Raw genomic sequence first — 55,117 nt, 5'->3', positions numbered from 1 at the left:
GCCGCGGTTGAACTTGACCGCGCGCACCTTGCCCAGGGCTTCCATCTGCTTGACCTCGCTGATCACCTGGGCGAAATGGCGACGCACCACCGCCGCGTCCACGCCAGAGGGGATGTTGCCCAGGCCACCGTTGTAGATGTAGATGGAGCCGACCACCGGTCCGTCCATGCTGTAGCGCAGGTTGACGCCCAGGCCGCGCTGCGGGAATTCGTGGCGCTCGCCATAGGTGAAGTCTGCGATCTTGTCGGGGAACTGGACCTCGATGGCGTTTTCGTAGGGGCCAGCCCAGGCCAGCATGGGCACCAGGGCAATGAGGGCAAGCAGTCGGCGCATGAGGAGTGTGTGCAATGGACGCCTGGCATCCTATCCAGCCCAGCGCCTCGCCGCAAACCCATCGGGGCGCGCCACGCGCGCAAGGCCGTGTCGATTTCACGCCGGCCCGTTCGTCGTATGGTTGATGCCTCACGGCGTCGAACAGCCCGGCGACATCCGCCTTTTTTGCCCTACGGAGACCTTCCATGTCCAAACTCAGAGTCAACGCCTTCAGCCTGTCCGTCGACGGCTTCGGCGCCGGCCCGAACCAGAGCCTCGAGAACCCGCTGGGGGTGGGCGGCCCTCAATTGCATCAGTGGGCGTTCCACACCAAGACCTTCAGGGCGATGTTCGGCGAAGAAGGCGGATCGACCGATGTCGACGAAGACTTCGCCCGCCGCAGCTTCGAGAACGTGGGCGCATGGATACTCGGCCGGAACATGTTCGGCCCCGTGCGTGGGCCCTGGCCGGACGATCAATGGAAAGGCTGGTGGGGCACCAACCCGCCCTACCACGTGCCGGTGTTCGTGCTGACGCACCACCCGCGCGCTTCCATCGAGATGGAAGGCGGCACGGTCTTCCACTTCGTCACCGATGGCATCCACGCCGCGCTGGAACGCGCGAAGACCGCGGCCAAGGGGCTGGACGTGCGCGTGGGTGGCGGGCCGGACACGATCCGCCAGTACCTGCGCGCCGGGCTGGTGGATGAGATGCACCTGGCCATTGCACCTGCCCTCCTCGGCCAGGGCGAGCCGCTGCTGGCAGGCATCGACCTGCCGGCCCTGGGCTTCGAGTGCACCGAACAGGCCGCCACGGCGCATGCCATGCACGTGGTGCTCGCGAAGAAGGCCAAGGCCTGACGATCCTCACCTCACACCATCGAAAGGAACCGACATGACCCAAGCCATCGCCTACCTCGCCTTCGACGGCAACTGCGCCGATGCCATGCGCTTCTACGAGCGCGCACTGGGCGGCAAGCTCGAAGTGCTGATGAGCGGCGCCGAATCACCCATGGCCGACCAGATGCCCAAGGAGTTCGCCCACCGCATCCTTCATGCGCGACTGGTGCTCAAGGGCGGCGGCACACTGTTCGCCGGCGATGCGCCGGCACACGTGCCCTACGAGGGCATCAAGGGCGTGTCCATCGCGGTGGACTACGAGACGGTCGAGGAAGCCGAGAAGGTCTTCAACACGTTGGCCGATGGCGGCCAGGTGACCATGCCCATGCAGCCTGCGTTCTGGGCAAAGAAGTGGGGCATGCTGGTGGACAAGTTCGGCACGCCGTGGATCGTCAACGGCGCGCCGATTCCGGTGAACTGAAGGCGCTCAGTCGAAGGCCACGTCGGCCGCGGCGGACAGGTTCACCCGCTTGTCCCCGCAGCCGAAGCCGTTGAGCGTGGCGTTCTCGTGCGCGGAGATCTGCGCGGCGCTGAGCACGGCGTTGTCGAAGGTGGAGTGCGCATCGGACACCAGCGTCACGTCGTAGCCGTGCTGCACGGCACTGCGCACGGTGGAGTCCACGCAGTACTCGCTTTGCAGGCCGCAGGCCACCACGCGCTTCACGCCGCGCTCGCGCAGCAGCGCATGCAGGTTGGTGTCGTGGAAGGAGCTGCTGGTGCGTTTGCGCACGCGCAGGTCGGCCGCCTGCACGTTCAGGCCCGTCGCCAGTTGCCAGCCGGGGGAATCGAGCCGCAAGGGGCCGTCGTCCTCGTCGTGCTGGATGAACACCACCGGCACGCCGGCCGCGCGGGCCTTGGCCGACACGGTGTTGATGCGCTCGATGACGCGCTCGGCGTCGTGGGCCACGTACTCGCCCGCGCACATGCCGTGCTGGACGTCGATGATGAGCAGTGCGGAAGTCATCGGCGGATTGTGCATCCGCCGTCAGGGCAACTCCGTATATCCCCGGACAAGCCGTCCGACCGTGTGCCCCATGAAGCTCCTGCTCAAGTTCAACCTCGTGTTCCTCGCCGTGTTCCTGAGCGGGCTGACGGTGTCGGCGCTGATCGCACGCAACCTGCTGCAGCGCGACGCGCAAGATGAAGTGCTGGACCGTGCCCGGCTGCTGATGGAAAAGGCCAGCGTGGTCAGCACCTACACCGCCACGCAGATCGCACCGCTGCTGAAGGACCGCATGGAGCAGGAATTCCTGCCGCAGTCGGTGCCCTCGTACTCGTCGATGGAGATCCTGCACGCGCTGCGCGGCAAGTATCCCGATTACGGCTACAAGCCCGCGATGCTCAACCCCACCAACCCGCGCGACCGCGCGGTGGACTGGGAAGCCGACGTGATCCAGCAGTTCCGCAAGCAGGCCGAGCGCACGGAGTTCGTCGGCCAGCGTGACACGCCTGCGGGCCGCATGCTGTACATCGCACGGCCCATCGTCATCACCAACGGAGCCTGCCTGAGCTGCCACAGCACGGTGGATGCTGCACCGCATTCGCTCATCGCCAAGTACGGCCCCAACAACGGCTTCGGCTGGGTGATGAACGAACCCATCGGCGCGCAGGTGGTGTCGGTGCCGATGTCCGTGCCGCTGCAGCGCGCCGACCGCGCGCTGGCCACGGTGATCGGCCTGCTGAGCATCGTGTTCGTGCTGATCGGCGCGGCGCTGAACCTGCTCTTGTGGAAGCTGGTGATCCAGCCGGTGCGTGAGCTCTCCGCGCTGTCGGACCGCGTGAGCCTGGGCGAGCTGGACGCGCCTGCGTTCACGTTCCGCTCCAGGGATGAGATCGGCGTGCTGGCCGGCTCATTCACCCGCATGCGCAAGAGCCTGGTGCATGCGATGAAGCTGCTGGATGCCTGAGTCCGCCATGAAGCAGCATCCATCCCAGCTCGGCAAGTACCCGATCACCGGCGTGCTCGGCGAAGGTGCCATGGGCGTGGTCTACCAGGGCGTGGATCCCGTCATCGGCCGCGCGGTGGCCATCAAGACCATCCACCGGCAGCTCGTCGTCGGCGACGACGACAGTGCGTCGTCCTACGCCGGACGCTTCCGCAACGAGGCACAGGCGGTGGGACGGCTGTCGCACCCGGGCATCGTGCAGATCTACGAGTACGGCGAAGACGGTGACGTGGCCTTCATCGCAATGGAGTTCGTGCAGGGGCGCACCTTGTCGCAGCTGCTGGCGTCCACCGCCTTGCCGCAGGAAGCGACCATCGTGCGGGTGATGTCGCAGTTGCTGGACGCGCTGGACTGCGCGCACCGCGCCGGCGTATGGCACCGCGACGTGAAGCCGGCCAACATCATCATCACCGACGCGGGCCAGCTCAAGCTCACCGACTTCGGCATCGCGCGCATCGAGGCGCAGGCCCTCACGCGTCTCACCTCGGTCGTGGGCACGCCCGGCTACATCGCACCGGAGCAGTACACCGGCCACGCGCTGGACCACCGCATCGACATCTTCGCCGCGGGCGTGCTGCTGTACCGCATGCTCACTGGCAACTCGCCGTTCAGCGGCACGCCGGAAGCGTCGATGTACAAGACCGTGAACGAAGACCCGCTGGCGCCCAGCCAGGCCACGGGCGGCAAGCGCAGCGCGGCCTTCGATGCAGTCGTGGCCAGGGCCCTGGCCAAGAAGCCGCAGGACCGGTTCGCCGATGCGGCGGATTTCCGCCGTGCCTTGCTGGAGGCCGGACAGGGCACATCCACCGAGTCCGCGCCGCTGACGCAGACCCTGCCGCTGGCCGACGCCCGCACCCTGCCCACCTCGCCCAGCGGCGGCTTGCTGCGGCAAGCGGGAACGATCGGCGGTTGGGATGTGAGTGCGCTCGCGCCCATCGAACTGGCGCTGGCCAGCCTGCTGGGCCCGATGGCCAAGCTGCTGGTGCGCCAGGCCGCGCAGACCAGCAGCGACCTGCCCACGCTGACGCGGCGCGTCGCCGAACACATCGCCGACCCCGCCGAGCGCGCGGACTTCGTGCGACGCGTGTCGGCCTCGTCGCGCATGGCCGCCGGCGCAGTGACGACGCCACCGACACCCACGCCGCTCACCGACCCGGGTGGCCCCTTGCCCAGTGCGGTCATCGGCCACGCGCTGAAGGTGCTCACCAGCCACATCGGACCGATCGCGCGCATCGTGGTCAAGGGTGCGGCCGGCAAGGCGCGCAGCGTGCCGCAGTTCTACACGCTGCTGGCCGAAGAGATGGCCGACAGCGTGGACAGCTGCAAGCTGATGAAGCAGCTCATGGCGGTGATGGGCTGAGCACGACCTGACCTGGAAAGAGATCGCAAGAGACATCGCGTCACTCTGTTAAGCGACTCCACCGTCAACGACGGCCGCGTCGCCATCGTTGGCCGGACATCGCCACTCGCCTCGCTTTCCGATGAGCACCCGACGCTGGGCCCTGGGCTTTGCCGCCCTCAGCCTGCTGGCCGCTTGCCAGACCAATGCGCCCCACGTGCAGGACGCGCCGCGTGCGGCGCCCGCACAGCGGGCTTCGTCCGATGACGTCGCGCTGCTCGACCGGCTGAGCTTCGGCGCGACGCCCACCAGCGCCGCAGAGATGACGCGCATGGGCCAGCAGGCCTGGGTCGAGCGCCAGCTTCACCCCTCCCACGGTGCGGCCTTGCCGCCGGCCATCCAGGCGCAAGTCGGCGCGATGACCATCAGCCAGACGCCGCTGCCCGATCTCGTGCGCAACCTGGATGCGCAGCGCAAGAGCGCGGATGCCATTGCCGACGACGACCAGAAGAAGACGGCGCAGCAGCAGTACCAGCAGGAGCTGAACCGGCTCACGCGCGAAGCCTCGTCGCGCATGCTGCTGCGGGCGCTGTATTCGCCGAACCAGTTGCAGGAGCAGATGACCTGGTTCTGGTTCAACCACTTCAACGTGCACCAGTACAAGAGCAACATCCGCGTGCTGGTGGGCGACTATGAAGAGAAGCTGCGCACGCATTCACTGGGCCGCTTCCGCGACCTGCTGCAGGCCTCGGTGTTCCACCCGGCGATGGTCCGCTACCTCGACAACGAGCAGAACGCCGCCGCACGCATCAACGAGAACTACGCCCGCGAGCTGCTGGAGCTGCACACGCTGGGCGTGGACGGCGGCTACACGCAGCGCGACGTGCAGGAGCTGGCGCGCGTGCTCACCGGGCTGGGCATCAACTTCAACGACGACACGCCGAAGATGAAGCCCGACAAGCAGGCCTTCTACGTGCGACGCGGGCTGGTGGAGTTCAACCCGAACCGCCACGACTTCGGCGACAAGCAGGTGCTGGGCGCGACCATCCACGGCCGCGGCATCGCCGAGATCGAGCAGGTGCTGGACACGCTGGCAAGGCACCCGTCCACCGCGCGCTTCGTGAGCCGCAAGCTGGCGCAGTACTTCGTGTCCGACACGCCGCCGGCCGCCCTCGTGGACCGCATGTCGCGCCGCTTCCTGGAGACCGACGGCCGCATCGCCGAGGTGATGCGCACGATGATTGACTCGCCCGAATTCCGCCAGTCGCTCGGCGGCAAGTTCAAGGATCCGGTGCACTACGTGGTGTCGGCGGTGAGGCTCGCGTATGACGACAAGCCCATCCTCAACACCGGCCCCATGCTCAACTGGCTCAACCGCCTGGGCGAGGCGCCCTACAACCGGCAGACACCCGACGGCTACCCGCTCGATGAAATGGCCTGGGCCGGCCCCGGCCAGATGAACACCCGCTTCGAGGTTGCGCGCGCCATCGGCGGCGGCAGCGCGGGGCTCTTCAAGACCGAAGGCGCCATGCCCACCGAAAGGCCGGCCTTTCCGCAACTGGCCAACCCGCTGTACTACGACGGCATCGCGCCGCGCCTGGCTGTCACGACGCGCCAGGCGCTGGACCAGGCGAACTCGCCGCAGGAGTGGAACGCGCTCCTGCTGTCGTCGCCCGAATTCATGCACCGATGACCATGAAAGGCTGCCCCATGAACCGACGTGACCTGCTGCGCGCAGCACTCGCCGCCGCGCCCATGTCGCTCAACGCCACGCGGCTGTGGGCCGCGCCCGCGAGCGATGCCCCGCGCTTCCTGCTGGTGTTCCTGCGCGGCGGCTACGACGCGGCCAACCTGCTGGTGCCGCACGGCAGCTCGTTCTACTACGAGTCGCGTCCCAACATCGCGATCGCCAAACCCGGCACGGCGAGCAACGCCGCACTGCCCATCGACGCGCAATGGGGCCTGGCGCCTGCGCTGAACGACACGGTCTTCCCGCTCTTCCAGCGCGGCCAGGTGGCCTTCGTGCCCTTCGCCGGCACCGACGACACCTCGCGCAGCCACTTCGAGACGCAGGACCGCATCGAGCTGGGCCAGGGCGCGCAAGGCGCGCGCGACTTCGGCAGCGGCTTCATGAACCGGCTGGCAGCGGCCACGGGCGGCAACAAGCACCTGTCGTCGCTGGCGTTCACCGACCAGGTGCCGTTGGTCTTCCGCGGCAGCGAGGCGGTGGCGAACCAGTCGCTGCGCGACGTGGGCAAGGCAGGCGTGAACGACCGGCAGGCCAAGCTCATCGCCGGCATGTACGCCAACACCAAGCTGGCCGGCGCGGTGGCCGACGGCTTCGAGGTGCGCAGCGAAGTGACGCGCGAGATGAACGAGATGGTCGGCGAGATGGAAGCGGCCAACCGCAATGCCATCAACACCAAGGGTTTCGCCGCCGAGGCACGCCGCATCGCGCGGCTGATGCGCGACCGCGTGCAGCTGGGCTTCGTGGACGTGGGCGGCTGGGACACGCACGTGGGCGAAGGTGGCGCGACCGGCGCGCTGGCCAACCGGCTCACCGAGCTGAGCCAGGGCCTGGCAGCCTTCGCGGAAGAAATGGGCCCCGCCTGGGACAAGACGGTGGTGATGGTGGTCAGCGAGTTCGGCCGCACCTTCCGCGAGAACGGCAACCGCGGCACCGACCACGGGCACGGCAGCGTGTATTGGGTGCTGGGCGGCCAGGTGCGCGGCGGACGCGTGCTGGGCGAGCAGCAGGCCGTCACGGCCGGCACGCTGTTCCAGAACCGTGACTATCCGGTGCTCAATGAGTACCGGTCGGTGCTGGGCGGCCTGTTCGGCCGCATGTACGGGCTGGATGCCGCGGCGGTGGGCAAGGTCTTTCCGGGGGCTTCAGGCAGGGACATCGGCCTCGTCTGAGCCGCAAGAAAAACGCCCGGCGATGCCGGGCGTTTTTTCATTCAACAGACCTTCAGGCCTTGGGCGCCGAAGCAGCTGCGTCCTTCTTGGCCTTCTTGCTCTTCTTGCCAACGGCGGCCGAAGCGGCGGTGTCGCTGGACTCGGCCTTCTCAGCCTTGGCCTTCTTGCCCTTCTCGGCCTTGGCCGGCTTGGCATCGGCAGCAGCGGGCTTGTCTTCCTTTGCAGCCGAGGCAGCGGCTTCAGCCTTCTCGGCCTTCTTGGACTTGCTGCCCTTGGCCTTGGCATCGGGGGCCTCGGGCTTGGATTCTCCGGGCTTGACGTCCTTCGCCGGGCTGGTGCCGGCGGAGCTGCCGCCGCCCACCGTCAGGCCGTTGGCCGCCAGCTTCTTGACGCTGGTCTCGCCGATGCCGGAGACGCGCTTTTGCAGGTCGTCCATGCTCTTGAACGGGCCGTTCTTCTGGCGCTCGTCGATGATCTTCTGGGCGATGGCGGGGCCAATGCCCTTGACCTGGTCGAGGTCTTCCTTGGAGGCGGTGTTGGCGTCGGTCGCCGCCCAGGCCAGGTTCAGGCTGAGCAGGAAGCCCATCAGGGCGAAGAGGAACTTGCGGATCATGGGGGTCTCCCGTCAGGTGGGACAGCGTGTCGAGGAAAGCCTCCTCGCGGGCTGAGCCCAGAACGGGGCCTGGCGGCGCGGGGTTGACGTGGCCGTGCTACTGGATGGCCCGCACCATTGTCGTGCTGTGCAACCTCAGCCATGACAGCTTGGCCTCGTACAGGTCGTGGTCATGGCGCGTGGTGCTGTTTTCCATCGCCAGCCTGAGGTGCCGGCGCGCCTCGTCGATCTGCCCCAGCTTGTAGTTCGCCAGGCCCAGCCAGAACTGGAACTCGTGGTAGTACTCCGCACGGGACACTTCCCTGGCGAAGAAGTCGCGGGCGCTGCGGTAGTCGCCCTTCTCCATGGCCGTGAGGCCCAGGTTGAAGTAGTGGAACGGCGGGTTCGGGTCGATCGCCGCCATGCGCTGCAGCAGCGCGGCGGACTCGGCCCCCTTGCCCTGTTGCTGGAGCACGAGTGCCAGGTTGGACATCGCCCGCGTGTTCTCCGGTTCGCGCTGCAGCACGCCGTTGAAGACGGCCGCCGCCTCGGCGAGGTTGCCGTGGCGCATGTACACCACGCCCAGCGTGTTGTGTGCGCTCATGAAGTCGGATTGGTGGCGCATCGACTCCCGCGCCCAGGCGTAGGCGGTGTCCAGGTCGCCGCGCACCAGCGATTCGGCCGCGCGGTTGTTCGCGTACATCGCCACCACCGTCTCTTCGCTGATGACCCGGGTGCGCAGGCCGCGGATGTCGTCGGCGCCCAGGAAGTCCACGGTCAGCGAGGAGGCTTCACGACCCGCACCGATGTCGGCGACGCGGTGCCCCAGCGTCACGTTGACGTGCCCGCTGCGGAACAGCAGCCCGCCCTGCCGGCTCCAGGTCTCTTCCAGGAAGGCGCTCTGGAACTCGACCGGCAGGCCCAGTTCCTTGGCGAAGGCCGCCGTCATGATCACCAGCGACAGGCAGTTGCCCGCACGCGCATCGAAGGCCTGCGCGGCGTTGCGTGTGATGCCGGAGTCGTATTCCAGCTTGAGCTGGCCGCGCTTGTACAGTGCATCGAGCAGCCCGCGCTGGCGGCCTTCCGTGCGCAACTGGTGGGCGATGCCGTTGCGCAGGTAGTCGCGCATCGAATCGCTCAAGGCGAAGATCTGGCTGGCATCGACGCTTTCGGCCGGCTCGGCGAACAGCTGGTCGTGGAAGAACACTTCGGGCGCCGGAAGCGCCGCCTTCTGCTGCAGCGATCCACACGCGCACAGCAGCAAGCTCAACAGCAGGGCAGACAAGGACCGCATCGCGTACCCCTTCGACTTGGTCATGGACCCGGTTTCCAGGCTCCATCAAACCACGCCGGCCATCCCCATGGCGTCCGTGGTTTCACTCAGTGAGATTCCTTGATCATGCGCCCTGCGGCCGACTGGATGGGCCGGGCGTTCATCGGGTACATGCGGGCGAAGATGCCGATCTGCTCCGGTGCGATGTTCACCGGTTTCTTCATCACCATCCACAGCACGCCTTCGCTGCACGGCGGCGTGGTGAGCGAGCCCATGTAGGTGTAGTACTGGCGGTCGGCCGGCAGCAGGGTGTTCAGGTCCATGGGCGCGCTGGCGGCCTGTTCCTCGCCTTGCTCCAGCGGCAGGTTGTTCCACACGCTTTGCACCAGCGGATGGGCGCTGCCGCGCTCCAGCAGCACGGCCACCACGGCCAGCTTGCCGTCGGCATCCTTGTGCACGAGGTGCGCCACCATGTCGAACTGCTTGCCGTCGATGCGCTCCTCCGACGGGCGGTGGAAGTGGAACTGCAGCAGCTCGAAACGGCGGCCGTTGACCTCGATCGCATTGCCCGGCGCGAGGTTCACCTGCACCGTGTGGCCGTTGTCGATCACGCGGAAGGCGGTGGGCTTGTAATCGAAGCGGATCGGCTCGAGATTGACCTGGATGCCGTCCTTGATGTCGATCGGGCTCTGCCGCTGGCCGGTGGAACACTTGGCGAATTCCGGCTTGAGCTGGCCCCAGGACTCGGGTCCGCCCGGGCCGTCGTAGGACCAGTGCAGATGCTGCATCGCAGCGTGTTCCTGCGCCTTGCCGGCCTTGGGCGCGACGTGCGGGTCGGCAGCTTCGGCCTTGGCCAGCAAGGTTTTCCTGCCGGCGGGTGCCACCGGGTGGTCAGCCGCATCGGCATGCTCGGCCGGCCCGCCGGCCTGCCGTTCGCCATGCGCCTGGGCGCGGGCGGCCGCAACGATGTGCGGATCGACCTGCCGGGCGGTCAGGCGCATCTCGCCGGGGCCGGTGCCTTCCAGCTTGCCACCGGTGGCCAGGGTTTCGGTCAGGCGGCGGCGCAGCTTGTCCATGGCTTGTTCCGGGCCGCTGGCCACTGGGGCCTGCGCCACTGCGCTTTCGGGCGACGAGGCGGCCGCCGATGCGGGCTGGGCATGCGCCACGGCGGAGTGCCCTTCCTCGGCCGCCGAGGCGGCCATGGCACCGGACGCCGCAGACGACGCGGCGGAGGCAGCCGCAGCCGCCTTCTTCGCCTTCTTGGGTTTCTTCTGGCCGGCTGCCAGCTTCTGCTCAGGCGCCGGCGCACTGGGCCAAAAGGCCAGCGCTGCGGCGCCCGCGCCGCTGACCGTCAGCACGCTGGCGCCGATGATGATCAGCAGCTTCTTGGACACGGGAATCTTCGGCAGCTTCGCCATGAACGCAGGCAGCTTCAGGGCGAATTTCTTCTTGGGCGCAGCATCGCCCTCGGCGCCGCCTTCGACCACCTGGTCGAGCACGGGCGCATCAGCAGCGGGGGGCGGGGTCTTGGCCATGCGCGCTATATCGGCCGGCGCGGCCAAAGCTTGATGGTGGCAAGACCTTCAGGTCACGCGGGGCTTCACCCACAGCCAGGAAAACACGCCAATGCTCATCATGAGCGTGGAGGCCAGCGCCAGCCCGACCGTGGAATGCATCACGAGCGGCGAGATCACGCCGGCCACGAAGCCGTTGGCGAGGCTGCCGATGCAAGCCTGGAACGACGAGGCCATGCCGCGGCGCTCGGGCACCAGGTCCAGCACCATGAGCGTGACCACCGGCACCATCAGCGCCCAGCCGAAGGCGAAGATGGCAATGGGAAACAGCGCCCACCAGGCCTGCGCGGGGAACAGCATGTTCAGCGCGAGGTTCGCCAGCGACACCACGATCATGATCACGAAGCCGTGGCGGATCTGGTGCTTGGGCTTGATGCGCCCCGCCAGCCGGCCCGACACGTAGGCGCCGCCCATGATCCCCGAGATGGTCAGCGTGAAGAACCAGAAGAACTGGCCAGGGCTCAGGTGCAGGTGCTCGCCCAGGAACACCGGCGCCGACAGCACGTAGAGGAACATGCCGTTGAAGGGAATGCCGCTGGCCAGCGCGAGCATGAGAAAGCGTGGGCTGGAGCCCAGCTCCCAATAGCCGCGCATCAGGTTGCGCACATTGAACGGCTGCTTGTGCGTGGTGTGCAGCGTCTCGGGCAGCAGCCGGAAATTGCTGATCCACAGCACCACGCCCACGAAGGTGAGGAACCAGAAGATGGAATGCCAGCCCACGTTCACGAAGAGGAAGCCGCCCACCATCGGCGCCACTGCGGGCGCCACGCCGAAGTAGATGGTGACCTGTGACATGACGCGCTGCGCATCGGCCGGCGGGAACATGTCGCGGATGACCGCGCGCGACACCACGATGCCCGCGCCCGCCGACATGCCCTGCACCGCGCGGAAGAACACCAGCAGCCCGATGTGCTGCGACAGCGCGCAGCCGGCCGAGGCCAGCGTGAAGATCGCGATGCCCCACAGCACCACCGGCCGCCGCCCGAAGCTGTCGGACAGCGCGCCGTGGAACAGGTTCATCACCGCGAAGCCGAACAGGTAGGCCGACAGCGTCTGCTGCATCTGCACCGGCGTCGCGCCGATGGACTGCGCGATGCCCGTGAAGGCCGGCAGGTAGGTGTCGATGGAGAACGGCCCCAGCATGCCCAGGCATGCCAGCAGGAAGGCCAGCGCCCAGCGGGGCGCGCGCCAGAGGTGTTGTGCGTCGGGGTTCAAGCGGCCCAGTCTACGGGAAAGCCGGGTGGTGCCGACGCGCTGATCGCACGGCGACGCGAGGGGTGCAGCCGCCTCGCACGGCCATCACTTGAACCCGGACTGCACCTTGTTCAACCACTCGTCCGTGATGTCGCTTTCCTTGGCCGGGATGTCGGCATTGGGCACCGTCTTGCCGGCCAGCGGATGCCGCCAGCCCGCGAGCGGCTTGCTGCCGGCGGTGCTCGGGAACAGGATGCCGTACTGCTTCATCAACTTGGCGCAGCACCAGCAGGCCGGCTGCGAGGCCTGGATCTTGCGGCCTCGCAACTGGCTGATGGCTGTCGCGAGGGGCACGCCCTGGTAGTCGCCGCTTGGGTTGACCAGCAAGGCCAGCCAGGCACGGATGATGAGGACCTCGGCATGGACACCGGTGGCCTCGCTCTTCTTCCATTTGCCGTAGCCCGCGAAATCACCGAACGCGATCTCGCGGGCGTCGAAGGGCTCGGCCTTGAAGTGCGTGGCCAGCGTGAGCACCGCCATCAGGCCCTTGTCCAGCGGCGCGCCCTGGGTGGCGCCGAGGTAGGGATCGGCGCCGATGGCAGACGTCTTCTGCGTGTCGTGTTCGACGGGCAGTGAAGACATGGCGCACCTCCTTCAGCATCACGGCGATGCGGATGATTCTGGGCGGCCGGCGGCAGCAAGCGGCGTGCCTTTCGTCACTTGCGACCCCGGTGTGCGCAAGGCGCCCCTTGACCCCATTTGCGGCGCTCTCTTCGCAGGGTGCGGATTGACGCTGCCGGAGGCCGCCCGCTAGGATTCAGCCCCAGGTGCCAGGGGCGCCTCCGAGTCCGCGGGAAGGGCCAAGCCCACCAATCTCTTGCACATGGTGCACCCGACTTCCTCGCCTGATCGCAGCGGACTGCAGGCACACACGGAAGAAAGGTGTTTCCATGAACGCTTCTCTCGGGCAGTTGCCCGCCCATGCCTCTCTCGAAAACCTGCGCAAGCGCGCCAAGAGCCTGGTGAAACAGCACCGGGATGGCGATGCCGAAGCCGCCTCGCGCGTGCAGGCCTTGCTGCCCCAGGCCACCCTGCCCTTGCACTTGCACGATGCGCAGTTCGTCATCGCGCGCGAGAACGGCTTTGCCAGCTGGCCCAGGCTCGTCAACTCGATGATCGGCGAGAAGCCGGCGAACCGCGTGCACCGGCAGGGCGGCCGCGTGTGGCTCGACGGCGTGCCACGGCTGCGCTGGGGCGCGAGCCCCGAGCCCACCTACCTCGGCGCGCTGGAGGCGGCCTTCCGCGGCAGCGAGCGACCGCTGGACCTCACCACGCTGATGGGCGATTCCGCCCTGTGCTTTCGCGTGCGCTGGGCCACGCGCGACCAGGGCCAGGCCTGGTGCGGATCAGGCCCCTGCGGCGAATGGCCGGATGAAGTCGCGGCACTCAACAACGCCACGGGCTACGTGTTCGAGTGGGAATGCGCCGTGCCCGGCCAGCCGCATGCGCCGCACCGCGTGCAACGCATGAAGGACCACATCGACAACGGCTGGCCGGTGTTGGCGCTGGGCAGCCGCATGGACCTCTCGGTCATCCATGGCTATGAAGATGATGGCCAGCGCGTGCTGCTGTCGGACTACTGGGCGGATGCCGATCCGTACATCATTCCCACGTCGGATGTGAAGGAGATCAGCGCGTTCATGCTGCGCATCGACCCGCCATTGCCGCGGGCCGATGCAGTGCGGGCAGGTGTGGCTTTGGCCGTGAAGCGCTGGCGGCAAGGCGTGGTCGAAGCGGACCCCATCACTGGCGCGACCTACCACTACGGATCGGAAGGCTACCGACGCTGGATCGCCGACTTGGCGCGCTTCGACACGCTCAGCGATGCACAGCGCGGCAACCTGTTCTTCCTCAACGGCTGGACTTACAGCTCGCTGGCGATGAACCATGGTGGGCACGCGGCGAAGTACCTGCGTGAAGGTGCGCATGCGCTGGGTGAAGGCACGCCGGCATCGCAGGCGCTGCTGGAGGCGGCTGCGGTCTACGACCAGGTGGCGGCGCGCATTGGCAGATGGGATCCGGCCGATCCTGCGTTCGGCTTCGTGAAGCAGAAGGGCATCGAGACCTGGACGCCCGAGGTGCGTGCCAAGGAGACGGCGTTGCTGCGTGATCTTCTGGAGATGGAAGAGGCGGCGATGCGGCATCTGGAGCACAGCCTGGCTTGACCTCCGGGGCTACTGGGCGGGCATGCCACACTGCGTGGCATGCCTTTGCTGCGCCGCATCGCATTGCTCGTCTGGGTTGCCCCGTGCTCGGTGGTCGGCATGGCACTCGTCGCCCTCGTGCTCGCGCTGGGTGGGCATTGGCGACTCGGCAGCGGCACGCTGCAAGCTGCACTGCGTGACGGAAGCTGGATCGCTCGGCGATCACCGTTTCACGCCATCACGCTCGGCCACGTGATCGTCGCGGTGGACGAGGCGGCGCTCGTCGGCTCGCTGGCTCACGAACTGGTGCACGTCAGGCAGTATGAGCGTTGGGGGGTGGTTTTCTTCGTGGCGTATCCCTTGGCCAGCGTGTGGCTGTGGATGCGTGGCAGGCGGCCGTACTGGGACAACCCGTTCGAGGTTCAGGCGCGTGAGCTGGCATCGACAAATCTGGAGATTCCGGTCTCCTTTGAGCCGTGAGCATGCTCTAGGATTGCCCCAGATCGGCGAGTTCTCCGCACCAGAACACAAGCCGCATTCCACACGAGCATTGAGTTTCCCAATTGACCACCGAGCCTCCTGCCCATCGCCTGATCCGTGTCGCGTTTGAGTCGCCCGACGCCATGGCTGCCCTTCTTCGCCAAGAACCGGAGCTTATCGAGGAGCGAACGGGACTCGGAGAAACGGCGCTTCACTACCTGAGCGTTGAGAATCAACTTCGCGCGGTGGTTCTTCTCGTCGAAGCCGGGGCACAGGTGAACACGCTCAATTCATGTGGCGGAACACCTCTGTCGGAAGCGGCATCTCTGGGCTACGTCGACCTTGTCGAGTACCTTCTCTCACGAGGGGCACGCCTGCACATTGCCGGCCAGGGGGAGCCAACGCTTCACGAAGCAGTCCGCAGCGGCAACGCCGAAGTGGTGCAGCTTGTCCTGGCCTCAGGTGCATCCATTGATGAACAGAACAACCTTGGCGAAACAGCTCTTCATTTGGCGGCGGGAGATGATGACCGGCTTGCGGCCCTCGAGTTGCTCCTGAAGGCTGGAGCGAACCCCGCAGTCAAGCGCATCTTTGACGAAACTCCTCTCGACGTAGCGCTCAAAACTGGCAGCACCGCCTGCGCGGCGGCCTTGATTGCATGAGAGTGAATGACCTGAAAGATCTTCTCGGCAAAGAATGCGTGCTGGTGGAGTCTGGCCGCGGAATGGTCGTACGCTGCCTGAGGTTCTACGACGACGATGCGCTCCTGTGGGCCGAATTCGAGGTGGCTCATCCAACTGTCTTCGTGATGAATCGAGTCCGGCTGAACGGAGAACCAGCCATCAAGAGTTGGGACGACAACCCCAAGCGCATCGGCGACGCTGTCAAGATCGGTCAGCCGAGGAACCAGATATTTCGGTCGCCGAAACCCTATCTCCACTTCAGCTCGCCGTACGGAGGGACTCGACTGTTCTTCCTGAACGAGTACGTCGACAAGGTTCGACGCAAGGATGCTGATGGATGGGATTGGGAGGATCTGATGAAGGTGGCGTCAAGATGAGCACCGTCGTGAAGCTGCTCGGCATGCCCGTCCTCGCTCTTGTTGGATTCGTGTTTCTGGTCCCTGGGACAGGCGAAGTCATCACACTGGTCGCCCTGAGGGACGTGCCACTTCTCGATCCGGCCACGGTTGCAGGCAACATCGGAGATCGGCCGCGTGTCGTTGGGGTGTTGGCGAGCGGTAGTTCTCTTCCTGTGTCCGGCTGTGCCCCCCGCAAGTCGGGCATTGATGTACGACTCAAATTCAACGAAACCGCAGTAGTCGCGAGGTGGGACCCAGGCGCATATGTCCTTCAACGGCGACCAGCGCCCCTCTCGGAACAGAATGCGATTGCGAGTTGCTTGGGGCTGCTGTGAGGCTCGCCAGCTGACGTCCGAGCGGACATTGCCCAGCAAGTTTGGCTTGCTTCCTGCCGCCACTCGCATCAAACCTTAGACGCCAGAAGGAAACACCGTGCCGGGTCAAACAGTCATTCCTCAGTTGCGGATCACCGATGCACGCCGCAGCCTGGAGTTCTATGTCAGAGGCTTGGGCTTCACCGTCGACTGGGAGCATCAATTCGAGCCTGGCTTCCCCTTGTTCATGCAGTTGACTCGATCCGATCAAACCATCTTCCTGACCGAGCACACTGGAGATTGCGAGGTTGGTGGTGCGGTCTATTTCGTCGTGCCTGACGTTGATGACTGCTTTGCCGAGTTCAGCTCTCGTGGCGTCTTGCCTGTTGAGCGCCCGGCAAATACGCCGTGGGATACGCGTGAAATGGTCTTGAGAGATCCTGATGGCAACCGACTACGTTTTGCCAGTGAATTCTCCTCTGGCGAAGCAAGCTGATGGCTGCATCACGCCTGCAGTGCTTAGTGTTAAAGCCAGCACCCAACCTCTCCGTCAAGTCGCCACTACCCCTGCCTTGAACCTTTAGCACCACACCATGCAAGTCTTTGGCTCGAAGCACCGTTTCGCAATTCATGTCGAACTCACTGCTGCTCCTCTTGGAACGGTAGAGGTTTGGGCTGGCAGCAAGAGTCTCACGTCCTACGACACGTCGGTCTATGTTCCTTCGTTCGTCCATACCCTGGAATCTACCGAGCGTTATCTCAAGAAGCAGTTGAACTTCCTCCGTCACGAGTCCTTGTTCCTGGGCCTCAGTCCCACGGAAGCCTTCCGAAGAATTTCCACACCCGATTCGCCCCAGATGGAACAAGCTGGGGCCGAGCTAAGGCTCATAGATTGGGGGCCCACTACGGACAACTTTCTCTGCTTCTTGCTTCCTCTGCAAGGCAGGTTGCAGCTAGTTTGCTGCGAGCATGAGTCTGGTTCCATTCATGCCGTCGAAGTGCTCCCGTATGAAATCATTCGAGCTATTGAGGGTGCACGTCATGCGCTTTCTTCGCCTCCCGCCGATGTCTGACATCTAACCATCTAGACAACGTTCAATATGAAACTTCGTTTTCTGTTGGACGCCCTTCGACAACTAAGGTTTCATGCTTTCACTTCGCATCGATCAGTTCGAATTTGATGATCCAGGAAGCGAAGAGTCGATCGAAATCGATCTGGCTCGCCAGTCAAAGTTTCCTAATCCAGATGTGGTCACGTTCATCACTTCGACCGTTGGAGTTCAAGTGGCCACCACGCTTCCTGAGCCTAAACCCTTCTATTTCGTTTCAGACCGGAGTCGGGTAAGCAAGTACATCAAGCGTTTTGCGAACATCGAGATTCCGCTGCACGCCGATTGGCTCACGCATCAATTGACAGCAGACTCCTGGGACCAAACACACCTGGTCATCAGTGCGCCAGGCATCTTCATACGCTATCAATGGTCAACGAGCGCATGAGAAATTTGGCAGCAGCAGCAAGCCCCACGCAAAACGGAGGCATCTTTCGTGAGTCAAATTGAATTCAAACGAGAAGCAGCCTGGCAAGACAAGCTCCGGTCATACCAAATGCTGGTTGATGGAAGGCCAGTCGGTTCGATACGAGAAAGCTCCAAGGTCACCGTTCCTGTTGCAACCGGAAGGCATTCCATCCAGCTGAAGATCGACTGGTGCACGTCGCCAGTCATTGAAGTGAACGTCGCGCCCGGAGCGACTGAAACGGTCACGTGCGGACCCAACTCCCACCCGCTTCTCGCCTTCCTGTACATCACATTTCTTCGGAGGAAGTACATCTGGGTGAAGCACACCGCACTCGACCCCTGACCCTCCCCTCACAGATGCAATTGCCTTTCAGGCCGCGCCCACACCAGGATTCCGACACACCTCCAACACCACCCCACGCAACCACCGATGCGCCGGATCCCGATCGAATCGCGGGTGCCACATCTGCGAGATGGTGATGTGCTCCGTCGGCACCGGCAGCTCGAACGAGCGAAGCGCGATGCGCGCCCTGGCGTGCTCGAAATAAGACTCGGGGATCAGTGCCACCATGTCGGTCACCGCCGCGGTCGACAACGCAGTGCCGAAGCTGGGCACAACGACCGCGATCTTGCGCTTCAATCCAACGGCGGCGAGCATGTCGTCCACCGGTCCAGTGATCAGCCCTCGGCGCGAGGTGACCACATGGTCGCAGGCCGCGTATCGCTCGGGCGTGATCTCGCCTTCCAGCAGCGGGTGCCCCTCTCGCACGACAGCGACGAAGCGATCCCGGTAGAGCGCCTGCACGCGCACCTCGGGGCCGGAGTCACCGAGAACGCCAACGTCCAGGTCGATCAATCCCTCGCGCAGCGGGCGCACATCCTTGTCGGGCTTGGGCGCGAAGCGCAGTCGGACGGCGGGCGCTTCACGCGCGGTGCGTGCCGCGAGCCGATGCGCGAAGGCCTCGATGAAACCATCATTGGCGCGCACGGTGAACATCCGTTCCAGTGTGCCCAGATTCAGGTCGGGCCCGGCCGGCTGGAGCACGGCACTGGCATCTTCGACCAGCGCCTTGACCCGATCGCGCAGCGCCAGCGCCCGCGGCGTGGGAACCATGGCCCGGCCCGCACGCACCAGCAATTCGTCGCCCGTCGCTTCGCGCAGCCGCGCCAGCGTGCGGCTCATGGCCGATTCGCTCAGGCCCAGTCGCTCGGCCGCCCGTGAAACGCTGCCCTCGGACAGCAGGGCATTCAGTGCAATGAGCAGGTTGAGGTCGGCATCGGCGGGCATGCGCCGAACCTATCACGCTTTGAAAAGGCAGGGCAGGCGCCGCATGCAGGAACAAGATGCATGCGGCGCTCTGTTTGCGACGAGGTCGTCGACCTATGCTGATTGGGCGCGATCAAGCATCTCCTTCAGCCCGTCACCCATGTTGTCACCTGCCCTCGGATCCTCCTCTCCCACGGCCTCTCGCCACACTGATGCCGCGTCAACCGAGCTGGACGGCCTGCCGCTGCCGCGGCGCTCCATCGCCGTCGCCGCGATCCTCGGTGCGATCGTGCTGGTGGTGCTCGACGGCGCGATCGCCAACGTTGCACTGCCGAGCATCGCCCAGCAGTTGCACACTGCGCCGGCCGACACGGTCTGGATCGTCACGGCCTATCAGCTCGCCATCGTGATGTTCCTGCTGCCCGCCTCCGCCGTCGGCGAGCGGCTGGGATATCGCCGTGTGTTCGCCGCAGGCATCGCGCTGTTCACCGCAGCGTCGGTGTTGTGCGCACTCGCACCATCGTTGCCATGGCTGGTGGCGGCCCGCTGCCTTCAGGGCCTGGGCAGCGCCGCGGTGATGCCGCTGGGCATTGCGCTGCTGCGCTTCACCTACCCACGCCGGCTGCTGGGACAGGCGATCGCATGGAACGCGCTGACCATCGCAGGCGCCTCTGCCGCCGGCCCAGCCGTCGGCGCCAGTGTGCTGTCCATCGCCAGCTGGCCGTGGCTCTTTGCGGTGAACCTGCCGCTCGGCGTGCTGGTGCTGGCCGCCTGTGCCGGCTTGCCGAGTCCGCCGGCCACCGCGCGTCCACTCGATGTCCGGAGCATCGCCCTCAACGCGCTCATGTTCGCCGCCTTCGTGCTGGGCAGCGATTGGCTCCCGTCATCTCCTTGGACCGGCGGCACCTTGCTCGCCGTGTCGGCCGCGTCCCTGGTTCTGCTGGTGCGCCGCGAGATGCCCAAGGCAGCACCGCTGGTCCCGCTGGATCTCCTGCGGGTGCGGTCGTTCCGCATGTCGATCATCGCGTCGGTGTGCTGCTTCACCGGGCAGATGAGCGGCTACGTGGCGCTGCCGTTCTACTTCCAGCATGAGCTGGGCATGAGCGCGATCGCCACTGGCCTCTTGATGACGCCATGGCCGCTGGCGGTGATGGTGGCCGCGCCCTTGTCGGCGCGCCTGGCCAAGCGCGTGCCGACCGCGTGGTTGTGCGCCATCGGAGGCGGGTGCCTCGCGATCGGCCTGGCGCTGTGCGCCGCCTGGCCGCTTCCCAGCGATCCTCGCCTGCCGATGGCCATCTTCACCGGCCTGGCCGGTCTCGGCTTCGGGCTCTTCCAGACGCCCAACAACCAGAACATGCTGCTGGCCGCGCCCAAGGAACGCAGCGGCGCAGCCGGCGGCGCACAGGGCACCGCGCGGCTGACCGGCCTGACGCTTGGCAGCCTGCTGATGGGATTGCTGTTCGCGCTGCTGCCGCCACTGCGCGCAGTGCACGCGGGCTTGGCACTCGCCGCATTGGCTGCATCGGCTGGCGCTGCGGTCAGCCTGCTCAGAAGCACGAAATGAAAAGACCCGCTCCCTGTCGCCAGTGAGCGGGCCTCGTCTTCAGCTCACATCAACGGCCGACCGACTGCCTCGTCGAGTTCAACCCATCCGACAGGATGACTTCGAAGCTGCCGCCTGCGGGCAGTTCGCTCGCCGACACCGCCGCATTGCCGCCGCGCAGATCCTGCGCGAGGTTGATGCGCTGGCCGTTCGCGCCCACCCACGTCAGCGTGGCGAACGGATGGCGGCGCGAATCCCAGCTCACCTGCAGCTGGCCGTTGGCTTCCTTCACCTGCGGCGCGGTCACCGCGGTGGCCGACTGCGCACGGGCCGTGCCCGTCTCCGCCTGCGACTTCGCCGTGCCCACCGCCTGGCCTTGATACAGCACCGTGATGCTCGCGATCGTGCCCGGGTTGGGAATCGTGAGCCCGAAGTGCTTGACCGTGGTGTTGTGGTCCAGCTCGCGCGGCGTGAACGGGTAGTCGATGGTGCCGGAGGCCGTCACCACACGCAGCGTGTACGGACCGGACCCGGCCGCACTGGTGTTCACCCTGCCCGTCAGCGCCTTGACCGGATTCAGCTCGGCGCCTGAGGCACGCAGCTCGCCGCTGACCAGCAGCACTTCACGCGTCTCGGTCGACTCCGGCGCGGACACCGACTGCGCCGACGCGGTGGCGCCCGCGGCCGTGGCCTTGTCGGCCGGCGTGAGGTAGACCTGCATCTTGCGGTAGTTGTAGTCCGAGAAGACCTGGCCGCCGCAGTAGCTCATGATGTCGTGGCGGTCGGTCGGGCGCGGGTCGTAGAACGTGGTCGAGTCCGCGAGGAAGGTCCAGATGTAGCGGCCCGGCTTGCCCAGGTTGGCGTCGGGGTACGGGTAGTTGGGGTCCGGACTTCCGGCGCCGCCGCAGGCTGCGTGCGGCAGTGAGAAGTTGTGGCCCATCTCGTGCGCCACCACGTCGCGAACCGTCGTCGGTGCGCTGGGCATGTCAAAGCCCACGCCCGAGTTGCCGCTCAGGTAGGCCAGGCCCGCCAGGCCCCAGGTGCGCTTGGGAATGAAGCCGAAGTAGTGGTCGTGCCTGGCCGCGCCTTCGATGGAGTGCAGGTCGGCCAGCTCGCCGAGCACCTTGCCGAATGCATCGTCCCAACCCGCATCGGTGGTCGGCAGGATGGTCACTTTCTGCGAGGTGTACGACGCATGCGACTGCGTGGTCGTCGTGGACACCGGGAACAGCGCCTGCAGGTGCGCGCTCTGGTCCGCAGGGATCACGCCGGCGACGCCCGCGATCTTCACCGAGATCGGGATGTAGCGCATCGGCACGCCGCCGCCCACGCGCGGCGTGAGCGTGGTGGCTGCTGCGCTGCCGATCTGCACTGTCAGGCGCAGGCCCGGCTTCACGAACTCGGCCGGGATGTACGCGGTGTAGGAATCGCTGAAGCTCGGCACGTCCGGCACGGTGGTCGGGATGGCCGCGGTGGGTGCCGTCAGCAGCAGGTCGCGCGAGGCGCCGCCGCCGGTGTTGTCCACCCGCAGCGTGCCCGTGGGCTTACCGCCTGCGGTGTTGGTGGTGGTGACATTGACCTTGACCAGCGCGGCCTTGCCGGCCACCAGCACCAGTTCCTTGTCGTCGCTGTTGAACAGCATCGACTGTGCGAGCTGGATGCCCGCGACCTTGTTGTCAGTGGGCGGTGGGGGCGGCGGAGGGGGAGGCGGCGGAGGCGGGGGCGGAGGTGCCGGCGGCGCGGTGATCTTCAGCGACGAGGCCTTGTCGTTGAACGACAGCGAGACCAGGTTGGGTGCATCGGCCGACAGCGAGATGGAGCCGCCACCGTAGTTGATGTGTTCGAAGAGCTGGACCTTGTAGCCCGTCTTCACCTTGACCGACGAGATGCGGTCGTTCCAGGACGACCCCACCCAGGCGCTGTTGGCCGTGGTGCAGAAGCTCGCGCCCTGGTAGTTGATGTGTTCGTAGAAGCACACGGGCGTGTCGGCCGCTGCAGTGACCAGCGCCTGTGCCGTGGCTTCACCATCGGACGACTGACCGCCGCCGCAGGCCGCGAGCATGGCCGAGACCACGAGCGACAAAGGAAATGCCTTGCCGGGAAGCCTGCGCTGTGCGCGCAGCTCCGGTTGCGTACCAGAATTCACGAGGGGTCTCCCACCGAGTCGTCAAATCGTTGTGATGTCCCTGCCGTCGCCAAACTGCGTTGCGCGGACATGCGCGAGCGCGACAGGGAAACTGGATCGGTTGGCAACGCCACTCGGTGAAGGGGGCTTCAACCGGGGCGCGCCGAACCGGTTCAAACTGTCGCAGTTCGCACCCTCGTGCGGGGTAAACCGGCTGTTGGAGTCGTAAGGGCTTGTTGATGAACCGCTCAGGGCAAACCCGAGGGCCGCCGCGAACGCCCTCGTGATGCAGTCAAGCCGTCATGAATCCGTCACTTGCCGATGTAGTCGAAGGTCCCCTTGTCCAGCACCTCGCTGGCCGCCGCGCGGGCCGCACGCATCGCGGCGGAGTACAGCGAGGTGGCCAGGCTCACGCGCCTCACGCCGGCTTCGGCGAGGGCCGCCACCGGGAAGGACGCGCCGGGGATGCCTTCCATGAAGTTCACGGGAAGCTTCACGGCGCTGCAGACCTCGCGCACCTGCTCGAGCGTGCGCAGGCCGGGGGCGAAGAGCATGTCGGCGCCCATGCGCTCGTAGGCCTGAAGGCGCCGGATGGTGTCGTCCAGGTCCATGCGGCCGCGGATGAAGTTCTCGCAGCGTGCGGTGAGGTGGAAGGCAAACGGGAGCGGGCGCGTGGCCTCGCGCGCGGCGGCGACACGCTCGGCGGCGAGGCCGATGTCGTAGAGCTCCTTGGATTCGCGCGGGCCGTCTTCCACCGACCCGCCGACGATGCCGGTCTCCACCGCAAGGCGGAAGGTCTCGGCCACCTGCTCGGGCCGGTCTCCGAAACCGTTCTCCAGGTCGGCCGACACCGGCAGGTCGCAAGCGCCGACGACATCGCGCAGATGCTGCAGCACCTGTTCACGGGTGAGCTGGCCGTCGGCCTTTCCCATCGACTTGGCCGATGCGCCGCTGGACGTGGCGAGCGCCTTGAAGCCGAGTTCAGCCAGCATGCGCGCGGAGCCTGCGTCCCAGGCGTTGCCGATGACGAAACAGCCGGGTTGCGAATGCAAGGCCTGGAAGGCAGTGGCCTTGTCCGATTGAGTGCTCATGGAATGATTCCTCCTGAAAGGACGTCGATGCTAGAGAAGATCGCCGATCGTGCCGGCCGGCTGCGGACACGTCCCTGCTGGCGCTGGGTGCATGCGATGGTGCATCGTGCGCGTGGTGCCGCAATCGCTTGCGTGGCGAGCGTTCTCGCCGCCGTGTCGCCTTTGGCCGCTTCGGCTGAAGCGGCGGCCTACACCGGCCCACTCTTCGATGCGCACATGCACTACAACGTCGAGGCCGCGGTGCCCTACCCCATCGCCGACGTGCTGGGCCGCATGCAGCGCAGCGGCGTTCGAGCGGTGGTGGCCAACAGCCGGCCCAACGACGGCACCAAGGCATTGGCCGCGGCGCACGAGCAGACCCAGCGCGCCGGAGTGACGGTGGTGCCCTTCGTGCGGCTGTACCGCAACCGCGAGGACTACAACCACTGGCACTCGGACCCGAGCATCGTCGAGATGGTCAACCATGAGCTGGCCGCGGGCACCGAGGCCGGGCCGTACCGCGGCCTCGGCGAGTTCCACCTTTACGACAGCGCGAACGCCGACGGGCCGACCGCCCGCAAGCTGATGCAGCTCGCGCAGGAGCGCGGCCTGGTGGTGCTGGCGCATGTGGACGACGTGGCCATCGACAAGCTCTTCGCGCATGCGCCAAGGGCCAGGCTGATCTGGGCGCACACGGGCATCGCCGGCGTGCCGATCGAGCGAGTGCGCGAGTTGCTGAAGCGGTATCCGACGCTGATGGGCGAGTTGTCCTATCGGCCGGGATTGACCGACGGCGATGGCCGCCTGAGTGCCCCGTGGCGAGCGCTGCTCACCGACATGCCGGAGCGCTTCCTGATCGGCTCGGACACCTGGGTCAACCAGCGCTGGGACGACTACGAGAACCTCATGGCCGCCTATCGGCGTTGGCTGGGCGACCTGCCCGCGGCGGTGGCCCGGCGCATTGCCTGGGACAATGGCGCAGCCTTGTTCGGCCTGCGGGCGCCTTGACCTTTCCATGAAACTGACGACTGAAGACGGCACCACCATCCGCAAGCCCGACAGCAGCCAGCTGAAGGCCGCCCTGGACAGGCTGGGCCTACCCGGCAATGGCTTTGCCATCCTGGATGCCGGCCGACAGCGCTACGTGCAGGTGGCCGGCAGCCGCGCTGATGGGTACGTCGTCGAGTACCGGGAAGGATCGGAGGACAAACACTACTCGTCGACCGTGACTGACATGCCGCATGCGCAGATGGTGGCGCTGCTCGATGGCTATCTGAATGGCTCGGAGTGGAAGCGCATGGTGGCGTGGCGTCGTGGATTCGGCCGCCGTCCCGCGTCGCGGCCAGCGCCATCCAAGGGATCGAAGGTGTTCCTCGGCCTGTTTTTCGGCGCCGGCGTGGCGGCCCTGATCCTGAGCGGCTACCTCGCTTTCGACAGGCACCAGTTCCTGCAACGCGCGCTCCTGGTAGACGGCCACGTGGTCCGGCTCACCGGCCGCGACACGTACCGGGCCGTCGTCGAATATTCGGACCACCTGGGACAGCGACACACCCTGGAATCGACCGTCGGCAGCCATCCGGCCGCGTACGTCGAAGGCGAGCAGGTGAAGGTCGCCTATGACCCTGAAGACCCGGCTTATCTGTACAACGCGCGCATCGTCGGCTTCCAGGAACTCTGGTTTGGCTCCGTCATGGCCTTGATCTTCGGCATCGGATTCAGCGGCATTCCGCTGGCACACTGGCTGCTCCGGCGTCGCAAGGGGAAGCCCGCCCGCCGCTAAGAAGCTTTGGAGAGCGATGGTGTAGCGGAAGCACACCCTCAACCAATGAGAGGGGGCGCCGGTTCAAACCCGGCTCGCTCTCCACCCTCACCAGCAGGAGCACCTCTAGAATCCACCGCGGAGAGCGATGGTGTAGTGGAAGCACACTGTCTCAGCCAGAGAGGGGCGCTGGTTCAAATCCAGCTCGCTCTCCACCTGCGAGGCCGCAGGCACATCAAGATTTCCAGGCGATGGATTCGGCAGGCATCACGGTGAACTTCAAGGACGAGGAACTCGCCACCGCGCTGCGGGTGCTGCAAGGGCTCGCGGACGATCCTTCGCAGATCGACGATCACCCGCGCTTCAAGACGCTGGTGGCCAAGATCCACAAGGCCGCCAAGCGCGAGCGCCGGCAGGCCAACAGCGAAACCGCCAGGGCCGAGTTGCTCAGGACGCGCCTGCAAACCGGCGTGGTTCGCGCGCAGCAGCCGGCATCCGCGATGCTGCCGTCTCCCACGTCCATCCCGAAGGCGGCGACGACCCGCGCCCAGCGGTGCTACGTCTGCAAGCAGCCGTACAACGATCTGCATCACTTCTACCACCTCCTCTGCCCGGACTGCGCGGGCGTGAGCTTTGCGAAGCGCGAACCGCAGGTCGATTTGCGGGGACGCATCGCGCTGGTCACCGGCGGGCGCATCAAGATCGGTTTCCAGACGGCCTTGTGCCTGCTTCGCAATGGCGCGCAAGTGATCGCCACGACCCGTTTTCCACAGGACGCCGCGCGGCGCTTCCTGGATGAACCCGACGCACACGAATGGCGGGACCGGCTGACGCTGGAAGCCCTGGACCTGCGCCACCTGCCGTCGGTGGAGGCCTTGGCCGACCGCCTGCAAGGCAGCCTGCCTCATCTGGACATCCTCATCAACAACGCAGCGCAGACCGTCAAGCGTCCGCGCGAGTTCTACGCCGCGCTGATGGCAGCCGAACCCACACCGTGGCTGCTGGAGTCCCACACCCTGTACCTTGGCCAGATGCCCGGCTTTGAGAGCTACTTCTCGCCGGGCGAGCATGACGTTCACGGACAGTTAATCGACAAGCGCCCCGGCAATTCATGGTCGCAGCGCCTTCAGGAGGTGCCCACCCTGGAGCTTCTGGAAGTGCAACTGGTGAACGCCGTGGCGCCCTTCATGCTCACCTCGCGCCTCAAGCCGGCACTCGACCGTTCGCCGCATGCGCGCCGCTTCGTCGTTCAGGCCTCAGCGATGGAAGGCCAGTTCAACCGCCACGGCAAGACTGAATTCCATCCGCACACCAACATGGCCAAGGCCGCCTTGAACATGCTCGTGCGCACCAGCGCGCAGGACTGGGCGCGTGACGGCATCTACATGAATGCGGTGGACACCGGCTGGATCACCGACGAGCGCCCATACCCTGAGGCGATGCAACAGATGCAGGAGCAGCAATTCTTCGCGCCCCTGGACGTGATCGACGGCATGGCACGACTGGTCGATCCCATCGTGAGCGGCATCAACGACGCCCAGACGCCGCTGTTCGGCCATTTCCTCAAGGACTTCCAGCCTCATGACTGGTGACTCGCCGCACGAGGTGCCGACGGATGCACCGGCAGCCGATACCAGCCCCATCCACTGCCCGGTGCACCGCGTTGAGATCACGCCATGCGATGCATCGGAGCTTGCACCACTGCTGGCGCATCTCGGTGCGGACCATGCCGTGCAGTCCTCGCAGCGCTTTGCACGCGGGACCCTGATCGAAGACGGTCGGCTGGACCTGTGCAAGCAAAGCATCGGCGCAGAGAACTGCCTGCAGGTCACCCGCGCATTGCGATCCAATTCTCAGGTGCGCAGCCTGATGCTGGGCACCAACGCCATCGGCGACGTCGGCGCGCAAGCGGTGGCTCAGCTGGCTACGGTCAACCCGGTCATCGAAGTGCTCTACCTCGGATGCAACAACATCGGTCCAGAGGGCGCGGAACATCTGCAGACGGCGCTGGCCGGCGAGTCTTCGAAGGTCACGGGCTTGTGGCTCAAGCGCAATCCGCTGGGGCCGGACGGCGCGGCCCGCATTGCACACATCCTGCGAGGCAGCCGGAACCTGCGTGTCCTCGACCTCGTCAACACGGACCTGCGCGACGAAGGCCTGCTGGCTGTGGTGGAAGGCGCATGCACCGGCATCGCCCCGCTCCAGTTCCTCTACCTCAGCGGGAATACGCTCGGGCCGTCTGCCGCCGCCAGCCTGTCCCGGCTGTTGCGGGAAGCGCCGCATCTGCGCGGTCTTTACCTGAGTGTGAACAGGCTGATGGATCAAGGCGCCATGCTCATCGCGCAGGCGCTGGACGACAACAACACCCTGCAGACGCTGGAGCTGGCCAGCAACGGCATCGGACCGCAAGGCGCCAAGGCACTGTTTTCGGCGGCCAGCAGGCACGCCAGCCTGCAGCGCCTCAACCTGGGCCATGCACCCTCCACGAAAGTACTCGGCGCATCGGCCAATCAGTTGCTGGACGACGGCGCCCGCCATGCTGCCGGATTGCTGGCCGGCAACGCCACCTTGCGTGAACTCGACTTGTCCCGCAACGGCATCACCGACCACGGCATGGACATCATGGCGCAGGCCATGGAGAGCAACACCGGTTTGACCCGGCTCGTCATCGACCGCCCATTGCCCGAGGCGATCACCACCCAGCTGGCGCGAAACCGGTCAGTGCACGGCAGCCTGCCAGTGCAGGAGGACCGCGCGCTGATCCGCAGCGTCTACCGCTGAGCTGAGCCATCGCATCTTTGCGAGAGGGCTGGTTCTCGCCGCGTCCCTACCCCTCCACCACAATCACCCCATCCATCTGCTCGTGCCCTGACCCGCAGAACACGTCGCAGCTGAACGGAAATCTTCCAGCGCGCGTGGCCGTGAGCTTCAGCCGCGCCTCCTGGCCGGGCACGATGTCGGTTCGGGCCTGGAAGTCCGGCGCGTTGAAGCCCATGGTGACCTCGGGCGCGGTGAGGACGAGCGTCACTGTCTCGCCCACCCGCAGGTGGATTTCGTCGGGCTCGAAGACGAACTTCTTCGCGGTCACCGCGATCGTGCGTTCGTCAGCGGCGAGCACGGAACGAAGGCCCAGGCCGCCCAATCCCAAACCTGCAGCCCATACCAGTGCACGGCGGCGCGACGAGACGGGTGCGCCGCTCATGCCTTCACCACCGTGTGCTCTTCAATCTCCCAGGCCGCCGAACGCGCGCCGCCTTCCACCTCCCGCCAGCCCAGGCCGCGGTAGGGCTGCGCCGGATCCCACGCCAGCGGGGCCCGCTTGGGCTGCGAGCCCGGTGCCGGCAGCGCGAAGATGAGCGACTTCGCCGAGTGGTGGGCGATGTGGCCGGTCATGTGGTGATGCTCCTGGTGGATGTGGCCGTAGAACACCGTCACGTTGGCGAACGGCATGAGCCGCTCCAGGGCACTCGCACCGTCGCGCGTGGCCCAGTCCCACGCGGGGTAGAGGTCGAACAGCGGCCGGTGGGTGAACACCACGATGCGCGCGTCCTTGGCCTGCGTCGCAAGGTCCTGGTCCAGCCATGCGAGCTGCTCCGCACCAATGGCACCGGCCGGGTCCGACACGTTGTCGAGCACGATGAAGTGCACGCCCCGGTGGTCAAAGCTGTAGTGCGTCGGCCCGAAGAACGCGCTGTACGCCTCGCCGCGGTCCAGCGACGCGTCGTGCTCGCCGGGCATGAAGCGCACTGTCTTCACCTTCAGCGCCGACACGATCTCCTTGAACTGGGCCAGCCGCCTGCGGCGTTCGGCAGGGTCGTCGGTGATGTGCGTGAGGTCACCGGTGAACACCACGAAGTCGGGCGCCTGTGGCAGCGCGTTGACCGCGGCCACCGCCTTGTGCAGCGTGCCCTTGGCATCCGGGTTGGGGGCGCCCTCGAAGCCCCAGTGCGTGTCCGACAGCTGCACGAAGTAGAAGTCGGCCTGGTCCGGCCGGCCGGTGGCGCAACCCGACACCAGCACCGCGCCGCCGAGCCCGGCCAGCGCCATGAATTGCCTGCGATCGATGGAAGACATGCGTCTGCTCCTGAAGTGGATGTCCGCCATACCGCGACCGCGTGGAAGAAATTCCTTGCACATCAGGTCGGGAATAAACAGGCCGGCTGCGCAGTAAGCGTCGGGTGATCGACGAAATCTCACGGCGGCGCTTCGAGCAACTGGCCCTGGTTCACCTGGATGCCGCCTACAACCTCGCGCGCTGGCTCACGCGCAACGACCACGATGCGCAGGACGTCGTGCAGGAGTCCTTGCTGCGCGCGATGCGCTACTTCGGCAGCTTCCGGGGCGATGCGTTCCGGCCGTGGCTGCTGTCGGTGGTGCGCCATGCCTGCTACGACTGGCTCAAGAGCAACCGCCCGGCCGAGCTGGTGTGGCTGGACGACGATGAGCACGACGACTTCCAGGCGGCCATCCCGACGAGCGAGGAACCGTCGGAAGTGGCGATGCGCAACGCCGACCGCGCGCGGATCGACCGGGCCATCGCCTCGTTGCCGGTGGACTACCGCGAGGTGCTGGTGCTTCGCGAGCTGGAGGACATGAGCTACAAGGAGATCGCACGCATCGCCGACATTCCCATCGGCACCGTGATGTCGCGGCTGTCGCGCGCCCGCGGGCTGCTGCGCGAGGCGCTGCAGATCACGCGGCCAACGCTGCGTCCGGTCCGCACCGGAGGCAAGGCGTCATGAGCAGCGCTTCCTTCGATCCTCGCGAGCTGACCGCCTTCGTCGACGGCGAGCTGGACTTGCCGCAGCAACTGGCACTGGAAGAACGGCTGGCCCAGGAGCCGGCGCTGGCGGCCCGCGTGGATGAAATCCGGCAGATGCGCGAGCTCGTGCGTGGGCAGGCCAGCTACCACCGCGCACCGGCGGCGCTTCGCCAGCGGCTGTTGTCCAGCGAGAAGGCGGATGCCGTGTTGCCGCCGCCAAGCCAGCCTCACTCCGTGCTCGCGACATCACGTGCCGGCCTCGGCTGGGGCCTGGCCTTGCTGCTCGCGATCGCCTGGGGCGTGTCGTCGCTGCGGCCTGCAACGCAAGACCCTGTTCTGCGTGACCTGGTCGCAAGCCATGTGCGTGCGTCGATGGGCGAACGGCTGATCGACGTGCCCTCTTCAGACCGCCACACCGTCAAGCCCTGGTTGTCGAGCCGCCTCGACTATTCACCGCCGGTGCTCGATGCCGCCGGCCCCGCCGTGCTGGCCGGCGCACGCGTGGACTACGCCGCAGGCCGGCCAGTCGCGGTGCTGGTGTACCGGCAGCACCAGCACGTCATCGATGTCTTCGTGTGGCCGGCGCAAGAGGCCGACTCGGGCGTGTCCGTGTCATCGCGTGATGGCCTGAACGTGGCGCACCGGGTGCATGGCGGCATGGCATGGTGGGCGGTGTCGGACATCCAGCCTGAAGAGTTGCCAGCGCTGCTGTCGGCCCTGGGGCGAGCCCCGGCAGGCATGGGCGACCGGGGGCGTTGAGCCCCGCCTGCGTCAGCGGCCTCAGCCCGGCACCGTCTCGATGCGCGGCGCGCTGTCGCTGCGGCGGGTCGGCACTCGTTCGGCGCAGGCGCGCGCATTCGTCGCGAAGACATCGGGAAGAATCTCGACGGCATGCGGATCCCATTCGCCCATCAAGCACAGCTGCACCCAATTGCGCCGGATCAGGTACTCGCTCTGGTGCGCGATCCGGTAGCCGCTGCGCTCCATGCGCCGCGCGAGGCGTGCCGCTGGAATCTGCGGCCCCAGCGCGACGGTGATCACGCCGGGCATCGCCATGCCTTCGCGAGCCACCAGCGAGAAGCCCCTGCGTCGCAGCTCGTCGCGCAGCAGCCGGTCAGCCGCTGCGACCTCGCGCCATCGCGGCGGCCAGTCGAGGTCCATCGCCGCGTCCAGCGCCGCCACCAGGTTCGACGATTGCGTGAAGGGCACACCGCCGGTATCGCGGCACATCGCCAGGTCGAGGCAGCGCGGCACGCTGCCAACGTCTGCGAGCCGGCCGTCATGGCAGACGATGGCCAGCCCCGGGTAGGCGCCGAGCGCCTTGCCGCTGACCGCACTCGCGAAGCGAACGCCTGACAGGTCGATCGCTTGCAGCCCGAGAGCGCTGACGGCATCGACGCAAAGATCAGCCCCGTGCTCGCGGCACAGGGCGCGCACCGGACCCAGGTCATTGCGAACACCTGTCGATGTTTCGCAGGCCACCATCCAGACCCAGCTCGGCCGCGCCCGCGCCATCAAGGCCTGCAGCTGCACGGCGTCGAACCCCTGCCCCCAGCCGGCCCGCAACACATGGAGCGGCAGCCGCCACCGGCGCGCGTGCTCGATCAACCGATCGCCGAACTCGCCGTTGCTCAGCACCACACCCGGACGACCCTGCGTGGCGAGCTGTGCGCCGATGGCGTCGTTGGCCAGCGTGCCCGAGCCGGGCATCACGAGGGCGTCATGCGCACCGCTCAAGGCCTGGAGCCGTCCACGGACACGGCCCAGCATGCCTTTGAATTCGGCGCTGCGATGCGAGATCGGCGCCCGCGCGAATGCTTCGCTGACTGCTGCACGAACCGCCACCGGCCCCGGCATCAGGCAGGTCTCGCGCCGACCGCCCATGGCTTCCAGGTGGGCCACATGGCCGGCATAGTCGTCCAGCGTCAGGACCATCGGCTGGAACTGGGCCGGCGCCTGGCCCACCAGCGGACCAAAGGGACGAAAGCCCAGGTGCTGGTACAGCCGAGTCTCGCGCAGCGTGCCCGAGATGATGGCGACGTCGCAGCCTTGCGAACGAAAGCAGGTTGCGAGCACGCCTGCGAGGCGCGCAAACACTTCCCGCTTGCGGTAGGGCCGGTCGACGGCCAGCAGCCGGACTTCGACGATCTTGCGGTGCGGCGGCAGGAACGCGTCGATGTCGGCCAGCTTCTGGTCGAGCGAGAACGGCCGGTTGCACCGCCCGGCGATCATGCCGACCAGCGCATCGCCGTCCATGCAGACGGCATAGGTGTTCTCGGCATGGAAGCGATCCACCAGCCGGCGAGCCTCGTTGGGAGGATGCTGTGGGATCTCTTCGACGAAGGTCCGGTAGTTGAGGCGATGGATGGCCTCGAACTCGGCCGGGGTGTCGGCCACCTTGAAGCGCAGTGATCCGTTCATGGCGTGGTCCGTGAATCGTGGCGGTCGGTGGGTGGTTCGCGCAGGGGCAGGCGAGCGGTGTGCGAGAGCACCAGCAGCACAGCCAGGGCGAGCACGGGAACGACGACCGCCAGGGGCTTGAACACGAGGGCGAAGGCGCAGCCGACCGCGAAGGACAGCAACGCAGCCGGCACCGTGCGCTGCCCGACGGCCTGCGCGAAAGCGAAGGCTCCGACAGCCAGGGCCAGCACTTCGAGATCCAGCATCGCCATCACGCCGATGACCGTGGCCACGCCCTTGCCGCCGCGCCATCCGAGTTGCGCAGGAAAGATGTGACCCAGCGTGACGGCAACCGCGCACAGCGGCACCATCGCCGGGGCCAATGCTTTGGCGGCGGACACGGCCATCAGCCCCTTGGCGGCATCGAGCACAAGGACCAGCGCGAAGGCGCCGCGTCCGAGAACGCGCCCCGCGTTGCGCGCGCCGGCGTTGCCGCTGCCCAGCATCCGGATGTCGCGGCCGTCGTGCCAGCGCAGCAGGTAGTAGGCCGCGTTGAGGCAGCCCAGGCCGTAGGCCAATGGTGGAAAGACGAAGTCCGTGCCGGGCATGCCCGCTCGCTCCTGGTGGTCGGAATGTGCAAGCGAGACCTCGCTTGCGCGGGCCGACTATGTGCGCGGGAAGACCGCGCTCAAAGGAACGATTGGAAAGTTAGGCATCCGCGCCGTTTGGTATCGGAAAGCGCGACCTTCGGCCACGTTCACCAAAGACACAAGCACTTGTTTTGCCTGCTGAGCGTGCCTGGCTCACCCCATGAGCCAGGCACCGTGGACACTGTGCTGACCCGATGCCCATTGCATGGGAGAAGGCATCGGCTCTACGCAAACTTTCGGGAGGACTTGTCATGAAGATCAAGAATGTTCTGCGCCTGGTCGCAGGTGGCCTGGCGTCTTGGCTGTGCGCCGCCCCCGCCATGGCGGCCGGCTGGACCCTGACCGACCTGGGCACCCTGGGAGGTGCCAGCAGCGCGGCCAACGCCCTCAACAACGCGGGCCAGGTGGTGGGCTACGCAGAGGCGGCCGATGGCACGCCTTACCCGGTGATCTGGAGCGGCGGTGTGGCCGCGCCGCTCAGCACGCGCCCCGGGCGGGCGCTGGCCCTCAGCGCGGGCGGCGTCGCGGCGGGCAACGTGATGAGCACCAGCGGCCCGCGGCTGGACGCCACCTTGCTGAGCGGCGGCAGTGCCCATGACCTGGGCACCTTCGGCGGCAGCTTCAGCAACGCCGCGGCCGTCAACGACAGCGGGCAGGTGGCGGGCTACGCACGAACGCCCGACGAGAAGGACCATGCCTTCCTCGCCACGGCATCCGGCATGGTGGACCTGGGCACCTTCGGCGGCCTGTACAGCTATGCCTATGGCCTCAACAATGCGGGGCTTGCCGTGGGCAGTGCCTACGACACGTCAGGGACGCCGCGCTGTTTCCTGTCCACGGGCGGCGGGCTGATCGACCCCGGCACGCTGGGTGGCCGGGTCTGCAATGCGCTGGCCGTCAACGACGCGGGGCAGGTCACCGGCAGCAGCACCACGAGCGCCGGCATCGGCCATGCTTTCGTGTTCGACAGACGCGGCATGGTCGACCTGGGCACGCTGGGCGGCAGCAGCAGCGTGGGCTATGCGATCAACCGGCTCGGGCAGGTGGTGGGCGCGGCGCGCACGGCGACGAACCAGTTGCATGCCTTCATCCATGACGGCGCCCGCATGGTCGACCTGGGCACCCTGGGCGGCACCAGCAGCACGGCCACGGGCGTCAATGCATCGGGGCAGGTGGTCGGCAACTTCACGCTGTCCAGCGGCAGCAAGCAGCCGTTCATCTATGCCAACGGTGTAATGCTCAACGTGAACACGCTGGCGCCAGGACTGTCGAATGTCGATGCCAGCCACGTCTATCTCAATGATGCAGGCCAGATCGCGGGAACCGGCACCATCGGCGGCAAGCAACGCGCGTTCTTGCTCACGCCCACGCCCTGAGGCGAGGCGCGCTGGGGGGCCGAAAAATGTGAAGCGAGCCGATAGGCCGGATTCTGTGCGCCCTCGATCCCTTGCGGGGCCGAGGGCGTGACCGCCATTCCTCTGGGCCATGCATCGCTGCGATGGCTCGGTGCTACCTACCCGCACACTCCCCGGGCCAGGTCAACGTGTGCCTACTTGGTATTGCTGCGCGTAGAGATTGCCCGTTTCACCCGAACTGAATCGGCTCGTCTCTGTTGCTCTGATCCTCACCTTGCGGTGGACAGCCGTTGGCTGCTACGCCGCCCTGCGCAGTCCGGACCTTCCTCCAGTGCGCCCTTTCGGGACATGCACCAGCGGCGGTCTGGCTCGCTTCACGGGGCGGATTGTAGGGCGTGGCCTTACGGGATTCACGCGCGGAACCGGACAGCGGACATAGGGGCCCGCTGCACGCCCTCTAGGGATGTGACATCTCTGTCCCGTCGCCTACCTTTGCAACGCGGTCGCGACGCATCCATTCACGCTCAGGGAGAGAAAACATGGCAACGAACAAGCGCCCCACCGGCGCTGGGCAACCCATGCCCGAAGAGATGCGCCGCGCCCGCGACGAACAAGCTGCGCTCGCCGTCTTCAGCACACCCGGCGACGATGCGGCCGAACCCATCGACGACGACTTCCGCTTCGTGCTGGGCGAGCTGCTCGCCGCGTACAAGCCGGTGCTCGAAGCCGACCTCAAGCGCACCGAGTCGCCCGACGCGCTCATCAAGGAAGCGCTGGACACCGCCCCCAGCTGCGAAGACGAGTTCGCGCAGGCCATGGCGCTGTTCGAGCGCTTCACGAGCGAAGAGGTCGCCACCCGCGTGCTGCCCTCGGCCATCCGCGAAGTGCTGGGCCCCAACGAGCGCTGGCGCTGGTGCCTGCTGCACCTGCGCTGCTGCATCATCTTCGGCTGGCTGCTGTGCCGCGGGCCGCGCACCTTCGCGGGCTCCAGCTACTACCTGTACCGCTACTGGCGCTGCGTGCGCGAGGTGCTGGGGGCGCCCGTCGCCAACCCGCCCACGGTGGCCGAACGTGCGGACTTCACCGTGCTCGTGCAGGCTTTGGCCAAGGCCTACAAGCCCTACCTGGACGACCAGCTCGCCAACGTCGAATTCCCGGGTGGCGTGCCTGACGACATCCTCAGCGGACGCGTGGACTGCTTCGAAGGCCAGGACGCCTCGGTGCAGATCCTCGAACGGCTGCTGAGCACGGACACGGCCGCGGCACTGATGGGCCGCGAGCTGATCGCCAAGTACCGGGTGGAGCCGCTCTTCTGGTTCTGCCGCTGCTGGTGCCTGTGCGCCATCCGCTTCGGCTGCTGCCTGGCGCGCGCCCGCAACCTGCGCGACGTGCTGCGCTGCCTGCGCTCGTACCGCGCCTGCCTGCGCCGCTGCGTGCGGCCGCTGCACTGCGCGCTCACGGCGCCCACGGGCTGCATCGCCGGCGAGACGGACATCCTGCCGGGCCGCATCCTCGAGCCCGTGAAGGGCGATGCCGAAGGCCTGGACTTCTCGCGCTATCTCATCGAGGTGCGCGACCCGGGCAACAACCTGCTGAGCGGCGTGGTGGTCTACCCGAACAACGTGGGCGCGCCGGACGTGGCCGCGGTGCAGGGCAACTTCGTGGTCTCGGCCGGTACCCTGGGCTGGATCGACACGCGCAAGTGCGCGGTGGATGCGGGCATCGAGCTGCTCACCTCCACCACCTTCAGCGTGACGCTGCGGGTGTTCTCCACCACCGGCACGCAGGTTCAGCCGCCTTGCACCACCACGTTCTCGCTGTCGGTGAACGAGGTCTACATCAAGCGCGTGTCCACGCCCTGGTCGGTGGACTTCACCAACCCGGCCGAGCCGCTGCGCGTGGCCAACAGCGCGGCCTCGCTGGAAGCCACGGTGGGCGGTGCCCTGCACGTGCGCGGCGCGGCCAACGTGTACGGCTGCACGGGAGAGAAGATCAAGGAATACACGCTGTGGGCCATTCCCGACCCGACCTTCAGCATGCCGCAGCCCGCGCCCTTCACGAGCATCGTGCCGGGGGTGGACTGGACGCTGGTCCGGCACATCGCCTTCGCGCCGCAGGTGATTGCGCAGCCCTCGGGCCCGCCCATCAATTTCACGGCCGACCAGGTGCGCAGCTACAACGTGCTCGATGGTGACCCTGAACCTGATGTGCTGACCAACGAATGGAGCACACGCTCGGAATGCATCTGCGTGCACATCGACTCCACGCTGCTGTGCTTCTGCACCAACGTGCCCTCGCTCGCGCCCAGCTCGTTCAACAGCAACGTGCTGCCGAAGATGAACCCTGTGCTTGAAGGCGGCACGGGCAAGTTCAGCTTCCTCATGCAGGTGGTGGACACCAGTGGCAACACCTACTACGACATCCAGCGCGTGTGGGTGGACAACGAGCCGATCAAGGCGGCCATCACCGGCATCGGCGGCCAGGCGCCCTGCGCGGACCTGTACACGCAGACGCACGAGGGCATCTTCAAGACGGTGCAGATCCGCGGCTTCGCCTGGGACCAGTACATCGACCCCACCGACACCGTCACGCCCACCAGCGACAACTTCGACCAGTACAGCGTGGAGTTCCTCAAGCAGAGCGCCGCCACGCCGGCCCTGCTCATCAGCTCGACCTCGCCGGTGCCCGCACGCCCGCTGCCGCTGGCGGTGGACACGCTGGCCAACTGGAACCTGCAGTCGGTGGATGCGGCCACCAACCCGATGGGGTTGCCGCCCGACCAGTTGCTCGCGCCGGGGCAGGCCTGCGTCTACAACGTGATCCTGCAGGTGAACGACAAGACGGTCGTCAACGAGGCCACGAACCACGACTCGGGCCTCGTGCTGTTCCCGATCAAGATCATCAACGGCCCCGAGCCGCTGTGACCACGCGATGGACGAACTCGGCTGGTGGACGCGCTTCGTCCTCGGCTCGCTGGCCTGCTGGCGCATCACGCACCTGCTGGCCAGCGAGGACGGACCGGGCGAGGTCGTGCTGCGCGTGCGGCGGCTGCTGGGCGACAGCCTGGCGGGCCGCGCGATGGACTGCTTCTACTGCCTGTCGTTCTGGGTGGCGGGGCCGCTGGCCCTGCTGCTGGCGCAGGACGTGGCGGGCTGGCTGCTGTCGTGGCTGGCGCTGTCGGGCGCAGCCTGCCTGATCGAGCGTGCAAGCACCAGGGCTTCGCATCACGAATGAGGAGATGAGCATGGGATGTTGTGGACAAGGACGCGCCACGCTGCGCCAGGCGACGGCGGCATCGCGTCCGGGCGAGGTGCCCGACCGCACGATGGCCCGGGTGCTGGTGCGCTACCGGGCGCAGACGCCGGTGACGATCCGCGGGGTGAACACGGGGCGGATGTATCGGTTCGATGGCGAGAACGCGCAGCAGCATGTGGAAGCGGGCGACGCGCAGGCGCTGCTGGGGTCGCGGTTCTTCGTCAAGGCGGACTGAATGTCCTGTCGGGACGGAACACGCTGGCATCGTCGTAGAAGCCTGCATCCTCATTGGCCGCCCACCACCCGGGCACGCCCAGCACCGGCATGGGCAGCCACGGCTTGGCGCGAAGGCTCGCTTCGTTCAGCGATGCGTCGATGAATTCATCGTCCGTCGTGCCAGGCGGCATGGCCCACACGTGGGCCGTGATCGCAGCCCGCGGATGCACGAGCTTTTCCAGCAAGGCATGGCCGAACAGGATGAGGCTCGCAGACGCCCAAGCCTCACGCCGACGCACGAACAGCGACGGCCAGTCGCGCAGGCGCAAGGCCTCGCGCAGCTCATCGCTTGCCCGCCACAGCGCGGCGTTCTCATCGAACAGCGTCAGCGCATCGCGCAGGCTGCCGCGCCAGGCCTGCACGCCTGTCTTCGCGATCTCCGCCGCCTGCAATTCGTTCAAGCGCTGCTTGATGCGCGGAAAGCTCAACCACACCAGCCCGTTGAAGAGGTCGTGCAGGTTGTCCCGCGTCGGCACACAAGCCGTGCGGTGGATGAAGGCTTCATAGGCCTCGCCTTCGGGCAGCTCATGCTGGGCGACGAAGCGCAACCGGCCCGCCCACAGCACAGCCACGGGAGCACAGCCATTGAGCGCTTCGGCCACGCTGCATCCACGCTCCAGTGCAGCGCACACCGCTTCACCATGGCCGCGATAAGGCGCCAGCCACGGCCGCCCCCAATCGATCTCGCGCCAGAAACTCATGCCCGCCTCTTCTTCGACAGCCGAGCCACGAGGAAGTCGATGAACACCCGCACCCGCAGCGGCATGTGCCGGTGGCCGGGGTACACAACCGAGAAAGGCCTGGTGCCGCCAGCATGGGTCTTCAGCACCTCCTTGAGCCGCCCCTCTTCCAGGTCGCGCTGCACGGCGTAGCGGAAGGTCTGCAGAAGACCTGCGCCGTGGCGGCACAAGGTGACGCCGCCCAGCACATCGTCCGAACAGGTGAAGGTGCCGGTGGTCGCCACCTCCTGCGGTTGACCATCCTCGATCAGCAGCCATTGCATGGGCAGGCCGCTGCTGGGCAGCACGAACTGGATGCAGTCGTGCTGGGCCAGGTCGGCGATGCGCCTGGGTGTGCCGCGCTTGCGCAGGTAGCCCGGCGTGGCCACGACCACTAGCTCGCTCTCTTCCAGCAGGCGCGCCACCAGCCCGGAATCGGGCAGCACGCGGGCTCGGATGGCGAGGTCGAAATTCTCGGAGGTGAAGTCCACGTTGCGGTTGGCCACCTGCACCTCGACCTTGACCTCGGGGTACTGCACATGGAAGTCCGGCAGCAGCGGCAGCACGCGCAGATGCCCGTAGGAAGTGGGCACGCTGATGCGCAAGGTGCCCGAGGGCACGACCTGCTGCCCGGTCACCTCGCGCTCGGCCTCCACCAGTTGGCCCAGCGCCTGCCGGCATTTCTCGAAGTAGGCCCGCCCGCCTTCGGTGAGCCGCACCTGCCGCGTGGTGCGGGTAAACAGCTTCACGCCCAGCCGGCCTTCCAGCCGCGACACCGAACGGCTCACCGCCGCCGGCGTGAGTCCCGCCGCATGGGCCGCCGCGGTGAAGCCCTGCTTCTCGGCACACAGGCAGAACAGCTCGATGCTGCCCAGCATCAGGTCATCGAAGTCACGTGCCATTGTTTACGCCATGTAAGTTATCAAGTGAATGATTCCATATTTGTGCAGGCTGGTGTGATGAATAGGATTCGCAGCATCGATTCACACCCCCTCGAAAGGTCTCGCATGAAGCTCTATTTCTCCCCCGGCGCCTGTTCGCTCGCCCCGCACATCGTGCTGCGCGAAGCCGGCCTGCCCTTCACGCTGGAGAAGGTGGACCTCGCCAAACACACCACCGCCGCGGGCACCGACTTCTACGGCATCACCACCAAGGGCCAGGTGCCGCTGCTGCAACTGGACGACGGCCAGGTGCTGTCCGAAGGCCCGGTCATCTGCCAGTACGTGGCCGATCAGGCCGGCAGCACCACGCTGCTGCCCGCCGCCGGCACGCTGGCGCGCTACCGCGTGATGGAGTGGCAGAACTTCCTCACCTCGGAAATGCACAAGTCCTTCTCGCCGCTGTTCAACCCGGCGATGGATGCCGCGGGCAAGGCCGTCTTCTCCGCCGCGCTGCGCAAGAAGTTCGAATGGATCGACTCGCGCCTGAGCGACTTCCAGCACCTCACGGGCGATGCGTTCACGGTGGCCGATGCCTACCTCTTCGCCATCGCCGGCTGGTCGAAGTTCGTGAACCTGGACATCGCCGATCTGAGGCACCTGCAGCGCGCGCTCAAGCAGACGAGCGAGCGCCCCGCGGTGCAGGCGGCAATGCGCGCCGAAGGTCTCATCAGCTGAAGCGCGGACAGCCATGGGCGGGGATCTGGCGATGTGTCGGCCCTGACAAAGACCGGACAAACGGCGGACACCCGGGGCCTGGAGCATTCGAGGCGCAGATCAACCTGCGTTTCGAATGAACACCATCATGACCCTTCACCTCCGCCTGCTGGCCCTCGGGGCCGTCGCACTGGTCTCGTCACTGGCCCGCGCCGGCGACGAACCGCCGCCTCCGCACCACCGCGGCCCGCCGCCCGAGGCCATCGCCGCCTGCAAGGGCAAGACGGCCGGCGCCAGCGTGAGTTTCACCGGCCGCCGTGGCGAGACGGTGACCGGCACCTGCGAGACGATCAATGGCGTGCTGGCCGCCCGGCCGGCGAACATGCCTCCGCCTCCGGGTGCGAGTGCACCGTCGCGCTGAGGCGATGACGCAAGGCCCACGCGACGGTGGCGTCGGCCAGCAGTTGCGTGGCGTCGAAGGCGGGCACGGGCAAGGCCTCGTGGCCCAGCACCAGCGGGATCTCGGTGCAGGCCTGCACCACCGCCTGCGCGCCACGCGCCACCAGGGCACTGGCCGCGGCACGCAGCAGCACGCGGCCCTGGTCGGCATCCCCGGCCTTCACGGCCGCGATGCCGCGGGCCACGAGATCACGCTGCTCGTCGAACGTGGGCACCATCCATTGCAGGCCCGGCACGCCTTGCGATTCGCTGCGTGACGGGTACAGACCCGATTCGACTGTCGCCGTGGTACCGAGCAGTCCCACCCGCAAGGCCTGCCGGCCGCCCATGAAATGCTTCAGGGCTTCGATGACCGGATCGACGATGTGCAGCACCGGCACATCCACCGCCGACGCCACCGCCTGGTGCCACAGGTGCGCGGTGTTGCACGGCATCACGATGACCGCCGCGCCGCTGGCCTGCAATCGCCTGGCGAAGGCCACGAGCAGGGGCTCGGGCGACGGCGCGCCATGCAGGAACGAGTCGCTGCGGTCCGGGATCTGCGGCACCGAGTGCACCAGCACGGGCAGGTGGTCCTGGTCGCGCGAGGCGGGCGTGCCGGCGACCAGCTTGGCGAAGAAGTCCACCGTCGCTGCCGGCCCCATGCCACCCAGCACACCCACCACGGCGCCGTCCATCAAAGCGCCGGCTTGTCGTTGGGGCTGCTCACGTTCTGGCGCAGGGCGTCGCTCATGGGCACGTTCAGGTTCGTGCCGCGCGGAGGGATGGGCGACAGGAACCACTTCTTGTACAGGCGCTCGAACTCGCCCGACTTCATCATCGCGACCATCGCGTCGTCCACCACCTTCTTGAACTCCGGATCGTTCTTGCGCAGCATGATGGCGTACGGCTCGACCTGCAGCGCGTCACCCACCACCGTCCATTCCGCGGGGTTCTTCGCGTTGGCGGCCAGGCCGTACAGCAGGATGTCATCCATCGCGAAGGCCACCGCGCGGTCGGACTCCACCAGCAGCGCGGAGTCGGCGTGGTCCTTGCCCGGCAGCACGTCCAGGTCGAGCTTGTTGTCCACGTTGTACTTGCGCAGCACCTGGAAGTTGGTGGTGCCCGTGGTGGTGGACACCTTCTTGCCCTTGAGGTCCGCCCAGTTCTTGATGCCCGAGGTCTTCTTCGTCAGCAGCCGCGTGCCGGTGTAGAAGTGGTTGATGGTGAACTCCACCTGCTCGCGGCGCACGGAGTTGTTGGTGGTGGAGCCGCACTCCAGGTCCACGGTGCCGTTCATTACCAGCGGGATGCGGTTGGCAGAGGTCACGGCCTGCATCTGCACCTTGAGGTCGGGCTTCTTGAGCCTGGTCTTCACCACGTCGACGATGTGCGAGCACAGGTCCACCGCGAAGCCCACGGGCTTGGTGCCGTCGAGGTAGCTGAAGGGCACCGAGGATTCGCGGTAGCTGACAGTGATGCTGCCGGTCTCGGCCACCTTGGCCAGCGTGGGCGCCGTCCCCTGCGCCAGCGCGGCAGGGACGAAGCCCGCGCACAGCGCGGCAGCAAGGACGAGGGATGCAGAGGTGTGCGCGTGCTGTGTCATGAACGGCTTCCTTTCAGAGGGAGAAGACCATGGATTGAACGTGGCGAAGTCTAGGCAGACTTGGCGGCGAGGGAAATTGTCAAAGACGCCACGATGTATGCCCTGAGGGCATCGCATGCAAGCAGGGCATGCCCCATGTCGAGTTCGGCAATCGACCGGATGCACGCCGCTTCCCAGAATGACTCCATCGGTTTCGGGGGTCACAAGCGTCATGCACATCGTCGTGGTCGGGGCAGGCATCATCGGGTTGACCAGCGCGCATGCGCTGCTGGAGGCCGGCCACCACGTCACGCTGATCGACAGTGCCAGCGGGCCGGCATCGGGCACCAGCCATCGCAACGGCGCGCAGATGAGCTATGCCTTCGTCGCGCCGCTCGCATCCGCGGACACCCTGCGCTCGCTGCCGTCGCTGCTGCTCGACCGGCAGTCGCCGCTGCGGTTTCGGCCCGGCCTGTCGCCGGCCATCTGGCGGTGGTGCCTGCGCTTCCTGTGGGCCTGCAACAGCCGCCAGGCCATGGCGACGACGCGCGGCCTGCTCGAACTCGCGCGGACCAGCCAGCAGCAGTTCACGCAGTGGCGCTCGCGCCATGCCGATGCGCAGATCCACTTCCAGCGCAACGGCAAGCTCGTGCTCTACCGCGACGCGCGTTCTTGGGAGGCCGCGCAGCGGCAACTGGCAGCGCAGGCCGCCTGGGGGCCGCCCCAGCAGCTGTGCGATGCATCGCAATGCGTGGACATCGAACCCGCCTTGCGCGCGGACCGCGCGCCGCTCGCCGGCGGCGTGCTCACGCCCGGCGAGGAGGTGGCGGATTGCGCGATGGTCTGCCGGCAGCTCCTGCACGACGTGCGGGGCCATCCTCGTTTCGAGGCCCGCTGGCGAACACGCGCGCTGCGATGGAAGACAACCCGCACGCGCGCCGTGGCCCTGCTGGCCGAGGATGCGGACGGCCTGGCTTCGCACCTCGGCGCCGATGGCTTCGTCGTTGCCAACGGCGTGAATGCACCGGCGCTGCTGCGCCCGCTGGACACTCACCTGCCGGTTGCTCCGCTCAAGGGCTACAGCATCGAGTTGCCGGCTGCATCGCTTGCGCATTGCCCGACCCACAGCATCACCGACAGCGCCCGCAAGGTCGTGTTCGCACCGCTGGGCGACGGGGCGGACCGGCGACTCCGCGTGGCCGGCATGGCCGAGCTGGTAGGGCATGACCTGCGCATCGATGCCGGCCGCATCGAGCAGTTGCTGGATGCCACGCACCACTGCTTCGGCGTGATCGACCGCCCGGCCGACATCCACCCCTGGGCCGGCCTGCGCCCCGCCACGCCCACGGGGCTGCCGGTGATCGGCGCCGCGCGCGCGTGGCCCAACGTGTTCATCAACGCCGGCCACGGCGCGCTGGGGCAGACGCTGTCCTTCGGCGCCGCGGCCCGGCTTTGCAGCCTCATCGACCAGGGCCTGCGTCCAGGCCCGTAGCCGGAGACACGACATGCCCGGGTTCCTCTTTCGCCATGCGGCCCTCGCGTTCGCACTGGCCGCCGCCTCATCGGCATCGGCAGACACGCTGGAGCGCATCCGCCAGCGCGGCGTGATCGTCATCGCACACCGGGAGGCGTCCATTCCGCTGTCGTACCTGTCACAGGGGCAGGCCGTGGGCTACAGCGTGGACGTGTGCCTGAAGCTGTCGGAAGCCATCGCGAAGCAGCTGGCGCTGAAGGCCTGGCGCATCGAGTACAAGCCCGTCACCTCGTCCACGCGCTTCGAGGTGCTCGAACGCGGCGAGGCCGACATGGAATGCGGCTCGACCACCAACACTGCCGCACGGCGTGAGCGCGTGGCCTTCACCATCCCGCATTTCATCGCCGCATCGCGGCTGATGGTGCTGTCCTCGCGGTCCTGGGAGCGCATCGAGGACCTCGAAGGCCGCACCGTCGCATCGACCAGCGGCACCACCAACATCCAGTCGCTGGCGCGCGAGGCAGACCTCAAGGGCGTGAAGCTGAAGATCGTGCCGTCGCGCGACCATGCCGAGGGCGTGGCCTGGGTGCAGTCCGGCCAGGTCGATGGGTTCGCGATGGACGACGTGCTGCTGTACGGCCTGCGGGCCAGCGCAACGGATCCGTCGGCGCTCAAGGTCATCGGCAAGCCGATGACCATCGAGCCCTATGCCATCGCCTTCGCGCGAGGCGACGCAGCGCTGAAGAAGCTCATCGACACCGAGATGCGCCGGCTGATCGCCAGCGGAGAACTGCAGCAGATGTACCGGCGCTGGTTCACGCAGCCGATCCCGCCCAAGGGCATCAACCTGGACATGCGCATGCCGCATCTGCTGTCGGACTCGTTGAAGTACCCGACGGACTTCGTGCCGAACTGAGCCGCCTCAGCGCTGCAGCACCTTCTGCATCTGCGCGATCAGGTCGTCCACCGCGGCGCTGGCGGGCAGGTCGCGTGGGCGCAGCGCATACACGGTCACGGGAATCTCGGGCACCAGCGGCAGCACCTTCAGCTGCGGATGGCGGCTGGCGTAGTCGGCCGTGACGTTGTCCAGCACCGCCCAGCCAAAGCCGTGCGCCGCGAGCTCGACGGCCGCGTGGTAGCTGTGCGCGAGGATGCGCGACTTCGGCTCGATGCCGTGCGCCATGAAGGCGGAATGCAGCAGGCGGCCCAGCGGATCGGCGGGGTCGAGGTCCACCAGCGGATGCTTGGCCAGTGCGTCCAGCGGCACTTCGCTGCCCTTGAGGTCCGCGCCGACGCACACGATGCGGCCATGCCCGATCGCCTGGTTGAGCAAGGCGGGATGCGCGGAAGGCTCGAAGGCAAAGCCCACTTCGGCTTCGCGCAGCGCCAGGCTGTCGGCGATCTGCCGCGAATGCAGGGTGCGCAGGGACAGGCGCGCCTTCGCGTGCTTGCGGCTCCAGCGCTGCAGCGCGCCGGGCAGCGCTTCGAGCGCGAGGCCGGGCACGCACAGCACGCGCAGCAGCGAGTCGGAGTCCTGCCCCAGGTTGGCCGCCATGCGGCGCACGGTGTCGAGCTTGAGGTACAGCTGCTCGACCTCGGGGAAGAGCTGGTGAGCTTCCGCCGTGGGCACGAGCCGGCCGCGCAGGCGCTGGAACAGCGGCACGCCCACGTGCGCTTCGGCCTGTTGCAGCAGCCGGGTGGCCGCAGGCTGCGTGATGTGCAGCATCTGCGCCGCGCCCTTCACGGTGCCAGACTGCATCACCGCGTAGAAGATCTCGATGTAGCGGATGCGCATGCCGTGCGTGGCTCGACGGGGGTCAGGCCACGACGCGCCAGGGCAGCGTCTCGCCGCCGCGCAAGGGCTTGAGCTCGGCCTCGCCGAAGGGAACGGATTCGGGCAGCGTCCACGACTCCTTGCGCAGCGTCACCTTGCCGGGGTTGGGTGCCAAACCATAGAACTTCGGGCCGTTGAGACTGGCGAAGGCTTCGAGCTTGTCAAGGGCGCCTGCGTTGTCGAAGGCCTCGGCATACATCTCCAGCGCACTGAGCGCGGTGTAGCAGCCGGCGCACCCCGTCGCATGCTCCTTCAGGTGCGAGGCATGCGGGGCGCTGTCGGTGCCGAGGAAGAACTTGTCGCTGCCGGAGGTGGCGGCCTTCACCAGCGCGACGCGGTGCTCCTCGCGCTTGAGCACCGGCAGGCAGTAGTAGTGCGGACGGATGCCGCCGGTGAAGATGGCGTTGCGGTTGTAGAGCAGGTGGTGCGCGGTGATGGTGGCGGCGGTGAACTTGTCCGCTTCGGCCACGTACTGGGCGGCATCCCTGGTGGTCATGTGCTCGACCACGATCTTCAGCTCCGGGAAGTCCGCGCGCAGCGGGATGAGCTGCGTGTCGATGAAGGCCTTCTCGCGGTCGAAGATGTCGATGGACGGGTCGGTCACTTCGCCGTGCACCAGCAGCAGCAAGCCCTCCCGCTGCATGGCCTCCAGCGTCTTGTAAGTCTTGCGGATGTCGGTGACGCCGGCATCGCTGTTGGTGGTGGCGCCGGCCGGATAGAGCTTCAGGGCGACGACGCCTGCGGCCTTGGCGCGAACGATCTCCTCGGGCGCCAGCTTGTCGGTGAGGTACAGCGACATCAGCGGCTGGAAATCCATGCCCGGCGGCACCGCGTCCAGGATGCGCTGGCGGTAGTCGGCCGCCTGCGTCGCGGTGGTCACCGGCGGCTTGAGGTTGGGCATGATGAGCGCCCGGCCCATCTGCGCGGCGCTGTGGGGGACCACGCTGCGCATCGCGGCGCCGTCGCGCACGTGAAGATGCCAGTCGTCGGGGCGGGTGATGGTGAGGGTTTGCGTCATGGCGCGGATTTTCTCACCCGGGTGCATCCGGTCCGGCTCATCGGGCGTATACCGGTCGCATCACGGGAACACTTCACACCCGCAGGAGACGACCATGAGCACCCCCACCGAAATCATCCAGGCCTTGTACGGCGCCTTCGGACGCGGCGACATCCCCGCGCTGCTGGGCATGCTGAGCGATGACGTGGAGTGGATCCACCGCGGCAGCATCGGCTTGGCGTACATGGGCACCTTCCGGGGCAAGCAGGCGGTGGCCACCTGGTTCGGCCACGTGGCGGAGCTGGACGGAATCCAGGCCTTCGAGCCGCGGGAGTTCCTCGCCGGGCCCGACCACGTCACCGTGCTCGGCTGGGAGCGCACCCAGGCCCTGCCCGGCGGCGGCGTGTTCGAGACCGACTGGGTGCACGTGTTCAACGTGAGGGACGGCCAGGTGAGTCGCTTCATCGGCACCTACGACACCGCCGCCTCCGGCGCGGCCGGCCCGAAGTGAGCGCCGCCGCCATGCCTGCGGCCGAGGCCGCGCAGTTCCAGCTCGTCAGCGACTGGCACCTGGATGCGCCCATCGAGCGCGTGTGGGACGCCCTGAAGGCCACGGAGGAATGGCCGTCGTGGTGGCCGTACGTGAAATCGGTGCAGGAGCTGGATCCGGGCGACGCGGACGGCATGGGCGCGGTGCGACACATCGCGTGGAGCAGCCGGCTGCCGTATGGCGTGGCGTTCGACGTGAAGGTGGTGCAGATGCAGCGTCCGCGACGCATGCAAGGCCGCGCGACGGGGCAGTTGCAGGGGACAGGAACCTGGGAGCTGGTGCCCGACGGCCAGACCACCCGGGTTCGCTACACCTGGTGCGTGGACCTGGGCTCGCGATGGATGCGCCTGACCGCGCCTTTGCTGGCGCCGGTGTTCCGGTGGAACCACAACGGGGTGATGAAGGCGGGAGCGCAGGGATTGGCCCGGCAGCTGGGGGTGCGGCTGCTGGATGCCAGGTAAGGGCGAGCGCCTGCGTCGAAGGGCTGCCACCCTGGGGTCCGGCTCTTGCGCCGGACCCGCTTCCGGCCTACAACCCTGGAACGTCCCGCAGCGCGCTGCAAGGAGGTTCCTGCATGAGTGCATTCCCCAGCACCGAAGTGACATGCATCCTGCCCGTGAAGGACATGGACCGTGCACGCCACTTCTACGAGAACTCGCTGGGCCTGACGCCCTTGGGCGGCAAGCCGGATGGCAAGTTCGTCTACCGCTGCGGCGGGACCGAGATCGCGCTGTTTCCCAAGCCTGAGGGAACGAAGGCGCAGCACACGGCCCTCAGTTTCCGGGTGGCAGACATCGCCAACGCCATCTCGGCGCTGAAGTCACGCGGCGTGGTATTCGCAGACTATGACTTCCCGGGGCTCAAGACCGAGGGCCATGTGTGTGTGCTGGGCTCGGAGAAGGCCGCGTGGTTCGAGGACCCGGAAGGCAACATCCTTTGCCTGCACGAGGACCTGGCCTAGCGTCCGAGCGCCCATCGCGCCCCGTTCAGTGCTGGAGAATCTTGGACAGGAAGTCCTTGGCACGAGGAGAGCGCGCATCGGGATTGCCGAAGAACTCATCGCGGGTGCAGTCCTCGATGATCTTGCCCTGGTCCATGAAGATGACCCGGTGGCTCACCTTGCGGGCGAAGCCCATTTCGTGGGTCACGCACATCATGGTCATGCCTTCGTGGGCGAGCTGGACCATCACGTCCAGCACTTCGCCCACCATCTCCGGATCCAGCGCCGAGGTCGGCTCGTCGAACAGCATGACGATCGGGTCCATCGACAGTGCGCGGGCGATCGCCACGCGCTGCTGCTGGCCGCCCGAGAGCTGGCCGGGGAACTTGTCCTTGTGCGCCATCAGGCCCACGCGGTCGAGCATCTTCAGGCCGCGGGTCTTGGCATCGTCGGCATTGCGGCCCAGCACCTTGATCTGCGCCAGCGTGAGGTTCTCCGTCACGCTCAGGTGAGGGAACAGCTCGAAGTGCTGGAACACCATGCCCACGCGGCTGCGCAGCTTGGGCAGGTTGGTCTTGGGGTCGGAGATGGACGTGCCGTCCACCACGATGTCGCCCTTCTGGAAGGGTTCCAGGGCGTTCACCGTCTTGATGAGCGTGGACTTGCCCGAACCGGACGGCCCGCACACCACCACCACCTCGCCCTTCTTGATCGTGGTCGTGCAATCCGTGAGCACCTGGAAGGTGCCATACCACTTGGAAACGTTCTTGATGTCGATCATGGTTTGCAAGGCCTTAGCGAATGATCTGGATTTTCTTTTGCAGCCGCCGCACGAGCATCGACAGGCTGAAGCAGATGACGAAGTAGACGACTGCCGCCACGAGGTAGGTCTCCACCGGCCGGTTGAAGTTCTTGCCGGCGATCTCGAAGCCCTTGAGCATGTCGTAGGCGCCAATGGCATAGACCAGCGAGGTGTCCTGGAACAGGATGATGGTCTGCGTGAGCAGCACCGGCAGCATGTTGCGGAAAGCCTGCGGCAGCACCACGAGCTGCATGCACTGCTTGTAGGTCATGCCCACCGCATAGCCGGCGTACACCTGCCCCTTGGGCACCGACTGGATGCCCGCGCGCATGATCTCGGAGTAGTAGGCGGCCTCGAACACCGTGAAGGTGATGAGGGCCGACAGCTCCGCGCCCATGGGCCGGCCGATGATCATCGGGATCAGCAGGAAGAACCACAGGATCACCATCACCAGCGGGATGGAGCGCAGCGTGTTCACGTAGGCCGCGGCTGGCATCACCAGCCAGGGCTTGCCCGACAGGCGCATCAGCGCGAGCAGCGTACCGAGGATGATGCCGCCGATCATGGCGATCACCGTCAGCTGGATCGAGAAGAAGAATCCCTTCGAGATGAAGCTGACGACGACGCCCCAGTTCAGGAAGCTGAAATCGAGGGCGGAAATCATTTGCCACCTCCGATCATGCCGGGCACCTGGACGCGCTGCTCAATGACCAGCGCAATGCGGTTGATCGCGAAGGCGGAGATGAAATACAGGCCCGTCACCGCGAGGTAGACCTCGATGCCGCGGGAGGTTTCTTCCTGAGCCTGCATGGCGAACATGGTCAACTCGGCGATGCTCACCGCAAACGCCACCGACGAGTTCTTGATGATGTTCATCGACTCGGACGTGAGCGGCGGGATGACGATGCGAAACGCCATCGGCAGCAGCACGAAGCGGTAGACCTGCGGCAGCGTGAGGCCCATGGCCAGGCCCGCGTAGCGCTGGCCCTTGGGCAGCGCCTGGATGCCGGCCTTGACCTGCTCGGAAATCCGCGCCGAGGTGAAGAAGCCGAGGGCGAACACCACCAGCACGAAGCTGGGGATCGCGCGCAGCGACAGGAAGATTGAAGGAATCACGTGGTACCAGAGGAAGATCTGGACCAGCAGCGGGATGTTGCGGAAGAGCTCCGTCCACGCCGTTCCGATGAACACCAGCCATTTGCTGGGCGTGGTGCGCAAGATGCCCATCAATGAGCCCACCACCAGCGCCACCACCAGCGACAGGATCGCCACCGACAGCGTCCAGCCCCAGGCTGACATCAGCCATTCGAGGTAGGTCCGCCCTCCCCCCGTGTCCTGCAGGAAGACCTGCCAGTCCCATTTGCTACCCAAATCCGCCTCCTACTTTCGGTGCACCGGCCCTTGACCCCTCCGGGCACGGCCACCAGAAAAAAGCGCGACGCCGTTCAACCGGGCGCCGCGCTCGCCGGACCTGTCAGGCCGCAGGCGCGAGCCGCAAGCCTAACCGTCCGGTCCATTGCTGTCGACTTACTTCTTTGCGTACTCTTCCATCGGCTTGTCGTTGGGGTTTGCCCAGGCCGCCTTGGTGGCCTCGCTCACCGGCAGGCCGATCTTCGCGCCCGCAGGCGGGATCGGTTGCATGAACCACTTGTCGTAGGTCTTGGCCAGGTCGCCGGTCTTGATCTGGTTCTTGATGCTGTCGTCCACCGCCTTCTTGAAGGCGGGGTCGTCCTTGCGCATCATGATGGCGATCGGCTCGACCGACAGCACTTCGCCGACGATCTTGAAGTCGCTCGGGTTCTTGGACGAGGCGATGTTCTTGGCCAGGATGGAACCGTCCATCACGAAGGCATCGGCACGGCCGGATTCGAGCAGCAGGAAGCTGTCGGCGTGGTCCTTGCCGAAGAGCTCCTTGAAGTCGACGCCGGTGGCGCGCTCATGCTTGCGCAGCGTCTGCACCGACGTGGTGCCGGTGGTGGTGGCCACCGTCTTGCCCGCGAGCTGGTTGATGCCCGTGATGCCGGAGTTGGCCTTCACGGCGATGCGCACTTCCTCCACGAAGGTCGTCACGGCAAAGGCGACGTCCTTCTGGCGGGTGGCGTTGTTGGTGGTCGAGCCGCACTCGAGGTCCACGGTGCCGTTCTGAACGAGCGGGATGCGGTTCTGCGAAGTGACCGGCTGGTACTTGATCTCGATCTTCTTGCCGACGGCCTTTTCCAGGTCGGCGACGACCTTGGTGCAGACGTCGATGTGGTAGCCGACGTACTTCCCGTCACCGATGGTGTAGGACAGGCCGGAGGACTCGCGCACGCCCATGGTGATGGCGCCACTGTCCTTGATCTTCTTCAGCGTGTCCTCGGCGTGCGCAACACCCACCGCCATCACGGCAGCCAGGGCGAGCATGGTCTTCTTCATGGAGACTCCTTCAGTGTGTTGGAAGAGCAGACAACGAAATTCTATGGATGGGCATCTACGCAAAACCACGTAGATTCGTACCTATCAGGGAAGATCAGGAGAAGAGGGCTTCTTTCAGTACGGCACTTGGTCCGTGGGGTATTTCCAGAAGTCCTTCAGGAGGTAGTTCATGGGCATGTTCAACGACACGTTCTTCGGCGGGATCGGCTGCGTGAACCACTTGTCGTAAATGGCGTAGGCCTCGCGGCTGGTGATCATCCGCTTCATCTCGTCGTCGATGATGCGCTTGAACTCCGGGTCGTCCTTGCTGAGCATGATGGCCAGCGGCTCGATGGTCAGGAACTTGCCGACCACCTTGAGCTTGTTCGGGTCCGGGCGTTCGGACCGCAGGCCGTACAGCAGCACATCGTCCATCGCGAAGCCGTCGGCCTCGCCGTTTTCCACCATCGCCACCGCGGCGGCATGGTCAGCCGCTTCCAGCACGGTGATGCCGATCAGCCGCTCCTTGTTGGCCGCGTTCACCGCCTTCAGCGGCGTGGTGCCCTTGGTGGACACGAGTTTCTTGCCGTCGAAGTTGGGCAGGTCGTCGATCTTGCTGTCGGCGCGCACCAGGTAGCGCGCGCCGGTGATGTAGTGCGGCACAGTGAAGGCGACCTTCTGCCGCCGCTCGGCGTTGTTGGTGGTCGAGCCGCATTCGAGGTCGGCCTTGCCTTCGGCGATGACGGGAATGCGCGTGGCGCCGGTCACCATCACGTACGAGACCTCCAGCTTGGGCATGTTCAGCTTCTTCTTGACGGCATCGGCCAGCTTCAGGCACAGGTCCACGGCGTAGCCCACGGGCTTCTTGTTGGCGTCCACGTAGGACAAGGGCACGGACGACTCGCGGTGGGCGATGATGATCTTGCCCGTTTGCTTGATGCGGTCCAGCGTGGGGCCGCTGGGGGCCGGCACCGCTTCCTTGTTGGCGGCGACGGCTGAAAAGGCGGCAAGGGCGGCGGTGGCCGCGAGTGCCCGGCGGATGAGAGGCAACGACTTCATGATTGGGTGTTCCCGAACGTGTGCGTGAGAGGACCTGGGTCAACAGGCATCCAATGCAACGCTCATGCCACCAGACGCACGGGGTGGGTCAGCGTTTCGGGCACGAGCAGCGCCTCCATTTCAGCACGACTCATGATTCCGAGGCTCTCGGCCGTGGCTGCGATGGTGCCGCCGGTCGCGAGTGCAGTCTTGGCGATCAGCGCCGCCTTTTCATAACCGATGATGGGGTTCAGCGCGGTCACGAGCGTCACCGACTCCGCCACGCGGCGGGCCAGGAGTTCGGTATTCGCCTGAATGCCTTCCACGCAATGCACCTGCAAGGTCCGGCAGGCATTGGTCAGGTGCTTCACGCTCTTGGCCAGCGCCCACCCCATGATGGGCTCGAAGGCATTGAGCTGCAATTGCCCCGCCTCGCTGGCCATGGTGATGGTGACGTCATTGCCGATGACTTCGAAGGCCACCTGGTTCATCACCTCGGGGATCACCGGATTCACCTTGCCCGGCATGATGGACGAGCCCGCCTGCCGCGCGGGCAGCTTGATGTCGCCGAAGCCCGCCTGCGGTCCGGAAGACAGCAGGCGCAGGTCGTTGCAGATCTTGGACAGCTTGCAGGCCACGCGCTTGAGCACGCCCGACAGCTGCACGAAGGCGCCCGTGTCCTGCGTGGCTTCCACGAGGTTCTCGGACTTCACCACCGGCACGCCGGAGATGCCGGCCAGGAGGCCGATGACCTTTTCCGCATAGCCCGCCGGCGCATTGATGCCGGTGCCGATGGCCGTGGCGCCCAGGTTCACCTCGGTGATGAGTGCGCGGGCTTCGCGCAGGCGTTGCTCGTCCTCGCCGATCATGATGGCGAAGGCCATGAACTCCTGGCCCAGCGTCATGGGCACGGCGTCCTGCAGCTGGGTGCGGCCGATCTTGAGGATGCTGGAGAACTCCGCTGCCTTGGCCTCGAAGGCGCCACGCAGGTCGGCCATGGCGGCGATGAGCCGGCCGATGCCGAACCAGGCCGCCAGCCGCAGCGCGGTGGGGTAGACGTCGTTGGTGCTCTGCGAGGCGTTGACGTGGTCGTTGGGGTGCAGCACGTCGTAGCGGCCCTTGGCGTACCCCAGCCGCTCCAGTGCGCGATTGGCGATCACCTCGTTGGCGTTCATGTTGGTCGAGGTGCCGGCACCGCCCTGGATCACGTCCACCACGAACTGTTCGTGCAGCTCGCCGCGCACCAGGTCATCGCAGGCCAGCTCGATGGCTTCTGCCAGCCGCGCGTCGATCACGCCGAACGAGAGGTTGGCCTGGGCCGAGGCGCGCTTGACGAAAGCCAGCGCGCAGACCAGGTCGGACCAGCCGCCGATGGCCTGTCCGGTGATGGGGAAGTTCTCGACCGCGCGGGCGGTGTGCACGCCCCAGTAGGCCTCGGCGGGGATGTCCTTGTCGCCAAGAAAGTCGTGTTCGGAGCGGGTGGCTTGGATGGGCTGCATATTGGACGCGGACTGTACGTTTGCCCTTCTCGCGGGGTCCAATGCTGATTCTCGGAGGGTGTATGCGTTTGTTGCATGCGCCTATAGGGTTAACCCAAGGCACCTCGTGCAAACCCTGATCCCGAACGCAGGATGCATTCGGAAATCCGATGCCGCGACCGGATTTTTCTCGGAAAACCGAGCCCTGCCGGCGAAGTGGAAATCAGGCCGAGTCGCGCAGAAAGTCCCACAGCGCCTGAGCGCCGGGCTTGATGTGGCGGGCGACTTCCGGCCGTTCGCGGTAAATGCGCACTTCCATGGACAGCTCGCAGGCCCCAGGCGCGGAGGCCCGCACCAGCCGCTTGCTCTTGAGCTCCTTCTTCACCGAGCTGCCCGGCAGGAAGGCCAGGCCGTGGCCTTCCTGCGCCATCGCCTTCAGGCCTTCGGCCATGTCGGTCTCGTAAATGGGCTCGAGGTTGAGCGGTACCGGCGAAAGCTTGACGATCAGGTCCACCAGCCGGCCCAGGTAGGCACCCGAGCCGTAGCTGAGGAAGGGCACCTTGGCACCGGTGCCGGCCGGGATGTGGAACATCGGCTGGCCATCGTCGTCGGCCTTGGCGTAGGGCGCGATGGTCTCGTGGCCGAGGCTGAGCATCTCGTAGCGGTCGGGGCTGAGCTGCAGCGGCTGCGAGGGGTGGTGGTAGGCGATGAGCAGGTCGCAGCTGCCTTCGGTGAGCTGCATGACGGCGTCGTGCACGTTCAGCGCGGTGAGCCGGCTCTTGACGGCGCCGAAGCGCTTGCGCAGGTCCATCACCCAGTGCGGGAAGAAGGTGAAGGCCAGCGAGTGCGGCACCGCGAACTCGATCATGTCCTGCCCGGCCACCTGGTGGCCGCGCATCATGTTGCGGGTGGCCTGCAGGCTGCCCAGGATTTCCAGGGCCTGCGAGTGGAAGGTCTCGCCCGCGGGCGTGAGCCGCGTCGGGTAGGAGGACCGGTCCACCAGGTCCAGCCCAGCCCAGGCTTCCAGCGCCTGGATGCGGCGCGAGAACGCCGGCTGGGTCACGTGCCGCAACTGGGCCGAACGGGAGAAGCTCCTCGTCTCGGCCAGGCTCACGAAGTCTTCAAGCCACTTGGTTTCCATGTGTTGTCTTGTCGTCCACGGGCTTG

The 55,117-nt window shown here is 66.5% G+C and carries 57 protein-coding genes, 2 tRNA genes and 1 other RNA gene (1 of these 60 running past the window's edge); 32 read left to right on the top strand and 28 right to left on the bottom strand.

Annotation, left to right across the window (positions count from 1 at the left end; all coding sequences use genetic code 11):
• A protein-coding gene (locus tag DZC73_RS28550; protein WP_124543791.1) for a hypothetical protein crosses the window boundary here: on the bottom strand, positions 1–333 show its 5' portion. 237 nt of this gene lie to the left of the window's left edge; 333 of the gene's 570 nt are visible here — the first part of the coding sequence; its start codon is at positions 331–333; the stop codon falls past the left edge of the window.
• Between the two features lie 185 nt (positions 334–518).
• Between DZC73_RS28550 and DZC73_RS28545 the strand changes: the two genes are divergently transcribed.
• Both DZC73_RS28545 and DZC73_RS28540 read left to right on the top strand, forming a co-directional pair.
• Positions 519–1,172: a dihydrofolate reductase family protein gene (locus DZC73_RS28545; RefSeq protein WP_124543790.1), complete on the top strand. Its 654-nt coding sequence runs from the start codon at positions 519–521 to the stop codon at positions 1,170–1,172.
• 34 nt (positions 1,173–1,206) lie between these two features.
• Positions 1,207–1,632 carry a VOC family protein gene (locus DZC73_RS28540; protein WP_124543789.1) on the top strand — a complete coding sequence of 142 codons (426 nt, stop codon included), beginning with the start codon at positions 1,207–1,209 and terminating at the stop codon, positions 1,630–1,632.
• 6 nt (positions 1,633–1,638) lie between these two features.
• Here the strand turns inward: DZC73_RS28540 and DZC73_RS28535 are convergent, their stop codons facing one another.
• Positions 1,639–2,175, bottom strand: coding sequence for a cysteine hydrolase family protein (locus tag DZC73_RS28535; RefSeq protein ID WP_124543788.1), 537 nt, complete (start codon positions 2,173–2,175; stop codon positions 1,639–1,641).
• 70 nt (positions 2,176–2,245) lie between these two features.
• Between DZC73_RS28535 and DZC73_RS28530 the strand changes: the two genes are divergently transcribed.
• From DZC73_RS28530 to DZC73_RS28515, 4 genes are all read left to right on the top strand, one after another.
• Positions 2,246–3,118, top strand: a complete 873-nt coding sequence (locus tag DZC73_RS28530; protein ID WP_124543787.1) for a Tll0287-like domain-containing protein — start codon at positions 2,246–2,248, stop codon at positions 3,116–3,118.
• Complete coding sequence (locus tag DZC73_RS28525) at positions 3,111–4,517, top strand: serine/threonine-protein kinase (RefSeq protein ID WP_124543786.1); 1,407 nt, start codon at positions 3,111–3,113, stop codon at positions 4,515–4,517. Before DZC73_RS28530 ends, DZC73_RS28525 begins: the two co-directional genes overlap by 8 nt.
• A 121-nt stretch (positions 4,518–4,638) precedes the next feature.
• Entirely contained in the window at positions 4,639–6,189 is a 1,551-nt protein-coding gene (locus tag DZC73_RS28520) for a DUF1800 domain-containing protein (RefSeq protein ID WP_124543785.1), read from the top strand.
• Between the two features lie 17 nt (positions 6,190–6,206).
• A complete protein-coding gene (locus tag DZC73_RS28515; RefSeq protein ID WP_124543784.1) occupies positions 6,207–7,415 on the top strand; it encodes a DUF1501 domain-containing protein in 1,209 nt (402 codons plus the stop codon).
• Positions 7,416–7,467: 52 nt separating this feature from the next.
• Here DZC73_RS28515 and DZC73_RS28510 read toward each other — a convergent pair whose 3' ends face one another.
• The 5 genes from DZC73_RS28510 to DZC73_RS28490 form a co-directional block, all read right to left on the bottom strand.
• Positions 7,468–8,028, bottom strand: a complete 561-nt coding sequence (locus DZC73_RS28510) for a ComEA family DNA-binding protein (RefSeq protein WP_124543783.1) — start codon at positions 8,026–8,028, stop codon at positions 7,468–7,470.
• A 97-nt stretch (positions 8,029–8,125) separates the two neighbouring features.
• Entirely contained in the window at positions 8,126–9,325 is a 1,200-nt protein-coding gene (locus DZC73_RS28505; RefSeq protein WP_235835323.1) for a tetratricopeptide repeat protein, read from the bottom strand.
• Positions 9,326–9,387: 62 nt separating this feature from the next.
• Positions 9,388–10,815, bottom strand: a complete 1,428-nt coding sequence (locus tag DZC73_RS28500; protein ID WP_328589563.1) for a carbonic anhydrase family protein — start codon at positions 10,813–10,815, stop codon at positions 9,388–9,390.
• A gap of 48 nt (positions 10,816–10,863) precedes the next feature.
• Positions 10,864–12,069: a multidrug effflux MFS transporter gene (locus tag DZC73_RS28495; RefSeq protein WP_124543782.1), complete on the bottom strand. Its 1,206-nt coding sequence runs from the start codon at positions 12,067–12,069 to the stop codon at positions 10,864–10,866.
• 84 nt (positions 12,070–12,153) lie between these two features.
• A complete protein-coding gene (locus tag DZC73_RS28490) occupies positions 12,154–12,690 on the bottom strand; it encodes a hypothetical protein (protein WP_124543781.1) in 537 nt (178 codons plus the stop codon).
• A gap of 308 nt (positions 12,691–12,998) precedes the next feature.
• Between DZC73_RS28490 and DZC73_RS28485 the strand changes: the two genes are divergently transcribed.
• The 6 genes from DZC73_RS28485 (at position 12,999) to DZC73_RS28460 (ending at position 17,624) form a co-directional block, all read left to right on the top strand.
• Positions 12,999–14,273 carry a hypothetical protein gene (locus DZC73_RS28485; protein WP_124543780.1) on the top strand — a complete coding sequence of 425 codons (1,275 nt, stop codon included), beginning with the start codon at positions 12,999–13,001 and terminating at the stop codon, positions 14,271–14,273.
• Between the two features lie 39 nt (positions 14,274–14,312).
• Positions 14,313–14,732, top strand: coding sequence for a hypothetical protein (locus DZC73_RS28480; protein WP_124543779.1), 420 nt, complete (start codon positions 14,313–14,315; stop codon positions 14,730–14,732).
• A gap of 83 nt (positions 14,733–14,815) precedes the next feature.
• Positions 14,816–15,394: an ankyrin repeat domain-containing protein gene (locus DZC73_RS28475; RefSeq protein ID WP_124543778.1), complete on the top strand. Its 579-nt coding sequence runs from the start codon at positions 14,816–14,818 to the stop codon at positions 15,392–15,394.
• A gap of 2 nt (positions 15,395–15,396) precedes the next feature.
• The gene (locus DZC73_RS28470) at positions 15,397–15,792 is read left to right on the top strand and encodes a hypothetical protein (RefSeq protein ID WP_124543777.1); all 396 of its coding nucleotides are present in this window, start codon (positions 15,397–15,399) and stop codon (positions 15,790–15,792) included.
• 453 nt (positions 15,793–16,245) lie between these two features.
• A complete protein-coding gene (locus DZC73_RS28465; protein WP_124543776.1) occupies positions 16,246–16,623 on the top strand; it encodes a bleomycin resistance protein in 378 nt (125 codons plus the stop codon).
• 650 nt (positions 16,624–17,273) lie between these two features.
• Complete coding sequence (locus DZC73_RS28460; protein WP_124543775.1) at positions 17,274–17,624, top strand: hypothetical protein; 351 nt, start codon at positions 17,274–17,276, stop codon at positions 17,622–17,624.
• A 390-nt stretch (positions 17,625–18,014) separates the two neighbouring features.
• Here DZC73_RS28460 and DZC73_RS28455 read toward each other — a convergent pair whose 3' ends face one another.
• Positions 18,015–18,932, bottom strand: a complete 918-nt coding sequence (locus DZC73_RS28455; protein WP_124543774.1) for a LysR family transcriptional regulator — start codon at positions 18,930–18,932, stop codon at positions 18,015–18,017.
• Between the two features lie 139 nt (positions 18,933–19,071).
• Between DZC73_RS28455 and DZC73_RS28450 the strand changes: the two genes are divergently transcribed.
• Positions 19,072–20,475 carry an MFS transporter gene (locus DZC73_RS28450; RefSeq protein WP_124543773.1) on the top strand — a complete coding sequence of 468 codons (1,404 nt, stop codon included), beginning with the start codon at positions 19,072–19,074 and terminating at the stop codon, positions 20,473–20,475.
• Between the two features lie 49 nt (positions 20,476–20,524).
• Here DZC73_RS28450 and DZC73_RS28445 read toward each other — a convergent pair whose 3' ends face one another.
• Together DZC73_RS28445 and DZC73_RS28435 are read right to left on the bottom strand one after the other, a co-directional pair.
• Positions 20,525–22,600 (bottom strand): peptidase inhibitor family I36 protein, encoded by a 2,076-nt coding sequence (locus DZC73_RS28445; protein ID WP_161974792.1) that lies wholly within the window; start codon positions 22,598–22,600, stop codon positions 20,525–20,527.
• Between the two features lie 290 nt (positions 22,601–22,890).
• Positions 22,891–23,670, bottom strand: coding sequence for an isocitrate lyase/PEP mutase family protein (locus tag DZC73_RS28435; RefSeq protein ID WP_124543771.1), 780 nt, complete (start codon positions 23,668–23,670; stop codon positions 22,891–22,893).
• 96 nt (positions 23,671–23,766) lie between these two features.
• On the opposite strand from DZC73_RS28435, the gene DZC73_RS28430 reads away from it, so the two are divergent.
• From DZC73_RS28430 to DZC73_RS28405, 6 genes are all read left to right on the top strand, one after another.
• On the top strand, positions 23,767–24,657 hold the full coding sequence (locus DZC73_RS28430; protein WP_124543830.1) for an amidohydrolase family protein: 891 nt from the start codon (positions 23,767–23,769) through the stop codon (positions 24,655–24,657).
• A gap of 7 nt (positions 24,658–24,664) precedes the next feature.
• Positions 24,665–25,429: a DUF3592 domain-containing protein gene (locus tag DZC73_RS28425; RefSeq protein WP_161974791.1), complete on the top strand. Its 765-nt coding sequence runs from the start codon at positions 24,665–24,667 to the stop codon at positions 25,427–25,429.
• A 10-nt stretch (positions 25,430–25,439) separates the two neighbouring features.
• A tRNA-Trp gene (locus DZC73_RS28420) sits at positions 25,440–25,511 on the top strand.
• Positions 25,512–25,550: 39 nt separating this feature from the next.
• A tRNA-Gly gene (locus tag DZC73_RS28415) sits at positions 25,551–25,621 on the top strand.
• A gap of 38 nt (positions 25,622–25,659) precedes the next feature.
• Positions 25,660–27,000: an SDR family NAD(P)-dependent oxidoreductase gene (locus DZC73_RS28410; protein ID WP_124543769.1), complete on the top strand. Its 1,341-nt coding sequence runs from the start codon at positions 25,660–25,662 to the stop codon at positions 26,998–27,000.
• On the top strand, positions 26,990–28,189 hold the full coding sequence (locus DZC73_RS28405; protein ID WP_124543768.1) for a leucine-rich repeat domain-containing protein: 1,200 nt from the start codon (positions 26,990–26,992) through the stop codon (positions 28,187–28,189). Before DZC73_RS28410 ends, DZC73_RS28405 begins: the two co-directional genes overlap by 11 nt.
• A gap of 46 nt (positions 28,190–28,235) precedes the next feature.
• On the opposite strand, the gene DZC73_RS28400 is transcribed toward DZC73_RS28405, so the two are convergent.
• Positions 28,236–28,610: a cupredoxin domain-containing protein gene (locus tag DZC73_RS28400; RefSeq protein WP_124543767.1), complete on the bottom strand. Its 375-nt coding sequence runs from the start codon at positions 28,608–28,610 to the stop codon at positions 28,236–28,238.
• Positions 28,607–29,482: a metallophosphoesterase family protein gene (locus DZC73_RS28395; protein ID WP_124543766.1), complete on the bottom strand. Its 876-nt coding sequence runs from the start codon at positions 29,480–29,482 to the stop codon at positions 28,607–28,609. Before DZC73_RS28395 ends, DZC73_RS28400 begins: the two co-directional genes overlap by 4 nt.
• 104 nt (positions 29,483–29,586) lie before the next feature.
• Here DZC73_RS28395 and DZC73_RS28390 point away from each other — a divergent pair, with 104 nt between their 5' ends.
• Together DZC73_RS28390 and DZC73_RS28385 are read left to right on the top strand one after the other, a co-directional pair.
• Positions 29,587–30,150, top strand: a complete 564-nt coding sequence (locus DZC73_RS28390) for a sigma-70 family RNA polymerase sigma factor (protein ID WP_124543765.1) — start codon at positions 29,587–29,589, stop codon at positions 30,148–30,150.
• Complete coding sequence (locus DZC73_RS28385; protein ID WP_124543764.1) at positions 30,147–30,929, top strand: anti-sigma factor family protein; 783 nt, start codon at positions 30,147–30,149, stop codon at positions 30,927–30,929. Before DZC73_RS28390 ends, DZC73_RS28385 begins: the two co-directional genes overlap by 4 nt.
• Positions 30,930–30,950: 21 nt before the next feature.
• Here DZC73_RS28385 and DZC73_RS28380 read toward each other — a convergent pair whose 3' ends face one another.
• Both DZC73_RS28380 and DZC73_RS28375 read right to left on the bottom strand, forming a co-directional pair.
• Entirely contained in the window at positions 30,951–32,591 is a 1,641-nt protein-coding gene (locus DZC73_RS28380; protein WP_124543763.1) for a GNAT family N-acetyltransferase, read from the bottom strand.
• A complete protein-coding gene (locus DZC73_RS28375) occupies positions 32,588–33,178 on the bottom strand; it encodes a glycerol-3-phosphate acyltransferase (RefSeq protein ID WP_124543762.1) in 591 nt (196 codons plus the stop codon). The genes DZC73_RS28380 and DZC73_RS28375 overlap by 4 nt, the downstream gene beginning before the upstream one ends.
• Positions 33,179–33,471: 293 nt before the next feature.
• Between DZC73_RS28375 and DZC73_RS28370 the strand changes: the two genes are divergently transcribed.
• Positions 33,472–34,596: an HAF repeat-containing protein gene (locus DZC73_RS28370; RefSeq protein WP_124543761.1), complete on the top strand. Its 1,125-nt coding sequence runs from the start codon at positions 33,472–33,474 to the stop codon at positions 34,594–34,596.
• Between the two features lie 26 nt (positions 34,597–34,622).
• Here DZC73_RS28370 and rnpB read toward each other — a convergent pair.
• Positions 34,623–34,951: RNase P RNA component class A (rnpB, locus tag DZC73_RS28365), an RNA gene on the bottom strand.
• Positions 34,952–35,114: 163 nt separating this feature from the next.
• Here rnpB and DZC73_RS28360 point away from each other — a divergent pair.
• The 3 genes from DZC73_RS28360 to DZC73_RS28350 are packed head-to-tail and all read left to right on the top strand — an operon-like array spanning position 35,115 to position 38,065.
• The gene (locus tag DZC73_RS28360; protein WP_124543760.1) at positions 35,115–37,499 is read left to right on the top strand and encodes a hypothetical protein; all 2,385 of its coding nucleotides are present in this window, start codon (positions 35,115–35,117) and stop codon (positions 37,497–37,499) included.
• Between the two features lie 7 nt (positions 37,500–37,506).
• Positions 37,507–37,809, top strand: coding sequence for a DUF1360 domain-containing protein (locus tag DZC73_RS28355; protein ID WP_124543759.1), 303 nt, complete (start codon positions 37,507–37,509; stop codon positions 37,807–37,809).
• Positions 37,810–37,819: 10 nt separating this feature from the next.
• Positions 37,820–38,065, top strand: coding sequence for a hypothetical protein (locus DZC73_RS28350; protein WP_124543758.1), 246 nt, complete (start codon positions 37,820–37,822; stop codon positions 38,063–38,065).
• Here DZC73_RS28350 and DZC73_RS28345 read toward each other — a convergent pair.
• Both DZC73_RS28345 and DZC73_RS28340 read right to left on the bottom strand, forming a co-directional pair.
• A complete protein-coding gene (locus tag DZC73_RS28345; RefSeq protein WP_124543757.1) occupies positions 38,052–38,807 on the bottom strand; it encodes a DUF3025 domain-containing protein in 756 nt (251 codons plus the stop codon). The genes DZC73_RS28350 and DZC73_RS28345 overlap by 14 nt on opposite strands.
• Positions 38,804–39,727 (bottom strand): LysR family transcriptional regulator, encoded by a 924-nt coding sequence (locus tag DZC73_RS28340; protein ID WP_124543756.1) that lies wholly within the window; start codon positions 39,725–39,727, stop codon positions 38,804–38,806. The genes DZC73_RS28345 and DZC73_RS28340 overlap by 4 nt, the downstream gene beginning before the upstream one ends.
• A 105-nt stretch (positions 39,728–39,832) precedes the next feature.
• Here DZC73_RS28340 and gstA point away from each other — a divergent pair, with 105 nt between their 5' ends.
• Positions 39,833–40,441 carry a glutathione transferase GstA gene (gstA, locus tag DZC73_RS28335; protein ID WP_124543755.1) on the top strand — a complete coding sequence of 203 codons (609 nt, stop codon included), beginning with the start codon at positions 39,833–39,835 and terminating at the stop codon, positions 40,439–40,441.
• A 127-nt stretch (positions 40,442–40,568) separates the two neighbouring features.
• The gene (locus DZC73_RS28330) at positions 40,569–40,841 is read left to right on the top strand and encodes a hypothetical protein (protein WP_124543754.1); all 273 of its coding nucleotides are present in this window, start codon (positions 40,569–40,571) and stop codon (positions 40,839–40,841) included.
• On the opposite strand, the gene cuyB is transcribed toward DZC73_RS28330, so the two are convergent.
• Together cuyB and DZC73_RS28320 are read right to left on the bottom strand one after the other, a co-directional pair.
• Positions 40,771–41,556, bottom strand: a complete 786-nt coding sequence (gene cuyB / locus DZC73_RS28325; RefSeq protein WP_124543753.1) for a cysteate racemase — start codon at positions 41,554–41,556, stop codon at positions 40,771–40,773. The two genes, DZC73_RS28330 and cuyB, sit on opposite strands and share 71 nt — an antisense overlap.
• On the bottom strand, positions 41,556–42,464 hold the full coding sequence (locus DZC73_RS28320; RefSeq protein ID WP_124543752.1) for an amino acid ABC transporter substrate-binding protein: 909 nt from the start codon (positions 42,462–42,464) through the stop codon (positions 41,556–41,558). The genes cuyB and DZC73_RS28320 overlap by 1 nt, the downstream gene beginning before the upstream one ends.
• A 211-nt stretch (positions 42,465–42,675) precedes the next feature.
• On the opposite strand from DZC73_RS28320, the gene DZC73_RS28315 reads away from it, so the two are divergent.
• Positions 42,676–43,935 carry an FAD-dependent oxidoreductase gene (locus DZC73_RS28315; RefSeq protein WP_161974790.1) on the top strand — a complete coding sequence of 420 codons (1,260 nt, stop codon included), beginning with the start codon at positions 42,676–42,678 and terminating at the stop codon, positions 43,933–43,935.
• A gap of 13 nt (positions 43,936–43,948) precedes the next feature.
• Positions 43,949–44,833, top strand: coding sequence for an amino acid ABC transporter substrate-binding protein (locus DZC73_RS28310; protein ID WP_124543750.1), 885 nt, complete (start codon positions 43,949–43,951; stop codon positions 44,831–44,833).
• Positions 44,834–44,839: 6 nt separating this feature from the next.
• Here DZC73_RS28310 and DZC73_RS28305 read toward each other — a convergent pair whose 3' ends face one another.
• Together DZC73_RS28305 and pyrC are read right to left on the bottom strand one after the other, a co-directional pair.
• Positions 44,840–45,712, bottom strand: a complete 873-nt coding sequence (locus tag DZC73_RS28305; RefSeq protein ID WP_124543749.1) for a LysR family transcriptional regulator — start codon at positions 45,710–45,712, stop codon at positions 44,840–44,842.
• A 22-nt stretch (positions 45,713–45,734) separates the two neighbouring features.
• Positions 45,735–46,778, bottom strand: a complete 1,044-nt coding sequence (gene pyrC, locus DZC73_RS28300; protein ID WP_124543829.1) for a dihydroorotase — start codon at positions 46,776–46,778, stop codon at positions 45,735–45,737.
• 85 nt (positions 46,779–46,863) lie between these two features.
• Here pyrC and DZC73_RS28295 point away from each other — a divergent pair, with 85 nt between their 5' ends.
• From DZC73_RS28295 to DZC73_RS28285, 3 genes are all read left to right on the top strand, one after another.
• Positions 46,864–47,259, top strand: a complete 396-nt coding sequence (locus DZC73_RS28295; protein ID WP_124543748.1) for a nuclear transport factor 2 family protein — start codon at positions 46,864–46,866, stop codon at positions 47,257–47,259.
• Complete coding sequence (locus DZC73_RS28290) at positions 47,256–47,759, top strand: SRPBCC family protein (protein WP_198415030.1); 504 nt, start codon at positions 47,256–47,258, stop codon at positions 47,757–47,759. Before DZC73_RS28295 ends, DZC73_RS28290 begins: the two co-directional genes overlap by 4 nt.
• A 113-nt stretch (positions 47,760–47,872) precedes the next feature.
• Entirely contained in the window at positions 47,873–48,259 is a 387-nt protein-coding gene (locus tag DZC73_RS28285; protein WP_124543747.1) for a VOC family protein, read from the top strand.
• A 25-nt stretch (positions 48,260–48,284) separates the two neighbouring features.
• Here the strand turns inward: DZC73_RS28285 and DZC73_RS28280 are convergent, their stop codons facing one another.
• From DZC73_RS28280 to DZC73_RS28250, 7 genes are all read right to left on the bottom strand, one after another.
• Complete coding sequence (locus DZC73_RS28280; RefSeq protein ID WP_124543746.1) at positions 48,285–49,019, bottom strand: amino acid ABC transporter ATP-binding protein; 735 nt, start codon at positions 49,017–49,019, stop codon at positions 48,285–48,287.
• A 13-nt stretch (positions 49,020–49,032) separates the two neighbouring features.
• A complete protein-coding gene (locus DZC73_RS28275) occupies positions 49,033–49,704 on the bottom strand; it encodes an amino acid ABC transporter permease (RefSeq protein WP_124543745.1) in 672 nt (223 codons plus the stop codon).
• Positions 49,701–50,411 (bottom strand): amino acid ABC transporter permease, encoded by a 711-nt coding sequence (locus tag DZC73_RS28270; protein ID WP_235835322.1) that lies wholly within the window; start codon positions 50,409–50,411, stop codon positions 49,701–49,703. Before DZC73_RS28270 ends, DZC73_RS28275 begins: the two co-directional genes overlap by 4 nt.
• A 156-nt stretch (positions 50,412–50,567) precedes the next feature.
• Positions 50,568–51,455, bottom strand: a complete 888-nt coding sequence (locus tag DZC73_RS28265) for a transporter substrate-binding domain-containing protein (protein ID WP_124543744.1) — start codon at positions 51,453–51,455, stop codon at positions 50,568–50,570.
• Positions 51,456–51,569: 114 nt separating this feature from the next.
• The gene (locus DZC73_RS28260; protein WP_124543743.1) at positions 51,570–52,493 is read right to left on the bottom strand and encodes an amino acid ABC transporter substrate-binding protein; all 924 of its coding nucleotides are present in this window, start codon (positions 52,491–52,493) and stop codon (positions 51,570–51,572) included.
• A gap of 62 nt (positions 52,494–52,555) precedes the next feature.
• The gene (locus DZC73_RS28255) at positions 52,556–53,971 is read right to left on the bottom strand and encodes an aspartate ammonia-lyase (RefSeq protein ID WP_124543742.1); all 1,416 of its coding nucleotides are present in this window, start codon (positions 53,969–53,971) and stop codon (positions 52,556–52,558) included.
• A 202-nt stretch (positions 53,972–54,173) separates the two neighbouring features.
• Positions 54,174–55,091 (bottom strand): LysR substrate-binding domain-containing protein, encoded by a 918-nt coding sequence (locus DZC73_RS28250; protein WP_124543741.1) that lies wholly within the window; start codon positions 55,089–55,091, stop codon positions 54,174–54,176.
• Positions 55,092–55,117: the final 26 nt, after the last annotated feature.

It is taken from the genome of Rhizobacter terrae (assembly GCF_003852895.1).
GTDB lineage: Bacteria > Pseudomonadota > Gammaproteobacteria > Burkholderiales > Burkholderiaceae_C > Albitalea > Albitalea terrae.
The sequence above is the reverse complement of the archived record's forward strand: the minus strand, read 5'-3'. Positions and strand labels throughout refer to the sequence as shown.

Coding starts and splice junctions, on each gene's coding strand:
- DZC73_RS28545 (WP_124543790.1), top strand. CDS start 519: ATGTCCAAACTCAGAGTCAACGCCTTCAGCCTGTCCGTCGACGGCTTC.
- DZC73_RS28540 (WP_124543789.1), top strand. CDS start 1,207: ATGACCCAAGCCATCGCCTACCTCGCCTTCGACGGCAACTGCGCCGAT.
- DZC73_RS28535 (WP_124543788.1), bottom strand. CDS start 2,175: ATGACTTCCGCACTGCTCATCATCGACGTCCAGCACGGCATGTGCGCG.
- DZC73_RS28530 (WP_124543787.1), top strand. CDS start 2,246: ATGAAGCTCCTGCTCAAGTTCAACCTCGTGTTCCTCGCCGTGTTCCTG.
- DZC73_RS28525 (WP_124543786.1), top strand. CDS start 3,111: ATGCCTGAGTCCGCCATGAAGCAGCATCCATCCCAGCTCGGCAAGTAC.
- DZC73_RS28520 (WP_124543785.1), top strand. CDS start 4,639: ATGAGCACCCGACGCTGGGCCCTGGGCTTTGCCGCCCTCAGCCTGCTG.
- DZC73_RS28515 (WP_124543784.1), top strand. CDS start 6,207: ATGAACCGACGTGACCTGCTGCGCGCAGCACTCGCCGCCGCGCCCATG.
- DZC73_RS28510 (WP_124543783.1), bottom strand. CDS start 8,028: ATGATCCGCAAGTTCCTCTTCGCCCTGATGGGCTTCCTGCTCAGCCTG.
- DZC73_RS28505 (WP_235835323.1), bottom strand. CDS start 9,325: ATGACCAAGTCGAAGGGGTACGCGATGCGGTCCTTGTCTGCCCTGCTG.
- DZC73_RS28500 (WP_328589563.1), bottom strand. CDS start 10,815: ATGGCCAAGACCCCGCCCCCCGCTGCTGATGCGCCCGTGCTCGACCAG.
- DZC73_RS28490 (WP_124543781.1), bottom strand. CDS start 12,690: ATGTCTTCACTGCCCGTCGAACACGACACGCAGAAGACGTCTGCCATC.
- DZC73_RS28485 (WP_124543780.1), top strand. CDS start 12,999: ATGAACGCTTCTCTCGGGCAGTTGCCCGCCCATGCCTCTCTCGAAAAC.
- DZC73_RS28480 (WP_124543779.1), top strand. CDS start 14,313: ATGCCTTTGCTGCGCCGCATCGCATTGCTCGTCTGGGTTGCCCCGTGC.
- DZC73_RS28460 (WP_124543775.1), top strand. CDS start 17,274: ATGCTTTCACTTCGCATCGATCAGTTCGAATTTGATGATCCAGGAAGC.
- DZC73_RS28455 (WP_124543774.1), bottom strand. CDS start 18,932: ATGCCCGCCGATGCCGACCTCAACCTGCTCATTGCACTGAATGCCCTG.
- DZC73_RS28450 (WP_124543773.1), top strand. CDS start 19,072: ATGTTGTCACCTGCCCTCGGATCCTCCTCTCCCACGGCCTCTCGCCAC.
- DZC73_RS28435 (WP_124543771.1), bottom strand. CDS start 23,670: ATGAGCACTCAATCGGACAAGGCCACTGCCTTCCAGGCCTTGCATTCG.
- DZC73_RS28430 (WP_124543830.1), top strand. CDS start 23,767: ATGGTGCATCGTGCGCGTGGTGCCGCAATCGCTTGCGTGGCGAGCGTT.
- DZC73_RS28425 (WP_161974791.1), top strand. CDS start 24,665: ATGAAACTGACGACTGAAGACGGCACCACCATCCGCAAGCCCGACAGC.
- DZC73_RS28410 (WP_124543769.1), top strand. CDS start 25,660: ATGGATTCGGCAGGCATCACGGTGAACTTCAAGGACGAGGAACTCGCC.
- DZC73_RS28405 (WP_124543768.1), top strand. CDS start 26,990: ATGACTGGTGACTCGCCGCACGAGGTGCCGACGGATGCACCGGCAGCC.
- DZC73_RS28400 (WP_124543767.1), bottom strand. CDS start 28,610: ATGAGCGGCGCACCCGTCTCGTCGCGCCGCCGTGCACTGGTATGGGCT.
- DZC73_RS28395 (WP_124543766.1), bottom strand. CDS start 29,482: ATGTCTTCCATCGATCGCAGGCAATTCATGGCGCTGGCCGGGCTCGGC.
- DZC73_RS28385 (WP_124543764.1), top strand. CDS start 30,147: ATGAGCAGCGCTTCCTTCGATCCTCGCGAGCTGACCGCCTTCGTCGAC.
- DZC73_RS28380 (WP_124543763.1), bottom strand. CDS start 32,591: ATGAACGGATCACTGCGCTTCAAGGTGGCCGACACCCCGGCCGAGTTC.
- DZC73_RS28375 (WP_124543762.1), bottom strand. CDS start 33,178: ATGCCCGGCACGGACTTCGTCTTTCCACCATTGGCCTACGGCCTGGGC.
- DZC73_RS28370 (WP_124543761.1), top strand. CDS start 33,472: ATGAAGATCAAGAATGTTCTGCGCCTGGTCGCAGGTGGCCTGGCGTCT.
- DZC73_RS28360 (WP_124543760.1), top strand. CDS start 35,115: ATGGCAACGAACAAGCGCCCCACCGGCGCTGGGCAACCCATGCCCGAA.
- DZC73_RS28355 (WP_124543759.1), top strand. CDS start 37,507: ATGGACGAACTCGGCTGGTGGACGCGCTTCGTCCTCGGCTCGCTGGCC.
- DZC73_RS28350 (WP_124543758.1), top strand. CDS start 37,820: ATGGGATGTTGTGGACAAGGACGCGCCACGCTGCGCCAGGCGACGGCG.
- DZC73_RS28345 (WP_124543757.1), bottom strand. CDS start 38,807: ATGAGTTTCTGGCGCGAGATCGATTGGGGGCGGCCGTGGCTGGCGCCT.
- DZC73_RS28340 (WP_124543756.1), bottom strand. CDS start 39,727: ATGGCACGTGACTTCGATGACCTGATGCTGGGCAGCATCGAGCTGTTC.
- gstA (WP_124543755.1), top strand. CDS start 39,833: ATGAAGCTCTATTTCTCCCCCGGCGCCTGTTCGCTCGCCCCGCACATC.
- DZC73_RS28330 (WP_124543754.1), top strand. CDS start 40,569: ATGACCCTTCACCTCCGCCTGCTGGCCCTCGGGGCCGTCGCACTGGTC.
- cuyB (WP_124543753.1), bottom strand. CDS start 41,556: ATGGACGGCGCCGTGGTGGGTGTGCTGGGTGGCATGGGGCCGGCAGCG.
- DZC73_RS28320 (WP_124543752.1), bottom strand. CDS start 42,464: ATGACACAGCACGCGCACACCTCTGCATCCCTCGTCCTTGCTGCCGCG.
- DZC73_RS28315 (WP_161974790.1), top strand. CDS start 42,676: ATGCACATCGTCGTGGTCGGGGCAGGCATCATCGGGTTGACCAGCGCG.
- DZC73_RS28310 (WP_124543750.1), top strand. CDS start 43,949: ATGCCCGGGTTCCTCTTTCGCCATGCGGCCCTCGCGTTCGCACTGGCC.
- DZC73_RS28305 (WP_124543749.1), bottom strand. CDS start 45,712: ATGCGCATCCGCTACATCGAGATCTTCTACGCGGTGATGCAGTCTGGC.
- DZC73_RS28295 (WP_124543748.1), top strand. CDS start 46,864: ATGAGCACCCCCACCGAAATCATCCAGGCCTTGTACGGCGCCTTCGGA.
- DZC73_RS28285 (WP_124543747.1), top strand. CDS start 47,873: ATGAGTGCATTCCCCAGCACCGAAGTGACATGCATCCTGCCCGTGAAG.
- DZC73_RS28280 (WP_124543746.1), bottom strand. CDS start 49,019: ATGATCGACATCAAGAACGTTTCCAAGTGGTATGGCACCTTCCAGGTG.
- DZC73_RS28275 (WP_124543745.1), bottom strand. CDS start 49,704: ATGATTTCCGCCCTCGATTTCAGCTTCCTGAACTGGGGCGTCGTCGTC.
- DZC73_RS28265 (WP_124543744.1), bottom strand. CDS start 51,455: ATGAAGAAGACCATGCTCGCCCTGGCTGCCGTGATGGCGGTGGGTGTT.
- DZC73_RS28260 (WP_124543743.1), bottom strand. CDS start 52,493: ATGAAGTCGTTGCCTCTCATCCGCCGGGCACTCGCGGCCACCGCCGCC.
- DZC73_RS28255 (WP_124543742.1), bottom strand. CDS start 53,971: ATGCAGCCCATCCAAGCCACCCGCTCCGAACACGACTTTCTTGGCGAC.
- DZC73_RS28250 (WP_124543741.1), bottom strand. CDS start 55,091: ATGGAAACCAAGTGGCTTGAAGACTTCGTGAGCCTGGCCGAGACGAGG.